At 46.1% G+C, this 57,671-nt stretch carries 55 protein-coding genes (2 of these 55 only partly in view); 25 read left to right on the top strand and 30 right to left on the bottom strand.

Features of this window, described 5'->3' with window-relative positions; all coding sequences use genetic code 11:
- Positions 1-1,031 carry the 3' portion of an ABC transporter ATP-binding protein gene (locus KIT90_RS03380; RefSeq protein WP_041053917.1) on the top strand. It extends 601 nt beyond the left edge of the window, so 1,031 of the gene's 1,632 nt are visible here — the last part of the coding sequence; its start codon lies off the left edge, out of view; its stop codon occupies positions 1,029-1,031.
- Between the two features lie 221 nt (positions 1,032-1,252).
- Here KIT90_RS03380 and KIT90_RS03375 read toward each other — a convergent pair whose 3' ends face one another.
- Positions 1,253-3,292 (bottom strand): prolyl oligopeptidase family protein, encoded by a 2,040-nt coding sequence (locus KIT90_RS03375; RefSeq protein ID WP_285375260.1) that lies wholly within the window; start codon positions 3,290-3,292, stop codon positions 1,253-1,255.
- A gap of 137 nt (positions 3,293-3,429) precedes the next feature.
- Positions 3,430-4,329, bottom strand: coding sequence for a LysR family transcriptional regulator (locus KIT90_RS03370; protein ID WP_005439033.1), 900 nt, complete (start codon positions 4,327-4,329; stop codon positions 3,430-3,432).
- 156 nt (positions 4,330-4,485) lie between these two features.
- On the opposite strand from KIT90_RS03370, the gene KIT90_RS03365 reads away from it, so the two are divergent.
- Both KIT90_RS03365 and lldD read left to right on the top strand, forming a co-directional pair.
- A complete protein-coding gene (locus tag KIT90_RS03365) occupies positions 4,486-6,177 on the top strand; it encodes an L-lactate permease (protein ID WP_285375256.1) in 1,692 nt (563 codons plus the stop codon).
- Positions 6,178-6,467: 290 nt separating this feature from the next.
- A complete protein-coding gene (gene lldD / locus KIT90_RS03360; RefSeq protein WP_005439035.1) occupies positions 6,468-7,607 on the top strand; it encodes an FMN-dependent L-lactate dehydrogenase LldD in 1,140 nt (379 codons plus the stop codon).
- A 74-nt stretch (positions 7,608-7,681) separates the two neighbouring features.
- On the opposite strand, the gene KIT90_RS03355 is transcribed toward lldD, so the two are convergent.
- Complete coding sequence (locus tag KIT90_RS03355; RefSeq protein WP_041053928.1) at positions 7,682-8,737, bottom strand: glycosyltransferase family 9 protein; 1,056 nt, start codon at positions 8,735-8,737, stop codon at positions 7,682-7,684.
- Positions 8,738-8,829: 92 nt separating this feature from the next.
- Complete coding sequence (locus KIT90_RS03350; RefSeq protein ID WP_005439037.1) at positions 8,830-9,177, bottom strand: helix-turn-helix transcriptional regulator; 348 nt, start codon at positions 9,175-9,177, stop codon at positions 8,830-8,832.
- A 349-nt stretch (positions 9,178-9,526) separates the two neighbouring features.
- Here KIT90_RS03350 and KIT90_RS03345 point away from each other — a divergent pair, with 349 nt between their 5' ends.
- On the top strand, positions 9,527-10,630 hold the full coding sequence (locus KIT90_RS03345; protein WP_039988581.1) for a mechanosensitive ion channel family protein: 1,104 nt from the start codon (positions 9,527-9,529) through the stop codon (positions 10,628-10,630).
- A 66-nt stretch (positions 10,631-10,696) separates the two neighbouring features.
- On the opposite strand, the gene KIT90_RS03340 is transcribed toward KIT90_RS03345, so the two are convergent.
- On the bottom strand, positions 10,697-11,416 hold the full coding sequence (locus KIT90_RS03340) for a carbonic anhydrase (protein ID WP_285375250.1): 720 nt from the start codon (positions 11,414-11,416) through the stop codon (positions 10,697-10,699).
- A 504-nt stretch (positions 11,417-11,920) separates the two neighbouring features.
- Between KIT90_RS03340 and KIT90_RS03335 the strand changes: the two genes are divergently transcribed.
- Entirely contained in the window at positions 11,921-12,901 is a 981-nt protein-coding gene (locus tag KIT90_RS03335; protein ID WP_285375247.1) for a cytotoxin, read from the top strand.
- 145 nt (positions 12,902-13,046) lie between these two features.
- On the opposite strand, the gene tdh is transcribed toward KIT90_RS03335, so the two are convergent.
- From tdh to KIT90_RS03290, 9 genes are all read right to left on the bottom strand, one after another.
- Positions 13,047-14,078 (bottom strand): L-threonine 3-dehydrogenase, encoded by a 1,032-nt coding sequence (gene tdh, locus KIT90_RS03330; RefSeq protein WP_005383983.1) that lies wholly within the window; start codon positions 14,076-14,078, stop codon positions 13,047-13,049.
- Positions 14,079-14,279: 201 nt separating this feature from the next.
- A complete protein-coding gene (locus tag KIT90_RS03325; RefSeq protein WP_005432273.1) occupies positions 14,280-15,473 on the bottom strand; it encodes a glycine C-acetyltransferase in 1,194 nt (397 codons plus the stop codon).
- Between the two features lie 212 nt (positions 15,474-15,685).
- Entirely contained in the window at positions 15,686-18,013 is a 2,328-nt protein-coding gene (locus KIT90_RS03320; protein WP_285375245.1) for a bifunctional diguanylate cyclase/phosphodiesterase, read from the bottom strand.
- The gene (locus tag KIT90_RS03315; RefSeq protein ID WP_038895929.1) at positions 18,010-18,942 is read right to left on the bottom strand and encodes a transporter substrate-binding domain-containing protein; all 933 of its coding nucleotides are present in this window, start codon (positions 18,940-18,942) and stop codon (positions 18,010-18,012) included. Before KIT90_RS03315 ends, KIT90_RS03320 begins: the two co-directional genes overlap by 4 nt.
- 61 nt (positions 18,943-19,003) lie before the next feature.
- Positions 19,004-20,404, bottom strand: coding sequence for an aminotransferase class V-fold PLP-dependent enzyme (locus KIT90_RS03310; RefSeq protein WP_285375241.1), 1,401 nt, complete (start codon positions 20,402-20,404; stop codon positions 19,004-19,006).
- A gap of 606 nt (positions 20,405-21,010) precedes the next feature.
- Entirely contained in the window at positions 21,011-22,384 is a 1,374-nt protein-coding gene (locus tag KIT90_RS03305) for a HAMP domain-containing sensor histidine kinase (RefSeq protein WP_285375238.1), read from the bottom strand.
- A gap of 116 nt (positions 22,385-22,500) precedes the next feature.
- The gene (locus KIT90_RS03300; RefSeq protein ID WP_238855267.1) at positions 22,501-23,232 is read right to left on the bottom strand and encodes a response regulator transcription factor; all 732 of its coding nucleotides are present in this window, start codon (positions 23,230-23,232) and stop codon (positions 22,501-22,503) included.
- 146 nt (positions 23,233-23,378) lie between these two features.
- Positions 23,379-24,074 (bottom strand): spondin domain-containing protein, encoded by a 696-nt coding sequence (locus KIT90_RS03295; protein WP_262689169.1) that lies wholly within the window; start codon positions 24,072-24,074, stop codon positions 23,379-23,381.
- 10 nt (positions 24,075-24,084) lie between these two features.
- The gene (locus tag KIT90_RS03290) at positions 24,085-24,768 is read right to left on the bottom strand and encodes a spondin domain-containing protein (protein ID WP_005384002.1); all 684 of its coding nucleotides are present in this window, start codon (positions 24,766-24,768) and stop codon (positions 24,085-24,087) included.
- A 288-nt stretch (positions 24,769-25,056) separates the two neighbouring features.
- On the opposite strand from KIT90_RS03290, the gene KIT90_RS03285 reads away from it, so the two are divergent.
- The 3 genes from KIT90_RS03285 (at position 25,057) to KIT90_RS03275 (ending at position 26,932) form a co-directional block, all read left to right on the top strand.
- On the top strand, positions 25,057-25,530 hold the full coding sequence (locus KIT90_RS03285) for a hypothetical protein (RefSeq protein WP_285375230.1): 474 nt from the start codon (positions 25,057-25,059) through the stop codon (positions 25,528-25,530).
- A gap of 77 nt (positions 25,531-25,607) precedes the next feature.
- On the top strand, positions 25,608-26,537 hold the full coding sequence (locus KIT90_RS03280) for a LysR family transcriptional regulator (protein WP_042601221.1): 930 nt from the start codon (positions 25,608-25,610) through the stop codon (positions 26,535-26,537).
- Positions 26,538-26,548: 11 nt separating this feature from the next.
- Positions 26,549-26,932, top strand: a complete 384-nt coding sequence (locus tag KIT90_RS03275) for a VOC family protein (protein WP_270051206.1) — start codon at positions 26,549-26,551, stop codon at positions 26,930-26,932.
- A 50-nt stretch (positions 26,933-26,982) separates the two neighbouring features.
- Here KIT90_RS03275 and KIT90_RS03270 read toward each other — a convergent pair whose 3' ends face one another.
- From KIT90_RS03270 to KIT90_RS03250, 5 genes are all read right to left on the bottom strand, one after another.
- On the bottom strand, positions 26,983-28,422 hold the full coding sequence (locus KIT90_RS03270) for a PepSY domain-containing protein (RefSeq protein WP_285375226.1): 1,440 nt from the start codon (positions 28,420-28,422) through the stop codon (positions 26,983-26,985).
- 150 nt (positions 28,423-28,572) lie between these two features.
- Positions 28,573-28,932, bottom strand: a complete 360-nt coding sequence (locus KIT90_RS03265) for a hypothetical protein (protein WP_063344780.1) — start codon at positions 28,930-28,932, stop codon at positions 28,573-28,575.
- 173 nt (positions 28,933-29,105) lie between these two features.
- Positions 29,106-29,495: a cytochrome b562 gene (locus KIT90_RS03260; RefSeq protein WP_285375222.1), complete on the bottom strand. Its 390-nt coding sequence runs from the start codon at positions 29,493-29,495 to the stop codon at positions 29,106-29,108.
- A gap of 100 nt (positions 29,496-29,595) precedes the next feature.
- Positions 29,596-30,348 (bottom strand): phosphatase, encoded by a 753-nt coding sequence (locus KIT90_RS03255; RefSeq protein ID WP_039987536.1) that lies wholly within the window; start codon positions 30,346-30,348, stop codon positions 29,596-29,598.
- Positions 30,349-30,434: 86 nt separating this feature from the next.
- Positions 30,435-30,875, bottom strand: coding sequence for an SRPBCC domain-containing protein (locus tag KIT90_RS03250; protein ID WP_005436019.1), 441 nt, complete (start codon positions 30,873-30,875; stop codon positions 30,435-30,437).
- A gap of 252 nt (positions 30,876-31,127) precedes the next feature.
- Between KIT90_RS03250 and KIT90_RS03245 the strand changes: the two genes are divergently transcribed.
- Positions 31,128-31,316, top strand: a complete 189-nt coding sequence (locus KIT90_RS03245; protein WP_009704986.1) for a hypothetical protein — start codon at positions 31,128-31,130, stop codon at positions 31,314-31,316.
- 3 nt (positions 31,317-31,319) lie between these two features.
- Positions 31,320-32,027 carry an EAL domain-containing protein gene (locus tag KIT90_RS03240; protein ID WP_285375219.1) on the top strand — a complete coding sequence of 236 codons (708 nt, stop codon included), beginning with the start codon at positions 31,320-31,322 and terminating at the stop codon, positions 32,025-32,027.
- An 8-nt stretch (positions 32,028-32,035) separates the two neighbouring features.
- Here the strand turns inward: KIT90_RS03240 and KIT90_RS03235 are convergent, their stop codons facing one another.
- Positions 32,036-32,983, bottom strand: coding sequence for a hypothetical protein (locus KIT90_RS03235; RefSeq protein WP_054824247.1), 948 nt, complete (start codon positions 32,981-32,983; stop codon positions 32,036-32,038).
- A 249-nt stretch (positions 32,984-33,232) separates the two neighbouring features.
- Positions 33,233-34,186, bottom strand: a complete 954-nt coding sequence (locus KIT90_RS03230; RefSeq protein WP_285375214.1) for a DMT family transporter — start codon at positions 34,184-34,186, stop codon at positions 33,233-33,235.
- Positions 34,187-34,329: 143 nt separating this feature from the next.
- On the opposite strand from KIT90_RS03230, the gene KIT90_RS03225 reads away from it, so the two are divergent.
- The 3 genes from KIT90_RS03225 to KIT90_RS03215 all read left to right on the top strand — a co-directional run bounded on the left by KIT90_RS03225 (position 34,330) and on the right by KIT90_RS03215 (position 38,726).
- Positions 34,330-35,244, top strand: a complete 915-nt coding sequence (locus KIT90_RS03225) for a LysR substrate-binding domain-containing protein (protein ID WP_285375211.1) — start codon at positions 34,330-34,332, stop codon at positions 35,242-35,244.
- 101 nt (positions 35,245-35,345) lie between these two features.
- Positions 35,346-36,386, top strand: a complete 1,041-nt coding sequence (locus KIT90_RS03220) for a trypsin-like serine protease (RefSeq protein ID WP_171370751.1) — start codon at positions 35,346-35,348, stop codon at positions 36,384-36,386.
- 123 nt (positions 36,387-36,509) lie between these two features.
- Positions 36,510-38,726 carry an EAL domain-containing protein gene (locus KIT90_RS03215; RefSeq protein ID WP_285375205.1) on the top strand — a complete coding sequence of 739 codons (2,217 nt, stop codon included), beginning with the start codon at positions 36,510-36,512 and terminating at the stop codon, positions 38,724-38,726.
- On the opposite strand, the gene fliJ is transcribed toward KIT90_RS03215, so the two are convergent.
- From fliJ to KIT90_RS03175, 8 genes are read right to left on the bottom strand one after another with little or no spacing between them, the layout of a single operon-like run.
- The gene (gene fliJ, locus KIT90_RS03210) at positions 38,721-39,161 is read right to left on the bottom strand and encodes a flagellar export protein FliJ (RefSeq protein WP_039987486.1); all 441 of its coding nucleotides are present in this window, start codon (positions 39,159-39,161) and stop codon (positions 38,721-38,723) included. The two genes, KIT90_RS03215 and fliJ, sit on opposite strands and share 6 nt — an antisense overlap.
- A 31-nt stretch (positions 39,162-39,192) precedes the next feature.
- Complete coding sequence (gene fliI / locus KIT90_RS03205) at positions 39,193-40,542, bottom strand: flagellar protein export ATPase FliI (RefSeq protein WP_285375203.1); 1,350 nt, start codon at positions 40,540-40,542, stop codon at positions 39,193-39,195.
- Complete coding sequence (fliH, locus tag KIT90_RS03200; RefSeq protein ID WP_039987483.1) at positions 40,535-41,290, bottom strand: flagellar assembly protein FliH; 756 nt, start codon at positions 41,288-41,290, stop codon at positions 40,535-40,537. Before fliH ends, fliI begins: the two co-directional genes overlap by 8 nt.
- 4 nt (positions 41,291-41,294) lie before the next feature.
- Positions 41,295-42,314: a flagellar motor switch protein FliG gene (locus KIT90_RS03195; protein WP_009704996.1), complete on the bottom strand. Its 1,020-nt coding sequence runs from the start codon at positions 42,312-42,314 to the stop codon at positions 41,295-41,297.
- Entirely contained in the window at positions 42,277-44,028 is a 1,752-nt protein-coding gene (gene fliF / locus KIT90_RS03190; protein WP_199454000.1) for a flagellar basal-body MS-ring/collar protein FliF, read from the bottom strand. Before fliF ends, KIT90_RS03195 begins: the two co-directional genes overlap by 38 nt.
- Before the next feature lie 3 nt (positions 44,029-44,031).
- Complete coding sequence (gene fliE / locus KIT90_RS03185; protein ID WP_005435984.1) at positions 44,032-44,388, bottom strand: flagellar hook-basal body complex protein FliE; 357 nt, start codon at positions 44,386-44,388, stop codon at positions 44,032-44,034.
- 14 nt (positions 44,389-44,402) lie between these two features.
- The gene (locus tag KIT90_RS03180) at positions 44,403-45,734 is read right to left on the bottom strand and encodes a sigma-54 dependent transcriptional regulator (RefSeq protein ID WP_009704998.1); all 1,332 of its coding nucleotides are present in this window, start codon (positions 45,732-45,734) and stop codon (positions 44,403-44,405) included.
- The gene (locus tag KIT90_RS03175) at positions 45,734-46,657 is read right to left on the bottom strand and encodes an OmpA family protein (RefSeq protein WP_285375338.1); all 924 of its coding nucleotides are present in this window, start codon (positions 46,655-46,657) and stop codon (positions 45,734-45,736) included. The genes KIT90_RS03180 and KIT90_RS03175 overlap by 1 nt, the downstream gene beginning before the upstream one ends.
- Between KIT90_RS03175 and KIT90_RS27880 the strand changes: the two genes are divergently transcribed.
- From KIT90_RS27880 to lafA, 10 genes are all read left to right on the top strand, one after another.
- Positions 46,593-46,748 (top strand): hypothetical protein, encoded by a 156-nt coding sequence (locus KIT90_RS27880; RefSeq protein WP_285375346.1) that lies wholly within the window; start codon positions 46,593-46,595, stop codon positions 46,746-46,748. The genes KIT90_RS03175 and KIT90_RS27880 overlap by 65 nt on opposite strands.
- A 410-nt stretch (positions 46,749-47,158) precedes the next feature.
- Positions 47,159-47,977, top strand: coding sequence for a FliM/FliN family flagellar motor switch protein (locus KIT90_RS03165; protein ID WP_009705000.1), 819 nt, complete (start codon positions 47,159-47,161; stop codon positions 47,975-47,977).
- Complete coding sequence (gene fliN, locus KIT90_RS03160) at positions 47,974-48,342, top strand: flagellar motor switch protein FliN (protein WP_005435977.1); 369 nt, start codon at positions 47,974-47,976, stop codon at positions 48,340-48,342. Before KIT90_RS03165 ends, fliN begins: the two co-directional genes overlap by 4 nt.
- Positions 48,343-48,360: 18 nt before the next feature.
- A complete protein-coding gene (fliP, locus tag KIT90_RS03155; protein ID WP_032802164.1) occupies positions 48,361-49,128 on the top strand; it encodes a flagellar type III secretion system pore protein FliP in 768 nt (255 codons plus the stop codon).
- 12 nt (positions 49,129-49,140) lie between these two features.
- Entirely contained in the window at positions 49,141-49,410 is a 270-nt protein-coding gene (fliQ, locus tag KIT90_RS03150; RefSeq protein WP_005375036.1) for a flagellar biosynthesis protein FliQ, read from the top strand.
- Positions 49,410-50,186 carry a flagellar biosynthetic protein FliR gene (gene fliR, locus KIT90_RS03145; protein WP_005435968.1) on the top strand — a complete coding sequence of 259 codons (777 nt, stop codon included), beginning with the start codon at positions 49,410-49,412 and terminating at the stop codon, positions 50,184-50,186. The genes fliQ and fliR overlap by 1 nt, the downstream gene beginning before the upstream one ends.
- Entirely contained in the window at positions 50,183-51,310 is a 1,128-nt protein-coding gene (gene flhB / locus KIT90_RS03140; RefSeq protein WP_005435967.1) for a flagellar biosynthesis protein FlhB, read from the top strand. Before fliR ends, flhB begins: the two co-directional genes overlap by 4 nt.
- A 31-nt stretch (positions 51,311-51,341) precedes the next feature.
- The gene (flhA, locus tag KIT90_RS03135; RefSeq protein ID WP_041054026.1) at positions 51,342-53,432 is read left to right on the top strand and encodes a flagellar biosynthesis protein FlhA; all 2,091 of its coding nucleotides are present in this window, start codon (positions 51,342-51,344) and stop codon (positions 53,430-53,432) included.
- On the top strand, positions 53,425-54,222 hold the full coding sequence (locus tag KIT90_RS03130; protein WP_285375185.1) for an EAL domain-containing protein: 798 nt from the start codon (positions 53,425-53,427) through the stop codon (positions 54,220-54,222). The genes flhA and KIT90_RS03130 overlap by 8 nt, the downstream gene beginning before the upstream one ends.
- 226 nt (positions 54,223-54,448) lie before the next feature.
- A complete protein-coding gene (lafA, locus tag KIT90_RS03125) occupies positions 54,449-55,312 on the top strand; it encodes a lateral flagellin LafA (RefSeq protein ID WP_054824261.1) in 864 nt (287 codons plus the stop codon).
- 116 nt (positions 55,313-55,428) lie between these two features.
- Here lafA and KIT90_RS03120 read toward each other — a convergent pair whose 3' ends face one another.
- Positions 55,429-55,716, bottom strand: coding sequence for a hypothetical protein (locus tag KIT90_RS03120; RefSeq protein WP_005435960.1), 288 nt, complete (start codon positions 55,714-55,716; stop codon positions 55,429-55,431).
- A gap of 416 nt (positions 55,717-56,132) precedes the next feature.
- On the opposite strand from KIT90_RS03120, the gene fliD reads away from it, so the two are divergent.
- The gene (gene fliD, locus KIT90_RS03115) at positions 56,133-57,470 is read left to right on the top strand and encodes a flagellar filament capping protein FliD (protein WP_285375181.1); all 1,338 of its coding nucleotides are present in this window, start codon (positions 56,133-56,135) and stop codon (positions 57,468-57,470) included.
- A 19-nt stretch (positions 57,471-57,489) separates the two neighbouring features.
- Positions 57,490-57,671, top strand: partial view of a flagellar export chaperone FliS gene (gene fliS, locus KIT90_RS03110; RefSeq protein WP_009705005.1) — the 5' end (the start) only. It continues 205 nt past the right edge of the window; only the first 182 of its 387 coding nucleotides appear in the window; the start codon lies at positions 57,490-57,492; the stop codon falls past the right edge of the window.

The following is a 57,671-nucleotide window of genomic DNA, read 5'->3' as shown; positions in this document are numbered from 1 at the left end:
AAGAGATCCAAGCCAAGATGGGTATGGCGATTTTGTTCATCACTCACGACTTAGGTGTAGTGAAACACTTTGCTGACCGAGTATTGGTGATGTGTAAAGGTGAAGTCGTCGAAGAAGGCATCACAGACGCACTCTTCTCCGAACCGCAACATGATTACACCAAGATGTTGATTAACTCGATTCCCAAAGGCAGCAAAGACCCGATTGAAGAAAACGCCGCTGAACTTCTTAAAGCCGATGATATCCGCGTTAAGTTTCTTGTTAAGCCGCACTTCATCGCCAGCAAGAACGAGTATTTTGAGGCAGTTAAAGGCATTTCACTAGAGTTAAAGCAAGGCGAAACGCTTGGTATTGTTGGTGAATCAGGTTCCGGTAAATCAACACTAGGACGAGCTTTGATTGGTTTGCTGCCATCAAGCGGCAAGATTCAATTCAAAGGACAAGACCTTTCCCTACTCTCTACCAAACAGCGTTTTGAGTTAAAGAAAGATGTCCAGATGGTGTTCCAAGACCCTTATGGCTCACTTTCTCCTCGCATGACGGTCGGTGACATCATCACTGAAGGTCTCACAGTGCATCAACCTCAAATGAGCAAAGCAGAGCGAATGCAAAAGGCACGTGATGTTCTGCGAGAGGTGCGCTTAGACCCTGCATCCATTAACCGTTACCCGCACGAGTTTTCTGGTGGTCAGCGTCAACGTATCGCTATTGCGCGTGCGTTAATTCTTGAACCTTCTTTCATTTTGCTTGATGAGCCAACCTCTGCTCTCGACCGCTCTGTTCAGTTGACCGTCATTGATCTCCTGAAAGATTTGCAGAAGAAACACAACATCGGCTTCTTGTTTATCAGTCACGACCTCTCCGTAGTCAAAGCGCTGTCGGACCGTGTTCTGGTGATGCAAAAGGGTGAAGTCATGGAGCAAGGAACGGCAGAAGAAATCTTCCATAATCCGAAAAGCGATTACACAAGAAAACTGATTGATGCCTCATTTGACCTTGAAAACAATGAAAATCAAGATGATGCAGCCTAGATTCATCACAGTTTCATATTCTTAAACTAGGATTAAAGTATGGTGAATTTTTCGCCATAACTACGAAAAATGGTATAGCTGCCATTCGGTTTGGCCGCCGAGACTGGTTGGTTCAAAGTTAGGCTTAGTCACCCTAACTAACACATTGAGTTCCCCCAACCATGAAAAATGCCGCGATGGATGTCGCGGCATTTTTTATTATGTAGATCCTGCGCTTCGTATTAAATATCGAGCGTTTCGATACCCATGTTATGTAATGCAAACGCGTAAACGTCGGTAGTCAGGTCGATTTGTTTGCTGAGCGGCATTCCCGCGCCATGGCCAGCATTCACATCGATACGAATCAGCACCGGATTGTCTCCTTGATGCTTCTCTTGCAACTCTGCAATGAACTTATATGAGTGCGCAGGGACAACACGGTCGTCGTGGTCTGCGGTCGTGACAAGCGTAGCTGGGTACGAGACACCCTCTTTGACGTTGTGCACTGGTGAATAACCAAGTAGATATTGGAACATCGCCTCGGTTTGCTCTGACGTACCGTAGTCGTACTTCCAGCCCTCTCCAGAGGTAAAGGTGTGGTAGCGAAGCATGTCTAATACGCCAACCGCAGGAATCGCCACTTTAAACAGCTCTGGACGCTGAGTCATACACGCACCAACCAACAAGCCGCCATTTGAGCCACCACGAATCGCCAATCGCTCCGAGCTCGTATAATCGTGATCAATCAAGTATTCCGCCGCGGCAATGAAGTCATCAAACACGTTTTGCTTTTGTTGCTGAGTACCTGCATTGTGCCAAGCTTTGCCATATTCGCCACCGCCACGCATGTTTGCCACCGCGTAAATACCACCAAGTTCTAACCAGTTCGCGACATTTCCTGAGAACATCGGCGTCAAACTGATATTAAAGCCACCATAGCCATAAAGCATGGTTGGCGCACTGCCATCCAGTTTGGTGCCTTTTTTATACGAGATGATCATCGGCACTTTTGTTCCGTCTTTTGAGGTATAGAACACTTGTTGAGACTCGTATTCTTGACGATCGAACGGCGCTTTCGATTCTTGGTAGAGTGCAGATTCACCGCTTTCTACATCAAAAGAGAAAATGGTTGGAGGGGTCACGTAGTTAGTAAAGGTGTAGTAAAGCGTCTTATCTTCTGCTTTGCCCTGTAAGCCATATACGGAGCCTTGATCAGGCAGAGTAACCTCACGCACTAACTCGCCTTGGTAAGTAAACTGCTGAACCTTGGAGAGAACATCAACCATGTAAGTCGCAAACAAGTAACCACCACCTTTGCTGATATCCAGTGGTTGCTCCTGCTCGGCAATGATCTCTGTCCATTGCTGGGTTTGAGTGTTATAGCCAACCACTTTGCCGTTAGGCGCATCTAGGTTGGTATAGAAGATTAAGGTGTCATCTTGGTTATCAATCAGATGTGTGTCACCATCGGTTGTATCTCGAAGCGTGATTACGTCTTGCTCTTCTGAAGCTAAATCGACATAGAACAGCCTGTTACCCGACGTAGATTCCGCACCTGTGATAATCAAGAAACGCTCGTCTTTAGTTGTCACTCCCCCTACATAACGATGCTTCTGCGCGTCCAACGCACCAAAGACAACTTTGTCTTGAGATTGTGGTGTGCCTAACTCATGGTAGTAAAGCTTGTGCTGCTCAGTGCGCGCCGAAAGCTCACTGCCCTTAGGTTTGTCATAGCTCGCGTAGTAAAAGCCCTTGTTACCAAGCCAAGAAATTGTGGTGAACTTAGCGTCGACAATTTCAGGCTCAAGCTGTTCTTTGGTTTCTACATTAATGACGAAGATTTTACGCCAGTCGCTGCCACCCTCAGAGATAGAATACGCGACAAGAGAGTCGTCTTTAGAGAACTTAACTTCACCAAATGATGTTGTTCCTTCTTCTGAAAAGGTATTCGGGTCTAGGAAGATTTCCGCTTCTTCATCCCCTTTACGACGGTATAAAACGCTCTGGTTCTGCAAGCCATCGTTTTTGTAGAAGTAAGTGTATTCACCATGAACAAAAGGTTGAGAGTACTTTTCGTAGTTCTGGCTGCTCGCCACTAAGTCGCGAATTTGTTGGCGGAAAGGAATTTGACCTAAGTAATCAAAGGTCACTGAGTTTTGTCCTGAAACCCACTCTGCGGTTTCTTGGCTGAGATCGTCCTCTAGCCAGCGGTATGGGTCTGCGATGTCGTGACCAAAATAAGTGTCGACGACGGAATCTTTACGAGTTTTTGGGTAATGCATAACGTCCGTGTTACTCCGTTTGAAGTTAAGTGTTTTGTTTTATTATTTTGTTGAGATTTATTCTCAATACCTACCTTAGGGTTCAAACACCGAATTTCAACCAATAGATTGAAACATTTCTTATATTTATGAACCAACTAAAAGTAATGCGAGATAGTGAGGTATCGCTCTCGGATGTGTTCTATTAAGAGCTTTACTTTATTCGGCGGCTGACGAGTGAAAGGGTAAACCGCATAGATACCAAGCTTTTTACCAACTAACTCAGGGAAAATATCCACCAGCTCACCACTGCGAATATCGTGATAGACCAAACAACGCGGTACGTAGGCGATACCATGCCCACCCAAGGCTGCCTTGCGTAATGCCGTAGCGTTATCTGTCGAGAAACACCCCGAGACTCTGACAATGTAATCGCCATCTTTGCCTTTGAACTGCCAGTCAGTCGCCCCAGTAGTTTGATAAGCGTATTGCAGACAGTTGTGTGTGGTTAAGTCGATAGGCTCAATCGGTTTGCCATTTTTGGCGATGTAAGAAGGCGACGCACAAACTACCCATTGTGAATCAAGAATATGACGGGCAATCAAGCTGGAATCTTCTAGATAGCCAGTTCGAATCACCAAATCAAAGCCACCTGCAACCAAGTCAACAAAGCGATTATCAAGCGACATATCGACGGTTAAACCTGGGTGCATATTACAAAACTCAGCTACGGCATCCGCCAGAATCAAATCACCCGAGATAGTCGGCACCGACATTTTGATATGACCGCTGACATTCTCACCAAAGCCTGAAACTGCATCCATAGCCTCCTGAGTGGCTTGCTTCACATTTTTAGCACTGTGTAACAAAACCTTTCCCGCTTCGGTCAGGGTCAATTTACGCGTTGTTCGATATAATAGCTGAGCGCCGATTTCTTCTTCTAGCCGAGCAATTCTCTTACTAACTACCGAATTTGTAAGGTTATTTTCTTCCGCCACCTTACTAAAGCTGCCCATTTCTACTACCTGTGAGAACAGGATTAGGTCATCTGCACGCATCGATTATGTCACTTTTGGAATAAATTAATTTCATTATTTCCCTATATCTATAAAAAATAAAGGGGTAAATTCACGCCAAATTAACAAAACCATTACAACAAAAATCATCTCTACAGCATAAAGCCGTTCGAGAAGTCAGCGTACGAGGATGTACCAATGAGTGAAACCCTACTTGCCCTTGTGGCGTTTTCGCCAATTGTTGTCGCCGCCATATTATTGGTTGGTCTCAACTGGCCTGCTAAAAAAGCCATGCCTGTTGCGTTCGGTCTAACCGTCGCTATCGCCCTAATGTTTTGGGATATGTCAGCTACTCGCGTACTGGCGTCTGTCTTCCAAGGATTAGGTATTACAGTCTCTGTTCTATGGATCGTGTTTGGTGCCATCTTCTTGCTCAACACTTTAAAACACACTGGCGCGATCACCACTATTCGCAATGGGTTTACTGATATTTCAGCCGACCGTCGCGTTCAAGCCATCATCATCGCTTGGTGTTTCGGCTCATTCATTGAGGGCGCATCGGGCTTCGGTACGCCTGCTGCTATCGCCGCTCCTCTATTGGTCGCCATTGGCTTCCCTGCACTTGCAGCGGTACTGATGGGTATGATGATCCAATCTACGCCAGTATCTTTTGGTGCGGTTGGGACACCAATCATCGTAGGTGTGAACAAAGGTTTAGATACGCACAACATCGGCGAAGCACTGGTTGCTCATGGCTCAACATGGGACGCGTACCTACAGCAAATCACCGCAAGCGTAGCAATGATTCACGCAACGGTTGGTACTCTCATTCCTGTACTCATGGCAATGATGCTGACGCGCTTCTTCGGTAAGAATAAGAGCTGGAGCGAAGGTCTAGACATTCTACCTTTCGCGCTGTTCGCAGGTGTTGCCTTTACCGTGCCTTACGCACTAACAGGCGTGTTCCTAGGTGCTGAGTTCCCGTCATTAATCGGTGGTCTAGTTGGTCTGGCGATTGTAGTTACTGCGGCGAAGAAAGGTTTCCTCGTTCCAAAAAACAAGTGGGACTTCGAGAGCGAAGATAAGTGGCCAGCAGAATGGCTAGGTTCTCTAAAGATCAACCTTGATGACAACCCAGGCAAACCAATGAGCCTAACTAAAGCTTGGGCACCATACGTGATGCTAGCGGTTATCCTAGTAGCAAGCCGCGTAAGCCCTGAGTTCAAAGGTCTGCTTAAGAGCGTAAGCCTATCGTTTGGTAATATTCTTGGCGAAACTGGTATCAGCACAGCGATTCAACCTCTTTACCTTCCGGGTGGCATCTTAGTCTTCGTAGCGTTACTTGCGGTTCTTCTGCAAGGTGGCGGCGCTAAGTCACTAGGCAAAGCATTTGGCGAATCAAGTAAGACACTAATCGGCGCAGGTTTCGTTCTTGTGTTCACCATCCCTATGGTTCGTATCTTTATTAACTCAGGTGTCAACGGCGCAGAGCTAGCAAGTATGCCTGTAACGACGGCGAACTTTGCAGCAGACCTCGTTGGCTCAGCATTCCCGGCGTTGAGTGCTACTGTTGGTGCCCTTGGTGCATTCATCGCCGGCTCTAATACCGTGTCGAACATGATGTTCAGCCAGTTCCAGTTCGAAGTAGCGCAGACACTGACTATCTCAAGTGCCATTGTGGTTGCTCTTCAAGCGGTTGGCGCTGCTGCCGGTAACATGATTGCCATCCACAACGTTGTGGCAGCCTCAGCAACGGTTGGCCTGCTAGGACGAGAAGGTGCAACGCTGCGCAAGACGGTTATCCCAACATTCTACTACTTGGTGGTCACAGGCATCATCGGTCTGATTCTGATTTACGGATTCCAACTTACAGACGCCTTAATGAAGTAACACTTACGCAGGGTCTCCCCCGCCCTGCACTTTATCTGGCACAGCGGTCAGCACTACTACCCCGACACTTTTGGTGTGGCTTGCTGCATCAATCCCCCGACCGATGTGCCAGTCTTTTTCAGTGCAGATAATTGATTGTTCCGTGTATGGAATGTCTCACAGCTCAATCACTTATCTATACTCTATTCTGATGTCGACTGCCGAAAGGATGGCAGTCAGTGAAACACTGACAGAGCAGGTGCTCATTGACTCAGGACGCAATCTTAGAATAACAGCCAGGACACACGAATATGATTATCTCTGCTTCTACAGATTACCGCGCTGCTGCGAAAGCCAAGCTGCCTCCATTCCTTTTCCACTACATTGATGGCGGTTCATACGACGAGCGCACATTAAAGCGCAACACCGATGACTTAGGTGATGTTGCACTGCGTCAGCGTGTTCTGCGTGATATGAGCGATCTAAGCCTAGAAACGGAAATCTTCGGCGAGAAGTTGGCAATGCCAATCGCTCTGGCGCCTGTTGGCCTGACCGGTATGTACGCGCGACGTGGTGAGGTTCAAGCAGCAAAAGCGGCAGAAAAGAAAGGCATTCCTTTCACCATGTCGACCGTATCCGTGTGTCCAATTGAAGAAGTGGCACCTGCGATTGAACGCCCAATGTGGTTCCAACTGTATGTTCTAAAAGATCGCGGCTTTATGAAGAACGTACTTGAGCGTGCGAAAGCCGCTGGCGTAACAACGCTGGTCTTCACAGTGGATATGCCAGTTCCAGGAGCGCGTTACCGTGACATGCACTCTGGTATGAGCGGCCCTAATGCGGCGATGCGCCGAGTATTCCAAGCTATGCGTCACCCAAGCTGGGCATTGGATGTCGGTGTATTAGGTAAACCTCACGACTTAGGTAATATCTCCACTTACCGTGGCGAACCAACCAAGTTGGAAGACTATATTGGCTGGCTGGGCGCAAACTTCGATCCTTCAATCTCTTGGAAAGATCTAGAGTGGATTCGTGACTTTTGGGACGGCCCGATGGTCATCAAAGGTATTTTGGATGAAGAAGATGCAAAAGACGCGGTTCGTTTCGGTGCTGATGGGATTGTTGTATCAAACCACGGCGGTCGTCAGCTTGATGGCGTGCTTTCAACAGCAAAAGCGCTGCCAAGCATTGCAGATGCCGTAAAAGGTGACCTGAAGATTTTCGTCGATTCAGGTATTCGTACTGGTTTGGATGTCGTTCGTATGTTGGCACTTGGCGCGGACTGTACGCTACTTGGTCGCTCTTTTGTATACGCGCTCGCAGCCCAAGGCGGTGCTGGCGTTGAGAACTTGCTTGACCTTTACGACAAAGAAATGCGCGTAGCAATGACGCTTACAGGAGCGAAAACCATCTCTGACCTATCGCGTGATTCATTGGTGAAGATTCCTTAGGCAAATCGCCCTAAACCATGTTCATACAAAAAGTGACAGCCTATTGTGCTGTCACTTTTTCATTTCATCCGGCGTTACGCCATTCTTAACACAGGCTCAAACTCGGCTTGTTCCTCAGAAAGAGACAATCGAATCGCATGGCATTTCTCTCCCATCAATCCGAATCGCTGTGGGCACGTCTCTGTATAAAAACCAAAGCAAGTCGCACCTGCGGCATCCGCTAAATGCAATGGTCCAGTATCACAACAAAGAAAGCCATTAAGATAGCGCAACGTCGCACCCAATTGACGCAGGTCCTTGCATGCCAAAGTGCGGGAGTCTTTTAATAGTGGCTGCTGGATATCCGGGCTTAGTACTTCCACCCAATTCACACTCTGTCCTTGCTTGCGTTCAAATTCAGCCAGAATGGTTAACCAAGCATGGTCACTGAGCTTTTTCTTGCCTCGCGCACCACGGAAGAAAGCAAATGTTGGCTTGCCTTCTTCGTGTAATTTACGTGCTTGCTGAATACCAGAGGAAAGCTCTTTTGAATCAAACACAATATGATGATCTAAGGTGTTATCAAGTTCATGTCCCATCGCTTCAAGGATAGAAAGTGGCTTGTAGGCACCGTGGCGAAAAGGCGAATCGGCGACCGAGGAGTGAGTAAATACTTGCTCTGTTTTAACTTTCTTAAAAGCGGTCTTGTTCTTCGCGGGAATAACAGCGGAAAGAAAAGTGTCACACGCGCCCGCAGTCGGTGCGAACAACAAGTCATATTTCTCTTGCTTTAACAGACGGATGGTCGCAAGTGCTTTATCTGGCGATTTGAATGACAAGTTGGAGTAATGAATCTGATTGATGCCAAGATTCTTGAAGACTTCACCTTGCCAAGGCGAATTCAACAATAGATCAACTGTCGCATTTGGGTATAAGCGCAGAACCTGATGAACAAACGGAAGCAGAAAGTACATATTTCCGATACGACTGTTGTTTCTCACGATCAAAATACGTTTCACCTGATCGTGGGGCATTGGGTCGTGAACAGTGAGAGAGTCGTCATTCAACCAACCTGCAAGTTTAGGCTCAAGTTGGTGCGTCAAACGACGACGTTGTTTATCGAAATTACGGAGAAAAGTCTTCACAGCCATTCCTTTCATTCAAAGGGACATCATGGCTGCTAGTTTTATCAGTAGAGATGTGAATAAATTGTCTACGACAAAAAATACACGGATGGAATAGGTTAGTTCACCGTGTGTTCGTACTCAATCACAACTTGGTTGCCTTCAATGAAGACATTACGGATTTCACCATCTACGGTGATACGGTTTTGTAGGTACACGGAGCCCGAAGAAGAAATATCGCGTTTGCTCATAGATGGGATCACTTGACCAGGACGAACGTGCAATTGCTCGCAAAGTTGCTTCACGAAGCCAAGCGTTAGCGGAGCATTCCCACGTAACAAAGCAGAGAACTCATGCAAGCTTAAACCTAGGCGCTTTGCCATCTCCATTTGAGTGAGGTGCATTTTTGCTTTTTGCGACATCCAAATGTCGTAGAGCGCATTTCGATCTAGCTCTGTGAATTCCATGGTTTATCTCCGTATGTCAAAGTGACACTAAAGTCTCATATTTGAGCTTGATAAATGTTAGCGATGAGTCAAAGAACCTACAATTGATGGTTCGAATGATAGCGCTTATCTTTCAAAGTTCGAGTTCCATCACACCATGTAGGTTGAACAGTACGAGTTTTACATTTCACCATACTTATCATCACCTTGTATTTACACATTAATCATTAACATCACTCTAAACACTCCTCCCCTTAACAGCAATGATAAGAAGACAAGAACGGATTATTCGAATCACATCATTTTGCTAGGGCGGAAACTCAAACTCTGCTACCTTTCACTCATTGTTCCAAAAAATGAAACTTTACTTATGCCACAGTGGTTTACAGAACTTCAAACTTACATCATGGCCCATCATCAAGACTGGAGCAGCAGCGTACTGTTCATTACGATTGCGAGCTTTTTTGCTTGGATTGCGTGGCGCGTATTGCATTCTCGATTAGCCATTTTGGTCGAGAAAACCCCCTTTCACTGGGATGACCTTTTATTAGAAGCACTCAAAACCCCCGTCAGTACCTTAATCTGGTGTTGGCCTGCGACGGTATCTTTGGGCATTGTTCTGCAAAGTGAGTTGGGGAACGAGTTCAACTGGCTCAGCACCCTTAAACTCATTCTTGTTATCAGCATCCTAGTTTGGATTGTGATGCGCCTTATCACCAACGTCGAAGACTACGTGCTGGAGCAGAAAACCCGTGACGAGACAACCGTACAAGCCGTCGCGAAAGTAGCTCGCCTGTTCTTTATCGTCATCGGCGTATTGACCGTTATGCAGGCATTTGGCCTCAGCCTTTCCGGCTTGCTGACCTTTGGTGGTGTCGGTGGTTTGATTGTCGGTTTGGCAGCCAAGGATCTTCTATCAAACTTCTTTGGTGGTTTGATGATTTACTTCGATCGTCCGTTTAAAGTTGGCGATTGGATCCGCTCTCCAGACCGTCAAATAGAAGGAACGGTGGAACGTATTGGATGGCGTATGACCAGCATTCGTACCTTCGATAAGCGACCTATCTATGTACCTAACTCAGTATTCAGCAACATCGTGGTAGAAAACCCGTCTCGCATGTTGAACCGCCGAATCTTTGAGACAATTGGCCTGCGCTACGACGATGCAGATAAAGTACCAGTAATCATTGATGAAGTGCGCGAAATGCTGAAGAACCACAAAGACATCGATACGCGCCAGACACTTATCGTCAACTTCGATGCGTTTGGTGCATCTTCACTGAACTTCTTTATCTATACCTTCACCAAAACAGTGAACTGGGTTCGCTATCACGAAGTGAAGCAAGATGTGCTTTTGCAAGTCATGGCGATCATTAAGAAGCATGAAGCGGATATTGCGTTCCCTACGCAAACACTTAAGCTTGATCCGATTCAAATGGCGAAAGCCCAAGCGCAAGACGACAGTGGTTTCTAATTTCAATATACCAAACACAAAGCCCGCTAAATCAGCGGGCTTTTTTATGACTGGTCACTTCAACCATTATTGCTGCGCTAGAATCATTCGAGCGTTAAGCGGTTGGATTGGACGGTTGTTTTGCCCCATCGCTTTCGCAAACTCTTTCACCTGCTCTGGGGAGATGGTTTGTGTCTCTTTGATCACCAACCAACGAACACCTTCAGAACACGGTGGCGTGGTTAGAGAACCATTGAAGCGGTAGTAATCTTTGTCACTTGGGATTAGCGCGTCAGCATCAAATGGGACTTTGATGGCTACGTCCTGATCTTTAGTTGGGATATTAGCGAGCAGCTTAGCGAGATCCGGGTTCGCATCACCCAGTTTAAAGAACACCGCGACAACCGCCAGGTGGCCAACTTTGTCGGCATGCACAAAGTGCGCTTCTAGCGGGTACTCTTTACCATCTACATGGTTTTCAGATGGTGTATGGAAGTGGAACTGTTTTAACGTGAACTCTTTACCATCAATAGTGAGCGTGTTTTTGCCTTCTAAACTGGTCTGTAAAGTGTGGCCGTTATTCAGCAGTGAAATCGCCTTACCTTCGTAATCGAAATCCAGTTTTTCTAGCTTAGCTTCGGTCGCTGATTCAATATTGATTGGACTTTGGTTTTGACCTTTCGCACATTCAGAAGCGAACTCACCCCAATTTGCCGGGCCGTGCTCACCCTCATAGCCCCAGTTTGCCGCGTTTGCTGAGCTAGCAAATACCAATGCTAAACCAAGTGCTGTCAGTGACTTTCTCATTTTCATTTCCTTTTGTATCTATGGTTAAGTAATGAACACTTTCTTATGCGTATGTTCACGCATGCAGTATTAACAAAGGAATGACGAAAATGGATTAGCTCGCGCTATGCAATCTATGTTTACCTGCTAAATTTGGAAATGATCTCCACATTTTATGTAATTGATAAGTCGGCAATTAGAAACCATAGAGAATCAGGCCAGTACAAAAATATTGTAGCAATAACGGGGAGATTATTGGCTAAGCTGACTGTTAAAATAATAATTTTGAATATTATAGATACGCACTTAAATAAATATCATAAATAAACAAGTTCTTAACAGTCATCTATTGGAATTTTATAAGTGGTTTTTATTTAACCACAACAAACTTAAACACACAGCTGAATTTAAAATACAATTTCGTTCTGAGCTTTCTGTTAGTAAAAATCACTATTTAAACAGTCACCTCATGAAATATTGAAAATCATAGGTATTCTTTTATTTATTTTTATTGGAATGCCGACTATGCGATATCAATCAGCGCCTGTTAATACAGAAGAAGCACAAGAAACCACAGCGCAACGAGCTGCACGACAACAGCAAGAACGCAGGGATGAGTTAACTTACTCCTCAAGTGACTATAAGCGCTGGAATGATAACCGAGACAAAGTCGTCGCCGACCGTAAAGAAGAAGAACAGAAAAATCACATTTATGTGGGCGAAGAGCGTGAGCTGCCTGACGCTATCCTGTCACCGATGCCATCATCAAGAATGGAAATGAACGACGCGAGAGGAAAACGTGTATTGCCATCAGACCTGCTTGGTTCTAGCTTCGCCAATCAGCCTGTTAGTGCAGAGGTTGTCGCTCTTCAGATGTCATCACTCACCCCTACCACTCAAAAGGAAGTTAAAGAGAGTGGTGAGCTTGTGTTTAGTGGCATGCAATACAAACACGCCCATGGAACGGTAGGTGCGCTTCAAGTTATCGATACATATGCAGGAGAACCACCCGATAAAAATACATCACAGATGGCCTACTGGGTCGCGCAAGGCAAGTATCTCGATATACCTAAACACCCTGATCCTCATCGCGACCATTTATATGTTTTCACGCCCAATTTCAGCGGCTGCTCTTTTGTTGTGGATGACTGGAGCGATGATTTAATCAGGGTTTACCATGTGGAAGGTGGCAAAGAAAATAAACAATACAATGATGTGAGAGACCACAGCAACGGCTTAATCAGCTATATGAGTTTCCGTGATTATGGCTTTTACCAAAAAGGCAGCACCACGATTAAGAATATTACGGGCTTTGCCTTTATGCGCTACAACACTCAAACTCGAAATTGGGAAATTCATTACCAGAAGCAAGAGCATGCTCCTTCTATCAGCCAACCTACGACATCAGCTAAAACTCTTTTCTCATCAGAAAAGCACACGGCAAAAGTCATGGCGTCGAAGGAATCTCGTGTAGTTGAAACTGGAACCATAGTAATAAAACGCTAACGCTGAAGTAATAATGAGATTGAGTTGTAAACGAGCGCTATTTTACAGAATAGTCAGTCATTAAAAACAAAAAACGCCCCAAGGTTCACTTAGGGCGTTTTTATTAATTTGATATTAAGAGGTTTTAGGCTGCTTTATCGCGACCTTATTCCCAATCAAGAATAACTTTGCCTGACATACCGCTGCGCATTACGTCGAAGCCTTCTTGGAAATCATCAATCTTGTAGTGGTGCGTGATGATTGGCGATAGATCCAGACCAGATTGGATCAGTGAAGCCATCTTGTACCATGTTTCAAACATTTCACGGCCGTAGATACCTTTGATCACCAAACCTTTGAAGATAACTTGGTTCCAGTCGATACCCATGTCTGATGGTGGAATACCTAGTAGTGCAATACGACCACCGTGGTTCATTGTGGTTAGCATTGAGTTGAATGCTGCTGGGTTACCAGACATTTCTAGACCAACGTCGAAGCCTTCTGTCATGCCTAGCTCAGCCATTACATCTTCTAGTTTCTCTTCAGCTACGTTTACTGCGCGCGTTACGCCCATCTTACGAGCAAGTTCTAGACGGTATTCGTTCACGTCTGTGATCACTACGTGACGAGCACCAACGTGTTTCGCGACTGCAGCAGCCATGATACCGATTGGGCCAGCACCTGTGATCAGCACGTCTTCGCCCACTAGGTCAAAAGAAAGCGCAGTGTGTACAGCGTTACCAAACGGGTCAAAGATAGACGCTAGATCGTCAGAGATGCCTTCAGGGATCTTGAACGCATTGAACGCTGGAATCACTAGGTATTCTGCGAATGCACCTTCACGGTTAACGCCCACACCAATCGTGTTACGACATAGGTGAGTACGGCCGCCACGACAGTTACGACAGTGACCACACGTGATGTGACCTTCGCCAGATACGCGGTCACCGATTTCAAAGCCACGAACTTCCTGACCAATCGCAACCACTTCACCCACGTATTCGTGACCAACAACCATAGGCACTGGAATTGTCTTTTGTGACCATTCGTCCCAGTTGTAGATGTGTACGTCTGTACCACAGATAGCGGTTTTCTTAATTTTGATCAGAATGTCGTTATGGCCAACTTCTGGTTTATCAACCTCAGTCATCCAGATGCCTTCTTCAGGCTTTAGCTTTGATAATGCTTTAATTTTCATAGTATTCACCAAACATTGCCCCGCTCTGTGCGTGACAAAAAATTCTTTCATCTAATACGTTTAAAGAAGAAATAAAGGCTTTGCCCATGAGCCGACTCAGAAGAGTTGGGAAAGCCTTTTGATCTTTAAACGTAGTTCTTTCTCCTTTCCATCTAATCCCTCCCCTATGTTTAGGAGGAGGCTAGGAAGAGGAAACGAAACTTAGATGATGCCCATGTCCTTACCAACTTGGATGAACGCGTCGATTGCACGGTCTAGTTGCTCACGAGAGTGCGCTGCAGACATTTGAGTACGGATACGCGCTTGACCTTTTGGTACAACAGGGAATGAGAAGCCAATTACGTAGATGCCTTTCTCTAGAGCGCGCTCTGCGAATTCTGCTGCTACTTTTGCGTCGCCAAGCATGATTGGAATGATTGCGTGGTCAGCACCACCCATTGTGAAGCCTGCGTCTTCCATACGAGTACGGAAGTGTGCTGCGTTTTCCCATAGACGGTCACGTAGGTCACCGCTCTCTTCTAGTAGGTCTAGAACGCGGATAGAAGCGCTTACGATTGCTGGTGCAACAGAGTTAGAGAATAGGTATGGACGAGAACGCTGACGTAGCCAGTCAATCACTTCCGCTTTACCAGACGTGTAACCGCCTGAAGCGCCGCCCATCGCTTTACCTAGCGTACCAGTGATGATGTCGATACGGTCAACCACGTTGTGGTGCTCGTGCGTACCTGCACCTGTTTTACCCATGAAGCCAACAGCGTGAGAGTCATCAACCATAGTCAATGCGCCGTACTTCTCTGCTAGGTCACAGATAGCTGGTAGGTTTGCTACTACGCCGTCCATTGAGAACACGCCGTCCGTTACGATAAGAATGTGGCGAGCGCCTGCTTCTTTCGCAGCGATTAGTTGTTGCTCTAGCTCTTCCATGTTGTTGTTTGAGTAACGGAAACGCATCGCTTTACATAGACGAACACCGTCGATGATTGACGCGTGGTTTAGTGCGTCAGAGATGATTGCGTCTTCTTTACCTAGAATCGTTTCAAATAGGCCCGCGTTTGCATCGAAACATGATGTGTAAAGAATCGTGTCTTCTTTACCTAGGAACTTAGAAAGCTTCTGCTCAAGCTCTTTGTGGATGTCTTGAGTACCACAGATGAAACGTACTGAAGCCATACCAAAACCGTGCTCGTCCATGCCTGCTTTACCCGCTTCGATAAGTGCTGGGTGGTTAGCAAGACCAAGGTAGTTGTTCGCACAGAAGTTTAGTACTTCTTCACCAGTAGAGATTTTAACAGCCGCTTGCTGTTGAGACGTGATGATACGCTCTGCTTTGTAAAGGCCTTCCGCCTTCACTTCTTCAATTTGCTGTTCAATCTGTTGGTAAAATGCAGAAGACATTCGCAATTCCTTCCTGTTTATTTTGTCGAGTTTTCACTCGATTAGAATTAGGTTGAACCTTTATGTGACGGGGGTCACAGGCACTTACTTATCAATTAAGTGTAGTGTAATTCAAGGAAGGAAAAACGATTATCCCTCAAGGTGGAAAAGCATTAATGAATCTGAGGCACGAATCCAGTTAATGCTTTTCTATGAGGTTGTAATGAAAGGAGTTATAGCCAAGTCGGCTTAGCTAAAAGTGTTTCAAAGTCCTTCGCAGGCAAAGGGCGGCTATAGTGGAAACCTTGTCCGAACTCACAGTTTAGGTTTTTCAGATAATCCACATGACGCTGTTCTTCGATGCCTTCTGCGACAATCTTCAGATTCAGTGCTTTCGCCATCGCAATAATCACGTTCACAAGCTCGCGGTCGGACTCATTCTCAAACATGTTCTGCAAGAAGCTGCGGTCGATCTTGAGACGATCAAACGGGAACTTCTGCAAGTAACTTAATGCAGAATAACCGGTACCGAAATCATCAATGGTGAGCTTCGCGCCCAATGCTCGCAGGCTGTCTAACATCCCCATCAGTTCGTTACTGTGGTTGAAGAGCAAGCTTTCCGTTACTTCTACATCGAACATTTCGGCAGGTAATCCTGATTCTTCTAGGTGCTGCTTAATTTGTTCTAAGAGTTGATCACAGTATCTAAACTGCACACTAGAGAAGTTTACTGACACGAACAGCGGTGCGACGGTCTGCCATTGGGCAGCTTGATGACACGCTTGGCGAATCGCAAAGTCCCCTAGCTGATGAATCAAACCGTTCTTCTCGGCAATCGAGATAAACTCTTCTGGATTGACGAAACCAAACTTCTCATCGTTCCAACGCATCAAAGCTTCAGCGCCGACAATCGTACCGCTGTTCAAGTCAATAATAGGTTGGTAGTAGAGCTCTAATAAATCGTGCGCAATAGCATGACGCAGACGACTCTCTAAATCTAAGAAGCGCTGCAAATCTTGGTTCATGTTGTGGTCATAGAAGCAGAACGCATCACGACCATCTTGCTTCACGCGGTACATCGCCATGTCTGCACACGCTAGCAGTTGCTCTGCGTTGTCGCCATCCTCTGGGAACACCGACATACCGACACTCGCCGATAGGAAGAACTCGTGGTTTTGCCAAACGAACGGTTCATTGAACACAGACAGGACAGTTGTTGCAAAACGTTTTGCGCTGTCGGCATCTTGCAAATCAGGGATAACCAAGAGGAATTCATCGCCACCAATACGCGCGAGTAAGTCAGTCTTACGCACTGCGTTGTGCAAGCGTTCTGCTGCCAGCTTCAAGACTTCATCACCGACAAAGTGACCCATGGAATCATTGATTTGTTTGAAGTGGTCGAGGTCAATGAACATAACCAACACGTTGGACCCCATTCGCTCAGCGCGTGACAGTTCCAGCTCCAAACGTTCTGAGCCATATACTCGGTTTGGCAACCCGGTCAGAGAGTCATGTTTTGCTTGGTAAGCCAACTCCATCTCTGATGATTTACGGCGCTCGATTTCACTGGTTAATCGCTGGTTTTGCTGAGACAGGAAGTCTTTACGCTTTTTCTCTTCTTCCAGTTTGATCTTAAGCTCAACACGCGTGTTATTTAGGCTAAACGCATACAAGAGACCAAACACAATCAAGATAGCAAGGATGCTCAATCCAGTAATGAATACGCGCGAGGTGTAGATGTCGCGTTCACTGAGCGATTCAAACCACGCCATCAACTCAAAATGATGACGTTCAATTGGCACTTCGAAGTAAATCTTCTGTTTAAGCTCTTGAGAAAGCGCCTCTGGGCCCGTAACGTTTTCTTGTTCCAGTTTGCGGCTGATCGAATCCCAAACTTCCATTTCAACGTCATTGATCTTCAGCACCATGCGACTGTAACTGTCTTCATGTTCCTGGTTGGTGAGTTGAGAAATCACCACTTGCTTGTTGATGTCTGCAATCAAGTAACCAACCGGTTTGCCAGAGAACATCACTTGCTTGACCACTTGGATTAATACTCTACCGTCATCACGAACGGCTCGTATCTCTTCTGTATTTTTGTGGTTTTGCAGTAATCGCGAGGTGTCGATGCGATGGTCTGTTTTCGCACCAGTAGTGACGATTGTTGAGCCATCAAGGCCAATCAGGGTCAGCTTCTTGTAGATGATTTGGTTGTTGACGATTTTCGTTTCGGACTTTTCTTGCAGTTTGCGTTTCAAATTAATCAAACTCGCACCCAAGCCGTATTCCATCGACATGCCAGAAGCGAGGTTAGCAAAAAAGGTCTGCACCGTTTTATCGGTGGATAGATGGTCTATATCTTCGCTGGCAAGCGTAAATAAATTATCAAGCGTACCTGCGTAACTTTTCACCTTTAGGCCGAGTTCTCGGTGTTGTGAATCTTTTAATTTATTTTGACCTAAACTCGTCACAGTAATAAGCATCGCCAAGTAGAGCGATACCAAAATCGCACTGATGGTAATGATCTTCTGGCTTGATATTTTTTTTACAGACTTTCTCATATATCTTTCTTACTATCTTCTAAGAAGTAGTCATTATAGAAATAGTAAATAGATGGGTAATATTTCTCGACCAGAGCTTGGTACGTCCCATCTTGCTTAATTGAATTCAAATATTGGTTAAACGCGGCTTTTAATTCAGGAGAATCCTTACGGAAGGCAACCGCCATTTTTTGATTTTCAGAGACTGGGCCAATGACTTTGATTTCACCTGGCCATTTTTCTAATGCAATCAGTGTATCTGCCACATCTAGCAGCGTACTCTCTGCATCGTTCTTCATGATGGCAGGAACCATTTCGTTCAAACGGCGCTGGCCATCAGGCAAAATCACCTTAGCACCCGTGTCATACAAGTTGTAAAGGTTTGGGTCTAGGCATGAGTGCTCCATCGCCAGAACTTCACGTCCATTAATCAGCGCTTTGACTTTGGTGATGTCGCGCTCCACCGAGCCAGTCGGCGTGATTGGCGTAAGAGTAGAGTCGGTACGAGCCACCAGCCACACTGCAGATGGGAAGTAGTCATCTGAGAAATCGACGATTTGAGCACGCCAATCCAAAATGGTGACACCGTTAGCGATCAGATCGCCTTCAACTGGCATCTTCTCACCCACAACCAGCTGCGCATCTTTGTATTCGACTTGCTGACCTGTCAGTTTACCAACCACATTATTCCACTGCGCTGGTACGTACTGGTAACGCACGCCGAGAGATTGAGCAAACCCTTTGATGATATCGACATCAAGACCGGTCAGTGTTTGCATTTCCCCTTGATCAATGTAAGAAACGAAGTTGGCGTAAGGCACACCGATATGACGCAGCACGCCACTGTCTTTGATGTCTTGCAGATCGCCCGCCGAAACAGAAGTCGACATGATTGAAGCAAGAGCAACGGTAAGTGCCGTCATGGTTCGTTTGATTGTTTTCACTGACATGGTGAATATCCCTCTCTTCCACAAAGCGCCCAATAAAGGGCGCTTTGAAAGTTCAACAACGTTAGAACGAGTAGTAAAGATCCGTGATGGCTTCTACAAGCCCTTCTACGTCTTTCTCATCGTGGAATAGATGCGTTGAGATGCGCAGTGCTTGTGTTTCGTAAGCATCATCTTTGTACAGCTTGAAGCTTGTCGTACGGATGATGTAGCCATAGTCTTCACGCAGACGGTCTCGGAACAAGGTGAGTCGTTCTTCATCCGTCACATCGTTAAATGGGTTGAACGTCGTTAGACCACTGGTTAAGCCTTCCACATTTGGCGAGTACATTTGAGCATGTGGTAACGCTTCATTAAGCAGTGTTTTGCATAGGTCACTTAGTTCAAGAACGCGCTCTTGAATGCGGTCACGACCAATCTCATCCCACATCTTACAGCTATCAGCAAGTGCTTGTTTTGCTGGGTAGTTGTCATTACCAATGTATTGCATTTGCAATTGCTTGCCTAGGTAATCAGCGTGAGAAAGAGAAGAGTTGATCAACCACAATGGATTCTCGCGATCGCTCCAGTACTCATTCAAACGGTTGCCGTTATCACGTACATACAAGATACCTGTCGCGCCAGGACCACACTGCCACTTATGACCAGATCCTGCATAGAAATCACAATCCATATCGTGGAAGTCTAAATCGAACATACCAACAGTGTGCGCACCATCAACTAAGGTTGGGATGCCGTGTTGTTTTGCTAGAGAACAGATTTCTTTGGCTGGAAGAGTAGTACCGGTTTTGTAGGTAATGTGCGAGAAGACGATAAGACGAACGTTGTGGTGGGCTTCAATCGCTTCGCGGAACGCTTGAATGTAATCTTGTTCAGAAACGTCTTCAGTACCAGTGAAAACAGGAAGTTGAATTTCGACCACATCCACACCGAAGCGGTGTTTTGCTACATTCATTGGCGAAGTGGCAGCAACGTGTTCGTGGTGAGTCGTTAGAATGACATCGCCCGGTTCGAAATGAAGGCCATTGATAATAGAACATAGGCCATCAGTGGTGTTGCGGCTCAGAATGATTTCATCTGGGTTAGCACCAAAGCCCGGCGCTACTTGCGTCACCATTTCAGAAACATGAGGCCAAGCACCAAACTTGTCTTTCATATCCCACGGGTACTTAGCAACGATCTTGTTGTTGTCTTCGTATCCTTCAAGAACATGTTTTGGCATTGAACCTGTCGTACCGATGTTCATGTAAGTCGTTCGTTTATCCAATACGAACTGCTTTTGAACTTTGCGCCAAAAGCGTTTATCGTTCTTTTTACCTAGACGGCTCCAGTCGATATTCGGTTCCTTTGCTTGAACAGCACCAGAAAACGCTGAAGCACTGACGCCAGCCACAACTGCACCAGTTGCACCTTTTAAAAAATTGCGGCGGCTGCGATTAGTCTGAATAGATTCCTTGTCGCTCATCTTTTCGATCCTTGTCGGAAGTTTAGCCATATTATTAATTATGAATCCGTAACTATCTGTTACTAAACCATTATTACCTAATAGGTCTATAGTTTAGATTTTTCCGCTGCAATTAAGTGACTTTAGTTCCACTTTTTCATTCTATCTGATGATATAAGCAACAATTCCCACACCTGCAAATAAACAACCAAACACATATTAAAATATTCACTAAAACACTTACTGCTAATATAAATCACAAATCAATTTATAATCTCTACGAAAAGAGAAAAACTATGTTTGTAATATTTTCATCACAAATTAGACAACAAGGTTAATATTGCAATCTAGCACGTTAAATATGTAACAGGATACGTTTTATTCGCGCATGTTATTTGTTCACCGATTAAATAACGGATTGGATGAATTATTCGAGATGAAATTAATGTTTAATGAGTATGACTAGCCGATTCTGTTTTTCAGCAATTACATTGAGTGTGTAGCTTCGAGAAATACTAGTTGTATGAGACAGACAAAAAGCGCCCGATAGATAGGCGCTTGCTTTATGTATGATAAGAGTTGGAACTAGGAGATCAGAGTAAAAACCTAAGAGCGGTGAGAAAGCGCTCATACCGCTCTTAGAGTGAACTTCTGTTGATACTGAGAGGATGTTGCATTGGTCTCAAGGTAGCTGTGGTGAAGCATTAAGATCGATTGGACAATCTTCGTCCCGATCCCCAAAGAACCGCCCTCTGCTTCTTCCTCGATGTGATTGACGAAGGCAAAGTGGATACGCGACTTATCCTCACTCAAATGCGCTTGGCAATGCACTTCCGAACCAATTGGGCTGTGGCGTAAAGCATTTTCAAGTAAGTTAAGCACCAACCGCTCCAATAGCCCCTTATCACCCACGGTTTGGATTTCGTTATCGATATCCACTTTCAACACCACTTCTTTACGAGAAAACTGGCTCTGCATCGTTTCAGCGCATTCTGCCATCAACGCGCCAAGATCTACGGGGCGGTACTCGTAGTTTGGCATTGGAGCTTCTTTGCGCGCGGCGTCTAACAAAGAATGCAATTGAGTTGAGAGCTTCTCACAATTTCGGAAAGCAACGTCAATCAAAGGATCGGATTCCGGATGTTGCAAACGCCACGTTTCCAAATAGCCCAGCACGCTCGATAACGGCGTTTTTAAATCGTGACTGAGCTGCAACAGACTTTGACGACGATGAGACGATTGATACTCCAACTGTAAAAACTGCTGCTGAATATGCTTCGCCATCATCTGATAAGAGTTCGCAATCGGCACGAGCTCCGGCACTTGGTGAGTGAAATCAGGTTGCAGGCGGAAATCATGTTCAGCTTGCTGTTGTAGTTGTTTGGTCACACGCTCAATCGGGCTCAACAGACTACGTTTGACCAGCACATAAGCTCCAAGAGCAAAGCCTAAAATGGACACTAAGACCAATCCTGCCAGCGCGATGTAAGGGGTGTCGACTTGAGCATTGGCAATGGCGTCATGTCGGGTACTGCCAATCACCACGTAGAGATAACCGACCGTTGAGCCTAATTCCTCTATCGCCGCGACAGAAAAGACTTTGTGCTCACCACGATTACGTGGGTCTTCACCCAAAATAGGAAAAGGTTGGTCATTTAAGAATTGCTTAATGGGATTGAGATCCACCTTCCCCATGATCTCCGCCCCTTCCGGTGCTGCATGGGTGGTGATATTGCCTTGGCTATCGAGGAAGTAGATTTCAAAATCAGGGCCGATCAGCATGAGCGTGTGAAAGATCGACTTGAGTGCTTTAGGGTTGTAATCCGTGCCGATCATTAGCGGATTATCGTCACGCATATGGCTAGCTAGCTCTTTATGCAGGCTTTGCTTAGTGCGTAACTCAATGGTTTCTTTTTGCCAATTGTAAGTCAGTGCAATCACCACCGCCGCGAGGCAGAACCACAAGCTAGTAAATACTACCAAGCGAGATTTGAAGCTCATCCTATCGCCTCCTTAAACAGCGGTGTTTTTGCAACACCCGTGATGATTGAAAAATGACGGTGAAAACAACTGCCGACTTACTGTCTTGGCTTGATGTTTTGACTTACTTTCTTGCATTAGAGTCTTGGCTGAAACTTATATCCAACACCCCACACGGTTTGAATGAAGTGATGATCAGAATCAGACAACGACAACTTGCTGCGTAAACGGTTTATGGTGCTACACACCGTATGGTGATAACCAGAATGACTGGTGTTCCAAACGTGATCGAGCAGTTCATCTTTACTGTAGACTCTGCCCGGACGAGTCGCGAGAAACTGCAGCAAAGTAAACTCTGTCGCGGTGAGCGTGACATCCTTGTCGTTTAGGGATACTTGGTGCAACTCCGGAATGATTCTCAGCGGACCAAAATCCATCGCATCATCGAGGACTTCATTTGCTACTTTGACTTCTGCGGTTTGGCTGACTCTACGTAGCACGTTTCGCACTCGTGCTTGGAATTCTAATACGCTAAATGGCTTGGTGATATAGTCATCAACGCCCGCTTCTAAGCCGTCTACCTTGTCCATTTCACCGTCTCTGGCTGTCAGCATGAGCACTGGGCTCCAATCTTGTTGCTGACGCAAATAATGGCAGATGTCTAGGCCATCACCATCTGGTAAACCTCGGTCAAGGATCAATAAATCAAAGGGTTGTTGCTGATATTGCGCTTTAGCATCGGCGACATTTGTGGCTCGCGACACTTGGTGTCCTTGAAACTTGAGATGCATCTGAACCAGTTCTGCCAAATCATCGTCATCTTCCACCAACAAGATGTTCGCGACTAAATTGATTGCCTGTTGTTCCATGGTCCTTTCCTTGCCTTCGAGTATCCTCACTTTGCACATGACCGGAACAAATTAGAAATTCTTTCAAAAAAGGTTCCGATGACGCCATGAGGGATAAAGCGCTCGGCTACAAGCGCTTTGGAAAGGAGACGTCATCGGAGCCTGTGTTACTCGACTCGAGTGATGGTGACTTTCGCACCTGGGTTCAAGAAACGATGGTTCGCAGAGAGTGCTGAGTTTGCTAATCCGTCATCTTGGCTAACAACGCCCGAATGGAAAGCAACAACGTCATTGCTGTCATTACGAGCGGCATTGAAGCCCTCACCGCCCCCCGCAGGGCCCGGAATAGTTGCAGCAAGTTCATCATTCAGTTCCGTGCCAGAATCCCAAACGTTCATGCTCATTTCGTAGCTTTCACCCACAGCGAGCGATTTGAGCGATAACCCCGTTTCGCCAACAAAGGCATCATTGGTATTCACAAACATAGACGCCACAGACAAGTAACCGTAACGACTAGGGTCAACCGTGATGGTGACTTCGTCCGATGCACCCGGCAACACCAATCCATTACCCGAAATACCTTGGTAAACACTGTCATTGCTGTTCATCAACTCAATCAGCTCAGCATTACTCCCGCCTTCGGCAAGGTGCTCAAGTTCAACGGATGCCGCTTGTCCAATTTCAAACAGTTGGTAGTCACCATTGTGAGTGAGTACCGCAAGCGGAGACATAGGTTGATTCGCAGTCAAGTTCGAAACGTTGACGGTGTAGCGGTACGATTTCACTACATCATTATCATCATCGCTTGGACAACCGGCGAGCAAGCCGACTGAAGCTGCTACTAGTAAGATTCTGTATTTCATACATCCCCCCTTACTTCACAACGATTGTGATGGTTGCGACTGGGTTTAACCAACGATGGCTGCTGCTGTCTAGGTCACTGATGCCGCCAGTTGGGTCGCTATCACCAAGGTTACCCGGATGCACGTGAACTTTGTCGTTAGTTACCGTTGCTTCAACGCCTGTGCCGCCAGTACCAAAGGTAATGAAAGGTGGGTTTGGCATGCTAGACGCAAGTTCATCGTTCGCTTCTGTACCTGCATCGTAACTTCTTAGCGTTGCTCGGTACGTACCCGCTTCAGTTGGAATCTTCCAGCTATCCAGACCGACAAAACCGTCATTGGTTGGCAGCAACATCGCGCTCAGAGAAAGATATCCGTGGTCGCCACTGTCTAAGGTGAAGGTGGTTGCAACACCCGGATTCAAAATGCCACCAGCAGGATTCTCAACCACCGCACCACCAGCGTTACCAATCACACTAGCAAGCCCAGAGATATCACCGCCTTCTGCCATTGCTTCTAGTTCTGGCGTTGCTGCTTGACCCGTTCTGAACATTTGAAGATCAGAGCCATGTGCGGCAACAATAAGAGGCGTAAAGTAGATGCCTTTGGTTGCGTTTGTCACGGTGATTTCCAATTCCGCCGCATTCACTGATGCAGAGCCTAGTGCCATAGCGACTGAAGTCATGACGAGTCCGAGTTGGGTACGTTTTTTCATTGTGATTCCATCCTTTAATGAGGGTTGAACTACCCAAGCCCATGTGTACGGCTTTACTTCTTTGTTCGTGACTTGAGTAGGTTAAGCATTACGTTTCGAACGTTTTGCGTTCTTGCCTCTAAGAATGACGAGCAAATCTATCAGCAACTTCATCGAATTCTCATAAAATTCTCACAAGTTCTGTTCGAATTCTGTCAGCAGCACTTTTTTACTCTTAATCAGGTATTTACACTTCGCGCTTTCCCCTCCTACAATGCGGTATTCCCTGTTTAAATCACGATTCTCACCATGATTCATAACGTTCTGTCTGCCTACTATGGCGAAATCTACGGCATCGCTTTTTTCAACCACTACTTGAGCCATTACACCCAAAGTGAACAACAAACGCTGTGGAAAACCTTGATTGAAGTGGAAGAGCTCACCGCAGAAAAGCTCAAACCTGTACTGCTGACAAATGGTATGGATATCGAAAGTCGACACCAAGAGATGTTGGATAAAGGCTTGGAAGATGCAACCAAATGGATTGGTTTACCATGGCAAGAGTTGGTGGCGACTCTTCTGAAATGGGTAGAACCTTATGAGGTCAAGTATCGAGAGTGGCATAAAGAAGTGAAAGCTTCACAGCAGTATTCAATCGCTGAACGAGAAGCTATCGAGTTGATTGCAGACCACGAAACGGCCATTTATCACTGTTGGCAACAATACCATACTGGTGAATCTGGCTTGCCTGCACTCAATGCATTTTTGGCAAAATATCGTTAAAGCGAGACGGTGACACTTGAACCTCGTGAAACCGTACCAGACAATATCGTTATTCCGCTGCGCAGAACTGAACAATTATGGTTAATCCAAAACTCATTGCCCTACTTCCTGATCTTGCTTCGTTTATCCTAGTGGTAAACGAAGGCAGTTTTACCGCTGCAGCCAAACAACTCGGCGTGACGCCATCGGCTTTAAGTAAGTTGATCACACGGTTGGAACAAGCCCTCTCGGTCAAACTGTTTGAGCGCACAACTCGTAAGTTGATCATCACTCAAGCAGGGCAAAAGGTTTACGACCAAAGCATCGCAATGGTGAATGCCGCGCAGCAAGCCGTTGAGTTATCTGCAGAAGATCATGCCGAGCCAACAGGCGCACTCACAGTAGCAGCCCCTGAAGCATTTCTTAATTCGGTGCTTCAACCGTTTGTGTTGCCATTCCTAGAACGTTATCCAAATATTCAGCTTAAGCTGCGTGCAGCAGATGGTGAGATTGATCTGTTCCGCCAAGGAATTGATGTCGCATTCAAGCTCACCGACAAACCCGATGAGAACCTGGTACTCAAGGAGATCAGCAAGACCAATCTTGTTTTATGTGCCTCTCCAGATTACCTCACCAAACACGGTATGCCTGAGCATCCCACTGAGCTTGAGCAGCACGACTGCATTTACCTTGCCGAGAACGACAAAGACAACATCTGGTCATTCTTTAAAGAGGAAGCTTTCCACTCCATTGCCGTAAGTGGACGCTACGCTGTCAACCATTCTCAAATGCGCTTGAATGGGGTTAAGTCTGGCTTGGGAATTGGGATCTTCCATGACTTCGTGATCAAAGACGCATTAGAGCAAGGGGAAGTGGTGGAAGTATTGCCGGATTGGATGATCAAGAGTAACTACCACGGCGCTATCGCGATGCAGTATGCGCAAACCAAATACATGCCTGCTCGTCTGCGCGTGTTTATCGACTTCGTTAAGGAGCATTTAGTCTCCGAGGACACTAACCATGCTTGAACAGGCTAACCATGTTTAATGCTATTCATCACGTCGCGATCATTTGCAGCGATTACCCAAGGTCAAGACACTTTTACACTGAAGTGTTGGGATTGAAAGTCATTGCTGAAAACTATCGTGAAGCCAGAGACTCATACAAGCTTGACCTCGCTTTACCTGACGGCGGCCAAGTGGAACTGTTTAGCTTTCCGGGCGCACCAGAGAGACCGAGCTTTCCTGAAGCACAAGGGTTAAGGCATCTCGCATTTTTGGTTGATGATGTTGAACAAGTGAAAGCCTACCTAGAATCGAATGACGTTGAAGTTGAGCCAATTCGTATTGACGAATTCACAGGTAAAGCCTTTACCTTCTTCCAAGATCCAGATGGCTTGCCACTGGAGATTTACCAGAAATAAAAAGAGCCAGCACTTCGCTGGCTCTTTTACTATTCCATTCTTTGTCTTTACTAATTCAACGCCGTTTTCAGTTTCTCGACGCGGTTGAACAACAGCCAATCCAGAGTGAGAACCGTAACAATCGCCAAACCGCCCATCGGGAACGCCAGACACAATACTACCAACGTTACTAAGCCAAGCTTCCAAATACCGTCTTGCTGAAACTTAGGTGGCGCACCCAATGCAGCACTGCGACTTGGTCTACGAATCCACCACATCACCACACCTGTGATTGAGATTAAGATGAACGCCAAACAGAACACCACGTTGAGCACTTTGTTAAACACACTGACATCGCCTTGATGCAATGACACACCTGCCGCCATGAACTTGGCAAACAAACTGTAATCTTGCCACGTGACGTCCACCAACAAGCGACCGGAATATTGGTCAAAGTGGCTGGTGCGATCTTGTCTTGGGTCGGAGATATCGCCACCCATGGAGTTAGCTGCAACGGTGTAAACGCCCGTCTCAGAGCGTGGCAAAAACAGCTTATAGCCAGTGAAGCCCATCATTTCAGCCTTGAGGATGATATCATCAATAGAGAGCGCATCATGGTTGCCTGCGTATGCCATATCTTCCTTCATATTGGCATGATCATGAGCGGGTTTGTCTTTCGATTCAGGCACAGCAGCAAGCTCTAAGTTCCATGGCATCTCTTCTGATGCACCATGATTCAGGTCTTTGTGTGTCAGTGTCGACTCTGGTTTCTCACCCCATGTGTAATAGGTTGGGAAGGTATTCCAAGCTTGTACCATTTTCGCTCCCCAGATCCCTGCCCACGACAAACCTGAAATCAAAAAGAACAACAGTACAATCGACAGCACGCCACCTAAATTCGCATGCAGGTCACGCATCAAAATTCGAGGGCCATTGTTAAGGCGAATTTTCAAAAAGCCGGCGCGGCTGGCGTTGTCTCTAGGTAACCAAAGGTACAAACCAGACACCAACAGCAAAATCCCCAAACTTGCGGCGATTTCAATCAAACGGTCGCCTAAGTCTCCGATGAGCAACGTACCGTGGATGCTGTTCATCAGTTCATAGATGCTATCACCACGATTAATGGTGCCCTGTATGTCTCCTGTATAAGGATTTACTGCAACAATCAGCGAGCTGCCTTCTTGGTTTTGAATCGAGAATCGGTTGGCCATATCGGCCGTTTTAGCAGGTACAAATTGAGTGACATTAAAATCGGGATACGCCTGCTTTACGGTTTCCAATTGTGCAGAGACGGGAACCATTTGCTCTTGTGGTGAAACTTGTAATGTCGCTTCATATCGAGCCAGTTCGATCTCGTCATCAAACAACATTACCAACCCTGTGAGGGAAAGCATGAGCATAAATGGAATGACGAACAAACCTGCGTAGAAGTGCCATCGCCACGTCATAAAGTAGATGGATTTTGCGCGTGAGGCTTCCTTGAGTTGAGGCTTTGCCGAGTTTCTCAACATGTGTATTTTCCTTTTTCATTGTTGAACACCCAAATTCAGCCAAACGCATCCTGCACATACGCATTCGTATGCGGCGCTATTTGACTTAGATTTGGGAGTACCACTGCTCGAAGTGGCAGTGCTATGTGACTTTACTTGTTATGGTTTTTGTTATGAGAAAAGGGAAACTGGCGGCGCTCGAGGAACTGGTGTTTCAAATCGCACACTTAGAGCCAAATAAGCGTAGCTGTCAGAAATCACCAAGCTCAGTCTTGAGAGTATTGGTGTCGTTGGAAGTGTATCGTGATGAAAAGTCGAGAAGTGGCTAAAAGGACAAGGCTTACCTTTGTGGCTGACAGAATTGTCGCCCTCTTCTATTTGAACCAACTCAAAACCGTTAAGCGTACATAACGTCGCCCACACGCCCATGCTGTTACCATGAGCATTGATAACAGGCATCAGCGTCACTAGCACCCAACTGAGAGCACTAGCAAATAACATCGAGCGGTAAAAAGGAATTAATCTACGCATAACGGTGACTTAACAAATTTCACACAGCGTAACCAATTCTGAGTGGTAGCTCAAAAACAGGATCAATAAGTGGCTGCTACCTCACAGGTTTTCTTGAATACCTCGATTGACAGGCACAAAAAAGCCCGCCGAAGTGGCAGGCTGATGGTCATTTCTTCAAGTTGGATAAACGGTTAGCTAAACAGTTTGCTCCAGATACTTGGGTTGCGTTTGTCGTGGTACTCTTCACGAAGGCTATCGATTTCACGCAGTTGGTCTTTCGCTTCTTCTAGCTTGCCTGCATCAAGATCCGCTTCAATCTTATTTAGCGTTACCGTCAGCTTGTTAAAGCCTTCTAGGTAGATATCGAACTTCTCTGGTGGGTAATTACCACGCTTAGATTGTTCAACGATCGCTTGCAAGCTATCAATCGCAGATTTCATAGTTTCAACATCAGACGCTTCTGCCGCCTGTTTGAATTCCATCTTCATCTGCTTCATGTTTTGTTTTAAGTCGACGGCTTCTGCCATTGCGTACGTTGAGCCTAACGCAATTACACACCACAACACTAAAGGACGTAACATCTTCACTTCTCCATTGAATGCCGAATTCTGAGTCGGCTTTTTAATGCGAGCAGTGTAAAGCAATCCATTAACACTTGCATAACCAAAAATGTAATCAAGTTTATGCGTTGCGAATCTCGTCATACTCTGCAATTGGCATACGACCACGCAGCTCTAAGAAGGCCAAGAATTGTTGTGCTGAGTGAGTAATAACCTTGCTGCTATCAATGCCAACTCTATCCATTAACTCACCCACCAAGCTCAGGTTACCCACATCGTGGCAGAAGTGCGCATCACTGCCTGTGGTGAAGAAGACACCGAGCTCTTTACCGATTTGGGCAATCTCATGGCAACGGTCTACGCTACCGACACGGCTGTTGCCTTTCAATGTGGTGTTATTGATTTCAATCGCGACATTGTGCTCTTTAGCGCACTTCAGTACAGCTTCAAAATCGAAGTCAAAGTTGGGGTTACCCAAATGGCCTAGCGCGTCAACACGACCGTTTTTGATGATGTTCAACAGCGCTTCAGTGTGCGTAGCACTATCTGCTGGGCGGAACACTGGCTCATGAAAGCTAGCAATCACCCAATCCAAATTACGGTCAACGCTATCTGGAATATCGATCTCACCCTTGGTGTTCATGATGTTAGATTCAACGCCGCGAATAATGGCAACGCCTTCAAGAAAGCGCGGCAGAATTTTCTGGTTAGAAAAGAACCAGTAATGAGGCGCACCCGGCATTGATTCAGCGTGGTCGGTCGTACAGAACATATCCAGCCCGTTCTCTTTTGCCGATTTCGCGTTTTCAATCAACGTACTGTATGCGTGACCGCTGGCGTACGTATGCGTGTGGGTATCAACCTTAAATTCCATCATCAACTCTCTTGGTGCGCAAATTGGCGGCTATTGTATACCCACAAGCAACCTGTCGTCAGCCCAAATTGACCCGCAATCTAACCTTACTCTTCGCTGATGAGCTTGATCAACGGCAGTGCCTTTTCCCAACCATGATTGAACATCGACACAAAATCACTGTGAGTATGAATGGTGATACTCAGCAACAAGCGATCTTCTATCGTCTCGATCTGATAGATCTCCCGCGATCCGATCCACTTAGATGCCAAATCCCCATCCAACTGCTGCCGATTATCCGGGTTAAAAATGGCAACATGATGAAACTCAAGTTTTTGCAGCGGCAGCACCGTATCGATGATCGCCCTTGTCCCGCCCATATCTGGATCAAAGAAAGTAATGTCACTTCCCTCTTCCCATGCACCATCAAATTGAGACTGAGGTGAAAAGGCTTGCGCCCATCGCTTGTATAGTTCGACATCAGTCAACACGCTCCATACGCGTTGAGGCGTCGCGGCAATCTCGACGTGATAGTTTAAAGTCAGCATATTTTCTCTCCCTGCTCCTTTCTTGACGCTAGTTCATTCTGATTAAAAATCAAACAATTCAATGGCAACCAAAGGAGAATTGCGAAGCCCGACATCAATGGTGCAAATAAAAGAAGCAGGTAAGTCAACGAGACTTAGCAGTCTGTTTGATTTTAAAACATCACTGCCAACTCAATAATTAGGCCTTTTAATTAAACTGTTTCCAAAGTGATTGGAATATAAATGTAGAGAAACACTAACAACAGGCAGCACATGAATGGCTTAGAAAACGGCGAATTTCAATACATAAAACAACGTATAACTGAAATGAAACCGGAGCAGTTGCGGGAAATTAAAGGCTTTATCGAGTTTAGAAGGAAAGAACTGGTTGATGAGGAGCCTCTTATCTCTGATGAAGAGATGGAGTTCCTCACTATCATGTTCAAGAAAATGGAAAAATAAAACATGTGTTTTCTAATTGAAGATTACTTAAACAAAAGCAACGGTATAAGTCTTATCGATATCAATTATAAATTACAAGAAATCGTTGATATTAAAGGTAATAACTTGGGTTTCGAAGTGCTAATTGATCCCAGAACTCTATCTAAGCAAGCAGCGGAAGAGGTATACTCTACGGAGATCAAATATCCTCATATGAGTCGTGCGTTAGTTGCAAGGCTAGATCGCTACATCAATCGCTATTCTGATGATTTTAAAGGAAAACATCTGTTCATTAACCTAGAGCGCAGTAATCTTTGTGACAAATATCTGCTGTGCGATATCGTCATTCTCAAGAAAAGCTTAGAGGAGCTAAAAGCTAACTTAGTTGTAGAAATTACAGAAAGAGATTCATGTAAAAGTTGTTCTGAGATAAGAAAAGGATTTGAGTTTCTACAAAAACAGAAGGTTATGTTAGCAGCTGACGACTACGACTTAGATTCTGATTTTCGGGAAAAAGAACTTTTATCTGGCTTTTATCAGTTTCTCAAAGTAGAGCACTCAACTGAAGCAGACCATTACAGTAAGGTGATTGAGCTAAGTAAAAAAACGCGCACAAAATTAATAATTGAGCGCGTCGAAACTAAAGCAGCACGTAAGCAAATAATGAAAAATGACGTTACTTTCTGGGGACTACAAGGTTTTTTATATTCCACTGTTTTTGTAAATTTGTAAGAGAAATACTACTGTCGGAAATCCCTAAGATTGCACAAGTTACAATCAACAAAATCACAAGATTGTAGACATTTGAGCTTTTTCTTTATTTTTGGAATTAATATAGGGTTTGAAATTGCTTTTATAATATTTATTTTTACAAGATAAAGCCCCATTTTTTGAGATCCATTTACAGGAGGGTAATATTTTACTTCTTTTGCATTAAAAACTTTTCTTGCAAATTCAAGCACTGGATATCCTGCAATAAAAATATAAACATAATCTTTACTTTTGAAATGGTTAAGCAAGTAATAGCAAATAGCCTGAACAACGAGTTCAAAAAAATGATTAGAATTCATTGCATGCCCTAACTTAACTAGGCAACTACGCTTAACTTCATCTTCAGGGATAGGAATAAAGGAAGGCAAGTTATCTATTTTTTCAAGATTCAAAATACCAGCCCAATGCCCAATAACTTCGCCCTCTCCATTTTTAAGTAAAATACACTTATATTTAACCTCTGATTTAAGGGAATAAAGTTCTGATAAAAAACCACTTATAGCAGATAGGTTTCCATAGAATTCATCAAATAATTCAATATGGTCATAGTAAGTATGAGATCTTATCTCACTAGTTACTTTTTCAGGTACGCTTTTGTACGATAGTGCCGTTAAAGAAAAATCAAAAGCCTTAACCAAGTTAGTTAATATGGTGGTATATCTCGAAGGACTCTTCAATTCGTCGACATTAATATTTAAGATGATCTCTCTCAAATCATAGTCAAGACATTTAGCAATAAGAAATTGTTTGTATAACGGGGGTACCACCTTACCGGTTAACCAGCGACTCAGCGTTATCGAATCTAATCCCCCAAACTCCTCATAATATGCTTGTTGTAAAATAGCGATGAGTTCCTTCCTTGAGATTTCCTTTGCTTCTAACCAATGTGCCAAGTCTCGCTCAAAGTTATATTCCATACATTCTACCACTCTATCTTTATAATTATTTAGTCAAGAAACCAGTAGATATTAATAAAAATAATACTAGTGACTATACTGAAACCATCCGTTCAAACAGATCAATTTCATACATAGATCTTACACTAATTTATAAAGTCAATTAGTTAGCAACTGCATCAATAGTCATACGCTCGTGCTAATAATTAAACATATCAATTGATATACAATCTTTATAAGATGAGGGGAATTTAACCTGAGCATTAAACTCTATTGATTTTTTCCTATTGTTTTAAAATCATATCGTTCATTACGATGCTTTCTATTATCTAAAAATACAGAGAACCGAACCCAACATGTGTTTAATATCGTAGCTAGCACAATAAGGCTTATTCCGAATATTTGTCTGTGGCTCATTTGGTCATCGAAAAACATCCATTGCCATACTGCGGTAAACAGTAGATTGGTGAAAATCAGCGGTGCAAGTTGAGAGCCACTGCTGGCCAATTGATACGCTTTCGAACGAAATACCTGTGTATTGATGATCAAAAGAGACATCAAAAAGACAAGCAATGTATTCGGTGTTTCAAACCCGTGGAGTGAAAGCGAGTGCAATAACACACTTGTATCGTTGAAAAGCATCAGTGGCAATATCAGTAAAGCAGCACAACCGAATGTCCAGAAGTTGATTTCTAATGGCGACAGGTCACTTTTACTGGCTTTATAGAGTGTCAGCTGCGAGCCTGAGTTAAACAAGCCACCAGCCAAGCCCAATAACAGGTCGACTCGCCATGTAAATTCACCATCTGCGCCAGCCAACAGAATCACACCAGTGAATGCCATAACCAATGCCACTATGGTCGACATTCTAATTTGTCCACGCATAAAGAGTTTTTCTACGATAGGCATAAACAAAGGCCCTGTCGCAAACAACACCACACCTTCGACTAGGGTGAGCGTTTGCAAAGAAGCGATAAAGCACAACTGACACATACCAATACAAAAGGCACGAAGTAAAATGGGTTTAAAAGTCTTGCCAGTAGGGAGAGTCAGGTTTTTGAAGCGCAGCATGACCAATAAAATCAAAGCCGGAGTGAAAAAGCGCAAGAAACTGAATAGGGTCACCGAAAGATCATCACTAAGCTGCTTCGCTAGCAGTCCAGTAACAGATAAGCTTAATGTAGACATCAGCATAAAGATGACGGGTTTATTTTCGACTTTCATTGGATACTCCTTAATTCATGGAGTATTTTAAGCAAAGGCGTTCATCAGAAATAGCGAGTTATTTTAAACGCTAATGTAAGAAAAACTTACAGATTAAGAATCAGCTTACCGCTAACTACAAAGGTAATTGGAGTGAAGACACTATGCGCAAATTAGTCCCACTGAAGTCGATCTATGCCTTTGTTGCGGTAGCAGAGACTGGCAGCATGACAGAAGCGGCTCAACTGCTCTCTGTAAGCCACTCTGCGGTTAGCCAAGCCATCAAATCCCTAGAAAGCCAAGTGAACAAGCCTCTGTTTGATCGGGTTGGTCGCCAAGTTCGTCTCAATAACGAAGGGAAAAAATACTATCGTAAAGTCGCACCGGCACTTGAGCAGATTGTCGATGCCACAGAAGCGCTGATTCATGACCAAAATTCCAAGCGCATTACCTTTAATATGGTCAACTCGCTGGCCCTGCATTGGTGGATACCTCGAATGTCGAGTCTGCAAGAGTTCGCCCCGCAACTAGATATCCGCTTATCTAATCTCATTGGTCAATTCAGTTTGGAACAAGAAGGCATTGATGCAGCCTTAGTGCACGGTAGCCCTCTTGAATGGCAAGACTACTATTGTGAGAAGTTGAGTGAAGATGAGTTGGTCTTGGTGTGCAGCCCTGAACTACTCGAACACTCTGCCCTATATGACATTCCAGAACTTCTGAACACCTACCCCATTATCGAAGTTACCAATGATCGCCGAAAACACGACTGGCAAGTTTGGCAAGAAGAAACCGGCATAGAACGTCCAAAAGGGAAAAAGCCGGTGACCTTTGATATGTCGATTCAGGCCGTGCAAGCAACAACCCGACGACTAGGCTTGTTGGTAACGCACCGTCTATTTGTAAAAGATGACATCAAATACGGCCAACTCGTAGAATTAGGCCAGCCAATCATCAATCCTTATCAGCAGTTTTACTTTGTCTGTCCGCCGCACAAACTCAAACATGAGGCGTTTCACTTGTTACGCTCTTGGCTGCGACAAGAGTTTGGTCAGAGCAATATACAACCCTTTGAGTAACCTATAGGCTTTATTAAAATTATTCGTTTCTTAAGTGAATAGATTAATGCCGGAATTGGTATAAAGTAAGAAGAGTACTTTGAAAACCCAAGGATGGCTTTATGAGGTTGTATCATGTCTTAATGAGTGGCGTTTTACTCATGGTGCCACTGTCTGGAACTGCAGAAACCGCCAGTAGCGGCAACGACCCTGATTTAAAAACGTTTATTATTGGCGGGCAACAAGCGTCTGCGAATCAACTCCCCTTCTTTGCACGCCTGATACTGCACCGCACTGGCTCAAGTCAATTTGCCAACATCTGTGGCGGTACGATCGTCAATGACAGGTACATCATGACGGCTGCACACTGTGTAGAATCGGACGTATTCACCGACGGGTGGACAATCAATGATCTTCGCGTGTTAGTCAAAAACCCAACCATGGATGATGTGTTTGTCGAAGAGTTCAAAGACGTACGCTCTATCACGATTCATCCCGATTACAACGCAAGTGACTTGTGGATCAATGACATCGCGATATTGGAACTAACCCGACCTATCACAGACAACGTCCAATCCATCACTTTGCCACAGGACTTTGGCGACTACAGTAATCGGTCAGTGTTCCAAATCTTTGGGCTTGGTCAAACCTCGACCAACGATGCGACAGGGCCGAATTACCTGCGCTGGGCAGAAATCCAACCTCTCACAGATTCACAATGCTCTTCACTGGTTTCAGGCTTTAACTCTCAAGAAAGTTTGTGTGCCAACGGCTTCCCAAACCGAGCTTACACGGGAATATGTAGTGGTGATTCCGGCGGCCCGTTAACGTATCAAGATGGTAGCGGTAATTATCAACAAATCGGCATCGTTAGTTACGGCTCATCAGTTTGCGAATCTCCTGCCATTCCTAGCGTATTTACTGAAGTATTGAATTACACCCCTTGGATTGAGGCACAAACCAGCGCTGGCACAAAGACTACTTACGATGCCGCATTAGCCACGACCGAAGATTATCACAGTGAAGGAGATTCAGGTTTTGACCCAGAAGACACCACAAGTAATGACTTCGGTGATAACGGCAGTGATGGGGGTTCTATCGGATTTGGTTGGGTCGCTTTAGGAGGCCTACTGGCTTGGACAAGACGACGTAAGTCTTTGTAGCACGTAACTTTATCCTTAGTTACAATTTTTAGAATAAAAACTCTAAGCCACGTAATTTTCCAGTTCATCTCAAGCCGATAATACTGTTATTATCGGCTATCCAACCATTTTCAGATCAAACTCATGAATAAAGCTGCATCGGCTCGCCGAATCAAAGCGATGCTGTTTCTGACTCTTGGCGTCACCCTGTCCGTATTTGCCGGATTTGCACTGTCGCAAATGTTCGTCATTGAAAAAGATGCATTCCAGCTTATATCGGTAGTCAGCTCAGTAATGGTGGTGAGTTTTTTACGTTACCAATGGCGAGCTTTACCTGCGATTGTATTGAGCTTGATGGCCTATTACTTCTTTACGGGTCGAAGCGTTGAGCACGCCTTGCTCTATTCCCTCACGGTTCCCATACTGCCTTTTGCGTTTTCAAGCTTATTTCACTACCTCAACAGTCGCTCACTTCATCAACCTGCTGCACGACGGATAAGCCTGTTTTTCATCATTATTGGTTGTTTGTTTCCGTTCGTTAATACCATCAAGATGATGTTGGTTAACACCTTCGTTGATGGCCAGTTCTTGAGTGCCGATTTTCTGTTTTATGCCACGTTAGGTAACTACTTAACTCAATTGCTGGTCACGCCAATCTTGTACGTGGTGGTCAGCTTGTTGACCGACACCGATACCCAGTCCTATCTCGCACTGGATAAACGTTTAAGGGTCTCTAACAACCGTTGTCAAAGCTACATAACTTGGTTGGTAAGTTGCATTGCGATTTTCTTTGCTGCTGCACTCTCTTCTTCTTCATTTATGCTCAATTCACTGAGCTTCTTCGCCGTCTTGCTTGTCGTGGTTGGTTTAGCAAAACACGGCTTGATTCGCCCGCTCTTTGTCGGCTCGCCGTTTATTTTGTTGATCCTTAATGACGGTATTCGTCACTTCAATGAAGGACTGATTGGAGACAAACAGTTCTACGGCTTACTGATCATCATTACCGTGCTCACTACGTTAGCTTACCTACTTGGCGGCTACTCAGTGAAACTGTTTGAGATGACACAAAGACAAATCCGCTCAGAACGTATCGACCCATATTCAGGGCTTTCAAACATCGCTCAGTTGAAAGAGGACATCAGTCATCAATCTCGTTCCTTGTTGATCTACCTTGACTTAACGCCAACGCTATCGATGTTGACCGATTTAGGGCATGAAGGAAAATCTCAGCTCATCATGCAACTCAGTGAGTTTTTGTACTCACGAAACAACAGCATCAATCGCTGCTATCGCCCGCCTTTCTCTACAGGGCTGTTGAGCTTTACCCATTACTCAGATACTGCAGAGGATGACCTTAACGAAGTCGCCGAGTACTTAGAGAGCTTCCAATTCTACTGGCGAGGCACATCCGTCGCATTGGTGTCGCCGACCATCTTCTGCACGCTCGTTAGCCAAGACCAAGACATTGAGAAAGTGGTGTCGATTCTGTGCGATCAGCCACCACAGAATGACAGCAGCATCCATTGGGTCAACATTCAATCTTTTGAAATGGACCGCGTGGACAAACTCAATCACATTCAACAGGTATTTAAGAGCGAGCAGTTTGAGTTGTTCTGCCAACCATACATGAAGCTTTCTGAATCTGAGCCATCTAAACACAGCTTTGAAGTACTTCTTCGCCTAAAAGAGCGTGATGGTCAAGTTCTACCACCTTCGGCATTTTTCCCATTGATTAATCAGTTTGGATTGGAGCTCAAACTCGACCATTGGGTTATTCTCAATACCTTCCGAATGCTGAGTGATAAGGTTAAGAATTGGGATGAGATTGGCCACTGTGCGATCAACTTAACCGCCAAAACACTCAGTGCCGAAAACCTTGCAGCGCGCATTATTGAAAGCGCCCAAAGCTTCTCTATCCCCTTAAATAAGATTTGCTTTGAGATAACTGAATCGTCCGCCCTGATCAATGAACAGCAAGCCATTGCAACCTTGAATTACTTGCGAAATCAGGGCTGCAAAATCGCGATAGATGACTTTGGAACAGGCTACGCTAGCTTCGCGTACTTGCGCAGATTGCCACTGGATATTCTTAAAATTGAAGGAGCGTTTGTTCGTGAGATTACGCAGAATGAGACCGACCGTTTGATCGTCAGCTCTATCGCAACGGTCGCAAAAGAAATGCATTTAGAAACAGTGGCAGAGTTTGTCGAGAGCACCGCACACATTGCGATATTAAGAGGTTTAGGCATCGACTTTGCGCAAGGTTATGGGGTCGCGAAACCGATGCCTTTGAGCGAGTATTTAGACGAGCTATTTAAGGCTTCACACAAAGCTCAACAGCCAGAGTTGGAGATGCTATAAGGCTTTGCGCTTTAAGCGAGAGTTGATGATATCTTCAATCAGCTTTTGTTCTTTCTTGGCTTTTTCGTAGTTTTGCTTAGTGCGCCAACGTTCCAACACCTTCTCCAAGCCTTGAACTCGGGCATGTTTGTATTCGAGATGTTTTTGCACCGACGCACATTCTGCCTGCATCACCGCTTGTTCGTGTTCGTGGTGGCGCAACATCTTTTGTAGCATTTGGTCAACTCGATTAAGATTCATCAGCGCAGCACTATTCAGCACAGGCGTGGTTAAAGCGGATTGTCCGGCGTGGTTCTTCAAGGCAGAAAGTTGCGCTAGCTGCATTGAAAGGTGGGAGTGACGCTGGCGCATGACATCAAGTTGCTGCCCAACTTTGTCTCGCTGCTTCTCTTCCATCAATTGCAGCTTGCCCACCGCCTTAAGTTTCGATTCCATCTAATTCCTTAATCCGCTTATCAAGCAGCGATTACTGCTCGCTTTGAAACATCTGCGCTAACGCCGTCAAACTGGTTGGATAGTCTACCGCTTCATTGGCTGACTGTTGTAAATAAGCACGTAAATGCGGATACATAGAAACCGACTGATCCAGTTCAGGATCTTGCCCTGGTTGGTAACCACCAAGAGGCAATAACTCTTTCACTTGCAGATAGTTGGAATAAAGCTGACGGAAGTTATTCGCAATCGTACTGTGCGCTTCATGGGTACAAGCGTTCATACAACGACTGATGGAGGCGTTGATATCAATCGCTGGATAATGGCCTTGCTCAGCCAGTTGACGAGACAACACCACGTGTCCATCTAGAATTGCACGCGCCGAATCCACCACTGGATCTTGTTGATCATCCCCCTCGGCGAGAACGGTATAGATCGCAGTTAAACTGCCGTGGGGGTTTTCGCTGTTACCTGCTCGCTCAAGAAGCTGAGGTAATACGCTGAATACCGAAGGCGGATAACCACGTGATGCAGGTGGTTCACCTAAGGAAAGGGCAATTTCACGTTGTGCCATGGCGTAACGCGTCAATGAGTCCATCAGCAGTAAGACGTCTTTACCTTGGTCGCGAAAATACTCCGCCACACGGTGACAAAGTAGTGTCGCACGCAGTCGCATGAGCGGAGATTCGTCGGCTGGCGCAGCAACAATAATGGCTTTCTTACGCGCCTCTGGAGTGAGGTTTCGCTCAACAAACTCACGAACCTCTCGACCACGTTCGCCAATCAAGCCCACCACAATCACATCGGCCTCGGTGTTCTGAGTGATCATACCCATTAGGACACTTTTACCGACGCCACTACCGGCCATTAAGCCGATGCGTTGTCCCTTGCCCACGGTGAGCAAACCATTGATCGCGCGGACGCCAACGTCTAAAGGCGTATCAACAGGACGACGCTTAAGTGGGTTGATCGGTTTAGGTTCAAGTGAAACACGATCTCCCCCCTTAAGCGGCGTACCGTCATCAAAAGGTTCGCCAAGCCCATTCACTACACGCCCTAGCCATTGTGAACTGAGTTGAACCGTACTGTCGCCATCAAGGGGAATCACCTTGGCGCCAGCGAACAAGCCACCTAAGCGACGAATTGGCATTAAGTAGGCCACAGTATGATCAAAGCCAACCACTTGTGCCTCGATCATGTCGCCTTCTGCCGTTTCCACTAAGCAACGCTGTTCAAGTTTGAATCGGCACCCGACGGCTTGCAGCATTAAGCCGTTCACTTTAATCAAACGTCCCGTCACTCGCGCAACAGGAATCGAATCGAGCGACGCCAACGCATCACTCAATCTCTCGTTTAGCAGTTCATGGCTCAATGTATTACTCATGCTCAGTCTCTACTTGTGGCATCGAGACTTCATCGAGCAAATGCTGTTTTACGTTATCCATGCAGGCTTGCAGGCGTGAATCGCAGCTTGCGTCTGCTTCTGCGTCTTCTGTCACAAGTTGGCACCCACCGACCGGTAGCTCCGCATTTGCCACTAACTTCCAAGCCGTTGGTAGGTCAGCATTGATTTGTGTAATGCGCTCCAAATCCTGAGGATTAAGATGAACGATCACGCTCTCCGCTTTACCCGGCATGGCTGACAAGGTTTCATCAACAAGAGCCAGAATCTGTTGCGGCATCAAGGTAAGCTCCGCGCGAATTACTTGCTGCGCCACCTTCTGCACCAGCTCACAAATCATATGACGCTGCTGCTGCTCTTTGTCATTTTGCCAACGAGATAAGGCTTGAAACAGCTCATTGACGGGCTTCGCCGCTTCAACAAAACTTTGCTTACCAGATTGCTCACCAGAGATGAATCCCTTCTGGAAGCCTTCTTTCTGCCCTTCAAGCAATCCTTGTTGTTTTCCTTGGTCGAGCCCCTGACGTAACCCTTCATCATGGCCTTGCTGCAAACCTTGTTGGAAGCCTGCTTCAAGCTGCTGTTGGATATCCGCTTGGGTATCTTGCCAACCTTGGTTGTCTAGCGCGAAATCATCTTCAATATTCACTGGCTGGGCTAGCGGTGGAAAACGATGTAAACGGTAGCCACTCGGTGGCAAGCGCATGGTGTTGGTTGCTCTTTCTGCCATTGCCTTACTCCACCGTCTGCTCTTCATAAAGCAGCAATTGGATTTCGCCCGCTTCATCAAGCTCACGAACCAGCTGCATAATATCTTGGCGAGCGCGCTGTACTCGGCTCAATACCACAGCACCGCGCAGCTCCATATCGTCTTCCAATGCTTTCGCCATGCGTTGTGGCATTGAACGTTTGATAGTTTGCTGCAAGGTAATCTCGGAGCCTTTTAATGCCACCGCCCACAATTCCAACGGGATTTGCTGAACAAGCGCATCCATGGTTTCTTCGCGCTGACGGCCAAGCACCATAAAGTCGAACATATTCTCTTCGATTTCGTTGACCACGTTTTCGTCGTGCAACTTGAGCATTTCCATCAAGGATGCGCGATCACCTTCGAATCGGTTAATGATGTCTGCAGCTTGCTTCACACCCGAGAGCGGTGTGCTTTGACTTGCAGACACTTTCTCGATGCAGCGCTCCACCAGTTCATGCAGATCGTTCGCCACTTGATGGTCGATATCTTGCAATTGAGCGATGCGGAACAAGATTTCATCGTGGTAATCCTGAGGTAGATGCTTTAAGACCGCCGAAGAGCTGTCTGCTGGCAAATAGGCCAAGAAAATAGCTTGCATCTGAGGGTGTTCATTGACAATAAAGCGCGCCAACGTTTCTGCTTCTACCCATTGTAAACGCTGCATGTTGTTGCGAATTTCATCGCCATACAGATTGTTGAGTAAGCCTTTCGCTAGGTCATTCCCCAAGGCTTTGCGAAGTGTATTCGATAAGTACTCTTTTGACGCACCACGAATACCGCTGTGTTCACGAAAATCTTCGAAGAAATGTTGAATCACACCTCGTGCAGAATCACTCTTAATGCCATTCAACTTCGCCATTGCACGTGTGACACGTTGGGTTTCATCTCGGCTGAAGTGCTGCAACACTTTGGCTGCCGCATCTTCACCCATGCCCAACAGCACAAGTGCGGTTTGTTCTACATAACTAAGCGTCTGCTTTGACGTCGACTGCGCTGTGTTCATTGATGTTTACCCATTGTTTCAGAATTTCGGCTACACGCTCTGGCTCTTCGTTAGCAATAAGCTGTAGGTGTTTCAATTGAATCTCGAGTGGAGAGCCTGCTGGCGGCAGCATGTCGCTGTTTACATCCAAGCCAGACGACACGGCAATGCCTTTCTCCGACAGTTTGCGGTTAAGCACTTCTTCTCGCTCACGCTCTTCACGTGTCTGAAGGTTGTCGTATTCCGGCTCCACTTGTGGCTCAGCAAATTCAAGCTCTGGTGCTGGTTTGTCCGCCCCCGTTAAGTGCATGATCAAAGGACGAAGTACGAAGAAGATCATCGCTAAGCCCAGCATGCCGCCAATTACGTAGCGCAGTGGCTGCTGTACCGTCGGATCTTGCCACCAAGGCAGTGCTGGCGGCGCATCAATCTCAATCGGAGTGAAGTTAAAGCTCATCAAACTTAGGCTGTCACCACGAGTATTTGAGATACCCACTGCGTCCATGATCATGGTTGAGATCTGAGTTTTGTCCGCTTCACTCCAAGCAACGCCGTCTGGTGCCGCTTGCGAGTTAAGCAATACAGAAACGCTCAACTTTTCGATTTGGCCTTGCTGGTACTGAGTACGACGCACGCTACTTCCAACCGCATACTGACGGTTGATTTCTGAACGGGCATTGGTGTTCTGGCTATCGTTGGTTGGGGTTTCACCGGTTACTGGCGGTTGGTTGCTCAGCGAGCCAGGAATACCTAGTGCAATTTGATCAACGGAATTGTTTTGAATCGTGTGCTCGTTACGAACCACTGGCGCGTTATCAAGGATCTCTTGGGTTTCCTCGACTTGGCTAAAGTTCATGTCCGCCGCAACTTGTACGCGGAAGTTACTTGGCCCCACGATTGGCGTTAGCATGTCCGCCGCACGTTGGATAATCTGCTTCTCAACACTCTTTTGGTATTCAAGGTACTTCGCGTTGACTTTACCGGCCTCGGCAGAGGCGACGTCGGCACTCAGTAGTCGGCCGTATTGGTCAATCACTGAAACAAATTCAGGCTTCATTGCCGTGACACTGCCAACCACTAAATTGATGATCGCTTCCACCTGTTCTGGCTTAAGATCTTCACCCGGCTTGAGTTCTAACATAACAGAAGCCGAAGGGTTTTCCGTGTTTTGGCGCACGAACAAGGTTTGACGAGGAATCGCTAAGTGCACACGCGCGTTGGCTACCGCATTCAGCGACATGATAGTACGCACTAACTCACCTTCTAAACCATGGCGGTAACGCGCCGTTTCCATAAACTGACTCGTACCCAGTGAGCTGTCTTCTTTCAATGAATCCAGACCGGTTGGCAGTTTGGCTTTGACACCTTTCGACGCAAGCAACATACGGATACGGGCGACTTCACCTTCTGGAACCAATACTTGGCCATTTTGCTCTTGCATGCGGTAGCTGATGCCTTCAGTTTCTAATACCGACACAATTTCGCCGATATCAAAACGCTCTTGCTGACTATAAAGCGGGCGGAAACTTTGCGAAGAACTCCAAAGCGCTACCACGATGATAGCCGCAACAATGGCCGCTAAAACCGCAGACAGCACCAAGTTACGTTGGCTGCTTGACCACAGTTGCTTGAGTTTATTGGTTACGTCATCCATCCCACGGTTTGAGGACAGAGTCTGAGCGGAGCCGGCATGCATTGCAGAATTTCCGGCCACTTGAGTGGATAGTTCTGACATGGGTTACACCGGCATCTTCATGATATCTTCAAAGGACATGACCACTTTGTTGCGCACTTGCATCAAAGCATTGAATGAAAGGCTCGCCTTTTGACTGGCGACCATCGCACCGACCAGATCGTCACTCGCGCCGGTTTCAACTGCGGTCATTTTTTGGCTTGCTACCGATTGATGTTGATTGACCGTGTCGAGCACATTAGTCATCGCTTGTGAGAAAGAAATCGGTGCATTCAAAGTCTGTTGATCTAACGGGTTTGCACTCACAACAAATTCAGGTGGCTGAGCTTGCGTTCGCATCGCCTCCATTTTAGACAGCATTAACTGCTCTGCTGAGACTGCATTAGTTGGTTGACTTGCCATCTACTTTTCTCCTTTTAGGCAGCCGAGCCAAGCGCCGACTGTAAATCAATACCGTGTTCGCGCATTGCTGCAAGCTTGTAACGTAACGCTCGAGTAGACACACCCAAAGCGTTGGCGGTTTTGGTTCGGTTTCCACCAAACTGACGTAATTTATCTAGGATGAATTGGAACTCGGCTTGCTTCTTCGCTTCGACATGACCAAAGCTTGAAACGGGCTCAGCGGAAGGCACTGGCGTCAGCAATTCAATCGGCAGCATTAGATCATGAGCCGTGATGTAATCCCCATGGCGCATGACAAGTGCTCGTTGAATGACGTTTTCGAGTTCGCGAATATTGCCCGGCCAGTGGTACTGGCTTAGCGCCGCAATGGCATCTTGGGACAGATGACAACGGCTGCTATCTTGGTATTTTTCAATAAAGAATTGGCTGATAGGTAAGATGTCTTCTTTGCGCTCACGCAATGGCGGCCAATGCAATGGCAGCACATCTAGGCGGTAGTAAAGATCTTCACGGAACGTGCCTTTTTGCACTTCTTCACGCAAGTCCTTGTTGGTCGCGGCGATCACTCGGATATCCAACTGAATCGCTTTGTGGCTGCCAACACGTTCTACTTCGCGCTCTTGAAGTACACGTAACAATTTTGCTTGAACCGCTGGTGACATTTCACCAATTTCATCGAGCAGAATCGTGCCACCATTAGCCTCTTCAAACTTACCACTTTGCGAATTGGTAGCTCCGGTAAATGCCCCTTTCACGTGACCAAACAACACCGCCTCCAGCATTGATTCTGGAATAGCGGCACAGTTCACGGCAACAAACGGGCCATCATCACGAGGCGATTGTTCATGAACGTAACGCGCCAGCACTTCCTTACCCGTGCCAGATTCACCAGTAATAAGCACGCTAGCATTAGTACACGCTGCGCGATGCGCGAGTTGAAGTACTTGTTTACTGCGCCATGATTCGGCAACGATGTTTGCCAGTGGTTTGCCCAACGCTTCTACACGCTTGAGCAAGTTCAGCAATTGGTTTGTTTCAAATGGGCGAAGCAAGTAATCCGTCGCACCCGACTTCATCGTCTCCGCCGCCAAAATGCCCTGCTCTTGGTCAACAATCGCAATCACCACGCCAGCATTGCGCTGCTTTTGATGACAAGCGACAAACTCACGCACACACATGTCTGGTAAGTTTGAGCTGACCAACGTAATGCAAGCTCGCTCTTCCAATAGCGCACTGCGACCAGTGCGGCTGTGTCTTGCGGAATAACCAGCATTCCCAAGTACATCAAGCACTGGTTGAGCAAGGTGTTCATTTGGCTCAACCAACAAAATATCCGTTTTCGTCATCATTGAACCTTTACCTTCTCTTGTTGGGTTTGTTGTTTTGCTTCTGCGTTGTTGGTAGCAACGTTGATTTTGGCAACCACACGCTCGTTGTCTCGAACAAGGCGCAACGTCACACGACGGTTTTTAGCTTGTCCCGCTTGCGTGTTATTGCTTGCTATTGGGTATCGCGAGCCATGAGCACGAACTTCAATCAATGAACGGTCAACACCTTGTTGAACCAGAGCTTCTGCAACTTGTTCAGCTCGCTGGCGAGATACGGTTAAGTTCACCAATTGAGAGCCAACATTGTCGGTATGACCATCAACCAGAATTTTGGTGACGCGGTCATCCACAGAAATGTAGCTGTATAACGCTGCGATAGTGCTTTGCTGGCTGCGACTCAATGTTTTTTGGCCAAACTGGAATGGCAAGTTCACATCACGAGCTTGGGAGTACGACAACTTCGGCAACTGCGCTCGACATTGATTGAATGATGCCAACACATTTTGAATTTGAATGGTTGGTAAGGTGACACCACTGATGGCGGAATCATTCTTTCCGCTTAGTGACAGCGTAACCCAACTTCCGGAAGTAATGGCTTTAAGTAGAGACTCCGTCCCATGCGTGAAAGCAAACTGATTCGTTGCTGTTGTTAATGCAAGAGAAGCCTCTTCTTTCCTTAAAAGCTCTTTTTCCCAAGGAGCGCTCTCACTAAACAATAAAACGTTATTCCATTTATTGTTGTTATTGTGAACGTCAGCAATAAATGTAACTTGGTTATTTGGTTCCGCTAGGAAATAAAACTTCCCCTGCGGAATATTTGAATGCATTAAGTTGCACTCAAATTTATTTCCTTTATATAGCCAAGTAGAAAGGTCCATGGGTATGGTGATTTTTTCACCTGCCAATGCAAAATTAGGTGAAGTTAAACCAGCTAATAGGATTACTTTAGAAAATATTATCAAACCTCTTCTTCGCAGGTATTTATCACACAACCCTGACATTGAAGGTTTAATTAAATATGCCATTGGATGAAAAAATTTGGCATAGGTAATCATATTAATTCCCTATTCTGAAATATTAAAAGTGGTCATTAATCGTTCATACAGCTTAGAGAAGCATTCGTCAAAAGACTTTTTTAGACCAACAAAACAATGAGTTACAAAGCTCAAATTGAAAAAGATGCCGTTTTCCCTATCAGCATAAACTGACCGAATTAACAACAACTTAGCTAATAATTGTTATAATTTTTTATTAACTCTTTTATAAGTCAAAACTAACTCTTTTTAATTTTTATTAAAAGTACCTATGGTTAGCTTCAAATCAACATGTGAACTAAAGTCACAATCTTTAAAGTTGAAACTAAAGGATCATAAAAAAGTCTGTGTAGACTGTCCGCAATTAAGTTAAAACAGTTTCGTTTGTTAACGCACGGTAAAATATAAATGGAAAGCAGAGTTAACGAGCCTATTTCCGACATCAAATTGCTTGATGTAGAGTTGCTAGGCAAACCTATTCATATCATTCGTGAAAAGCTCGAAAGTTTGATTTCAGAATCTTGTTCAAGCCTAACCAATGAATTACAAAATTGGCTCAGCACCAACAAAATCGAAGCGAATTTAGTTGCAGTAGAGCTACACAGATTCTCACCAACGTTATTGGATAAAGACCAAACCTCCACTTATCAGCATCAAGATGGTGGCATGGCGTATATCCACGGAGACGCACAAGCATTAATCAAACTGGCTGACCGTTTTTACGGTGCGGCAACAGAGCGTACTTCGACTAGCTTGACCGCGAGTGACCTGCGCCTTCAAGAGCGTATCAGTCGAATCATCATCAACTGGCTAGCGCCGCAAGAAATGTGGCAACCCTGCGAATACGAAACGCCACGAGGCATCGGTCTGCATGCTGAGCTTTCAATCGCGTTTGAAGATTTCCAAGGTGCCATTCATCTCAAGCTTGATAGCACCATGATTCAAACCTTGATTGAGCAGCTAGCCCTTCATAACGATGCCGATTTGTATCAACCGTTTTGTCGCTCGTTAGAGTCAACCCCTGTACGTCTTAACGTCGTTTTGAGCAAGAAAACCATGGCACTGAGTGATGTGGTTGGATTGCAGCCAGACGATATTTTGCCAATCGAACTTCTCAATACCGTGCCAGTGAGCATTGGTAACCAAACTCTTTTCTCTGGTCGTGTTGCAGAACAAGACGGTCAGCTTGTATTGATCTTTAACCCAGATAAGGAATCGCAGCGATGAGCGAAGCGCAAGAGAACCAAGCATTCGACGCCGATGAATTAAACTTTGACGATTTTCAATTAGAAGATTTCGAAACCGAACAAGCTTTCGCTCCTGAGCCCGTTGCTGAGCGCGATTTGAGTTTCTTCAAAAGCATCCCGGTTACCGTGACACTTGAGGTGGCGAGCAAAGAAATTCCTTTGGGTGACTTGATGAAAGCCGGTGAAGGGACCGTGATTGAACTGGACAAGCTCAATGGCGAACCGCTTGATGTAAAAGTAAATGGTTCCCTAATGGGGCAAGCGGAAGTCGTGGTCATTAACGACAAATATGGCCTGCGCCTGATCAACGTTCATGATTCTGCGCTTAACAGCGTAGGTCGATAGTTTCAGGTGGGTTGTGCGATGAATGTTCTGGGTGCCAGTCAGCGTCGATTGCCTTTGCTGGTGATTGCATTGCTTGGTTTGCTATTGTTTACGCTTCCAACCATGGCTGCTGACAACGGTTTAACCATCTTATCCGTTTCCGACGGGGACACGCAGCAAGAGTACAGCGTTAAGCTGCAGATTTTGTTGTTGATGACGGCGCTCAGCTTCTTGCCAGCGTTCATCCTCATGGCCACCAGCTTCACGCGCATTATCGTGGTTTTGGCGATTCTGCGTCAGGCATTAGGTCTCCAACAAAGTCCGCCAAACCGTGTTTTGGTCGGCATTGCACTGGCATTGACGTTACTGATCATGCGCCCTGTTTGGACCGATATTCACGACAATGCTTTTAAGCCTTATGACAATGGCGAGATCACCTTGATGCAGGCGTTTTCGGTGGCCGAAAAGCCAGTGCGAAACTTTATGTTGGCACAAACCCACCAAAGCTCGCTGGAGCAAATGTTACGCATTGCCAACGAGCCTATCGACCAAAATGTGGAAGACATTTCGTTTGCGGTCGTGTTGCCGGCTTTTGTCATCAGTGAGCTGAAAACCGCGTTTCAAATCGGCTTCATGCTGTTTATCCCGTTCCTGATCATCGACCTTGTCGTCGCCAGCGTATTGATGGCAATGGGTATGATGATGCTGTCACCCCTGATCATTTCTCTGCCGTTCAAATTGGTGGTTTTTGTTCTGGTCGACGGTTGGGCAATGACGGTCGGCACACTATCCGCCAGCTTTGGGTAGTGGGAGCGCATCATGACACCGGAACTCACCGTTACCCTATTTTCTGATGCCGTTTGGCTGATCATCTTGATGGTGGCCGTTTTGGTCGTACCGGGTTTGATTGTCGGCCTGTGTATTGCTGTATTCCAGGCTGCTACGCAAATTAACGAGCAAACGCTAAGCTTCCTACCACGTTTGTTGGTCACGCTGCTAATGGTGATTTTTGCAGGTCACTGGATGCTGCGAAAAATCATGGAGCTGTTTGACTTCTTGTTCCACAACATTCCGGGGATGATCGGCTAATGGCGATCACGTTTGCGGAACTGTCCGTGATTCTAGGTCAGCTTTGGTGGCCATTTTTTCGCGTCGGAGCCGTGTTCATTTCCATGCCATTTTTTGGTGACGCGTTGATTCCAGTCTGGGTTCGTAGCTTACTTGCCCTCTCGATTGTGGTGATCACCGCACCGCTAATGCCACCGATGCCAGAAGTCGAACTGTTCTCAATGACCTCGCTTTTCTTAGCGTTCGAGCAAGCGATCTGGGGTCTGATGTTCGGCTTAATCCTGCACATGTTATTCAACGTTTTCACCATGCTCGGCCAGACGATTTCATTACAAATGGGCTTGGGTATGGCCGTGATGAACGATCCGGTTAACGGCTTGTCCGTGGCAATTCTCGGTCGCATGTTCCTTATCTTTTCTACTCTGCTGTTTCTTGCGCTTGAAGGGCATTTACTGGTTATCGACATCGTCATTCAAAGCTTTGTCGTTTGGCCGGTGGGCTCGGGTATCACCGCCCTGTCTTTGCAAGGCGTCGTGAATATCTTTGGGTGGATGTTTGCTTCTGCGTTGGCTCTCGCATTGCCAGCTATCGTTTCCATGTTGCTCGCCAACATCAGCTTTGGTGTAATGAACCGAGCCGCGCCCTCTCTAAACGTTTATGCACTGGGCTTCCCGATGACCATGCTGTTAGGTTTGTTCAGCGTGTTGATCTCTGTTTCTGGCGTGCCTAGTCGCTATACCGCGTTAGTTCACGACACCATTCGTTTCTTAAATAACTTTATGTTGGGGGGCGCATGAGCGAACAGTCGTCTCAAGACAAAACCGAGAAAGCCTCCCCCCAGAAGGTGAAAAAAGCCCGCCAAGAAGGGCAAATCCCTCGTGCAAAAGAATTCACTACCGCGGTTATCTTCTTAGCCGTTGCGATGTTTTTCTATTCCCAGCTCAATAGCATTTGGGAGAGCATGTCGGGCGTATTCCGTTACAACATGACCCTGACCAAAGCAGATTTAGAAAACCCAAAACAATTGGTGGAGCATCTTGGTCAGAGCTTGGCGGTGATCATTGAGATGCTCTTGCCTCTCTTCACGGTCATCATCATTGTCACCTTTGGCAGCAGCATGGTGTTAGGCGGCTGGATGTTCCGTCCAGCGAACGTGCTACCGAAACTGAGTAAGCTCAATCCTATCTCAGGCATTAAACGTATTTTCTCCACTCGCTCAGTGGTGGAGTTGGTTAAATCCACCGTCAAAGTATTAGTCATCTTCGGCATTCTTTATGGCTACCTAGACAACCATCTTCAGCCACTGCTTGGCATGCAAAACTTACCACTCAGCCAAGGCTTCTCACTGATCATGTCGATTCTGTTTGAAGGTCTGCTGTTGATGGGCTTTGCCCTGTTGTTGTTCGGGGTGATTGATATTCCTTATCAACGTTGGGAGCACCTTAAAGAGCTGCGAATGACCAAACAAGAGTTGAAAGAAGAATTTAAGAACAACGAAGGTCGACCTGAAGTTAAGCAGCGTATTCGCCAAATTCAGCAGCAGTTCGCACGACGTAAAATCGACAAGATGGTGCCCACCGCAGACGTGGTGATCACCAACCCGACCCACTACGCCGTTGCATTGAAATACGAGCCATCGCTATCTGATGCACCATTTGTCGTGGCAAAAGGCGTCGATGAAACCGCCATGCACATTCAACGCATCGCACGCGAGAACAAAGTCGAGATCATCAACTCGCCGCCGCTGACTCGTTCGATTTATCACACCACGGCGATTGAGCAAGCCATACCAAGCCAGCTCTACATCGCCGTGGCACACATTCTGACTTACGTTTTGCAATTGAAAGCCTTCCGTAAAGGGGATGGAAAAGAGCCAACGCCTTTGCCTCATTTTTCAATTCCAAAGCATTTGCAACACTGATTAACCCGCGTTTACCCAAGGACACCAGAGTATGTTTAACCGGTTAAAACAACTTCAAACTTCCACCAAAGGCTACATTGGCATTCCAATCGTCTTGTTGATGGTACTGGCGATGGTCATCTTGCCTTTGCCACCCTTGCTATTGGATGCGCTGTTCACCTTCAATATCGTATTAGCGATCTTGGTATTGTTGGTCAGCACCACAGCAAAGCGACCACTCGACTTTTCGATTTTCCCAACCATTCTGTTGGTCGCGACCTTGCTGCGTCTTACTCTGAACGTAGCTTCAACGCGTATCGTATTGCTTGAAGGCCACAACGGCGGCGATGCGGCTGGTAAGGTGATTCAAGCCTTCGGTGAAGTGGTGATCGGCGGAAACTACGTGGTCGGTATGGTGGTGTTCATCATCTTGATGATCATTAACTTTGTCGTGATCACCAAAGGTGGCGAACGTATTTCTGAAGTATCAGCACGCTTTACTCTGGATGCGCTACCGGGCAAACAAATGGCCATCGATGCCGACTTAAACGCAGGCTTGATTGACCAAGAAACTGCCCGTCAACGCCGCAAAGAAGTGGCGAACGAAGCGGACTTCCACGGTTCAATGGATGGTGCGTCCAAGTTTGTGCGCGGTGATGCGGTTGCCGGCTTGCTGATTCTTTTCATCAACATCATTGGTGGTATCAGCATTGGTGTATTCGAGCACGGATTGCCTGCATCAGAAGCCTTCAAGACTTATGCCCTACTGACTATCGGTGACGGCTTAGTTGCTCAAATTCCATCACTGTTGCTTGCTACCGCTGCCGCGATTATCGTGACACGTATTAACGACAGCGATAACGGCATGTCGGAAACCATGCACAAGCAGCTGCTTGCAACACCAGCTACCTTGTTTACCGTGGCGGCTATCATGGCTGTTATTGGTATGGTTCCGGGAATGCCTCATCTCGCATTCTTCACCTTTGCAGCAGTATTGGCATTTGCAGGTTGGCGACAGAGCAAAAAGCCGGTGCAAGATACGCAAATCGACCAAGTAGAAGCACTCTCTCATGCGATGCAGGAAGAAGAAACCGCACTTACTTGGGACGATATTCCTCATGTCCATACCCTGTCTCTGGCGTTGGGTTACCGCTTAGTTCACTTGGTTAACAAAGAGCAAGGCGCACCTTTGGCGCAGCGTATTCGCGGTGTTCGTCGTAATCTCTCCGAACAAGTGGGCTTTCTACTGCCGGAAGTGCGTATCCGCGACAACCTAAGTTTAAAGCCGAACCAATACACCATTGCTCTGAACGGCGAAGTGATTGAGCAAGGCTTTATCGAGCCAGAACGTTTGATGGCGATAGCTGTGGGTGAAACCTATGGCGAAGTGGATGGCATTCTAGGCAGTGACCCAGCCTACCAATTGCCTGCAGTTTGGATTGAGCATCAAGATAAAGCGAAAGCGCTGAACATGGGCTACCAAGTGGTTGATGATGGCACGGTTATCGCCACACACATCAGCAAAATCATGAAAACCAATTTGGCTGAATTGTTTACTCATGACGATGTTGAAGCCATGACTCAACGTCTCACAGCACAAGCGCCAAAATTGGCCGAAGCCCTAGCCGCGGCACTGACCCCAGCACAGCAACTTAAGGTTTACCGTCAGCTTCTGCTCGACCAAGTGCCACTGAAAGACATCCGCACCATCGCTAACACCATGCTGGAATCTTCGGAAAACACCAAAGATCCGATTTTGCTCGCGGCAGATGTACGCTGCGCACTTAAGCGAACCTTGGTTAACTTAGTTGCTGGGCAGAAAAACGAACTGAACGTCTACGCCTTGTCTGATGAACTTGAACAGATGCTAATGACGTCGTTACAACAAGCACAAGCCGCAGGCGCCGTCATGCTCGATAGCTTCCCAATTGAGCCAAACATTCTTAGCCAGTTCCAACAGAACTTGCCTTTGATTCGTCAGCAATTGAAGCAACAAGGGCTGCCGCCAATCTTATTGGTCATGCCTCAGCTGCGCCCATTGCTGGCACGATATGCGCGTACCTTTACCCAAGGATTGGCGGTACTGTCTTACAATGAAATTCCAGAAAACAAACAGATCAACGTGGTAGGAAACCTTGGTTAATCTCATCTCAACGAAAGCGATGTACGACTATTTGTGCGATCTCGCACTGCAACACATTGTCACGGACGACGACCAACTGGTGTTTGATGCACTTAAACACAATGACATTCAACACGCCTGTCAGGCCATCCGTGAAACTAAAACTGGCGAGGTGGAATACCAACACCTCACTCTACGCTTTGGCCTACGTGGGGAGCAGAGTGTCTATCAGTTTGAATTGTCAGAGCAAATGCAATATTGCTTAGACTTATACAGCTTGTATTTAGCGCTGCGCCAAACACAGTTCCAACTTGAGACCTTTCATCCCAACCTTATCAGCAATGTCGTCGTGCCCATTCGTGTTGACGCTTTGTTGTGGCAGGCAGGCGGCTATTTTTTGAATCAAATGATTCAGTTCCACAAGGCGGCATTTCAGCATGTGGTGCCCTCGTTGCAGGCCGATGAAACCCTGTGCCTGCACGAACGAGTCACCACTTTGGTTGAACAACTGAAAGACAACGCGTATGCCTTATGGTTTGAAATCGCGACCAGCCAAGCACACTTCGAGCGCATCGCTGAGTTTGAACCCGACATGATCAAGCTGTCCGTCACCATGGAAAACAAACAAGATCAACACGCGTTCCTACCTATAGCTCGCTTCCTGCGTCGTAACCAATTTCCTTGGGTAGCCGGAAGAGTCGCAAGCCAAAATGAACTCAACCGCTACCGCTTACTTGGTGCGAGTTATTACTTTGGCTATTTCAGTGATATTCCCACTTCATTGTCGTTTAAATCGTTCGACGATGAATAAACAAGGGTGACGATAAAGGGCGAGTTCAGCAATAAGAACTCGCCCTTTTTTATGTTTGAACAGCCTTAAAATGCGGATTTTCTGGAATAGATGTCACCAAAAATCATCAAATTAGGCGATTTCGAAAAAATTTTTAAATTTCCAATTAATCATTAAAACCAACCGACCGCCTCTAGTTAGTGAGCGGGGCGATAGTCCCACATTGAACAATCAAGGAGAACAGATTATGGCTCTATCAATGCACACTAACTACGCTTCGCTGGTTACTCAAAACACGCTAAGCAATACAAACAACATGCTTAACACTGCGATGGAGCGTCTAAGCACGGGTTACCGCATCAACTCAGCAGCTGATGACGCTGCAGGTCTACAAATCGCGAACCGTCTAGAAACTCAATCACGTGGTATGAACGTTGCAATGCGTAACGCACAAGACGGTATGTCTATGCTGCAAACAGCGGAAGGTGCTTTCGATGAAGCAACTAACATTCTTTACCGCATGAACGACCTAGCAACACAAGCAGCGAACGGTACTAACTCTCAAGCAGACCAAACTGCACTTGATAAAGAGTTTGCAGAGCTTGAAACAGAGCTAAACAGCATCATGACTAACACTAAATTTGCTGGCGACGCTTTGTTTGCGACTGGTGGTGTTAAAGGCGGCGGTCTTACTCTTCAAATCGGAGCTTCAGGTGCAGAGACACTAAGCCTAGCAACAACAGTTGACGGTGCAGTTGGTACAGCGTTTGACACTCTTACTACTGGTTTCACTAACTTCAGCGGCGGCGCAGACGTTGCAGCAGACCAAGCAAACGCAAAAACGGCTATGGGTGAAATCCAAACAGCAATCGACGAAGTGGGCGCAGCTCGTGCAGGTATGGGTGCAACAATCAACCGCCTAGACCACACAGTAGTGAACCTAAGCAACATGGTTGAGAACACATCTGCAGCGAAAGGCCGCATCACTGACGCAGACTTTGCAGTTGAATCTTCAAACATGACTAAGAACCAAATGCTAATGCAAGCAGGGACAACGGTTCTTTCTCAAACTAACCAGCTGCCAGGCATGGCAATGTCGCTACTGCGTTAATAGAACCTTTCTATTCGCTAACAACGCGCAAAATTTAGTTCGTCCGAAAGCTCAAAGCCTCCCCTTCATCCGGGAGGCTTTTTCTTTGTCTGCAAAAAAGCGTTTGGAAAAGAATTCTAGCGACGGATGTAGATGGAAGTAGCTTCGTTAGTGTGGCTAGCAGGAATACGGAAACCGGCTTTCAGCATGGTGTTGTGCAAAACCTTGTTGAACAGCTCCAACTCGGCAGACTCTACTCCTCGATGAGGTTGATACGCTTTGAGTTCTGGGAATCGAGAGATCGCTTCTATGCGGATGTTCGCCAGTTCTTCGGCATTAATGTTCTGTTTACTGCGTAGTTTAGTGCCAATGAAAGCCTCATACGCACGGGCACACTTCATCAGTCGTAAAACAAATTCATTCATTACTGTCGTTCTTTTTAGTCGAATTGGGGGGAATAGCCAGACGTTAGCAACCACAAAAATTGCAAGGGCATAAGATAGCAAACCTTTGCATTCAGACAGGGTCAGAAAAATCTGAATCCTTTAGCAGTAAACGCCGAATTCTGCTCGTTATGCATACAACCCCATACCTATTCTTTCTTTCCTCCATTGGATTAAATCTTTCAGCCTTTTTGGTCGCCTGTTTTATTTGGGAAACCCCTTTAACCATCAAGGGGAAAGCGGAACCAACAAGGTGGAAAAAGCGCTTCCTCCCAACTAACAAAAAATATCGTAAGGCACTGTTTTATAAAGACATAAACATCAGGCACGCATCTTGCGATTGAGTATTTATTACTGGCACAAAAAAGCCAAATACAGATGAGAGAGGGAGCGACCTCATGAGTTCGTTAGATCCAATTACTATGGCAACCCAGTTCGCCACGTTAGATGTTCAGCCATTTCAACAGCGCTACCAATTGCAAGCCGATCGATACCAGGCGCAGCTTACTGCTTTAGGTAAGGTGGAAAGTGCACTGCGTGAGTTCCGCACTGCGGTTAACGAGATGAACAGCAGCACAAACAGCATCATCAAGAATACGGCAACGACCTCTCAAGATGGCTTTTTCACCGCGAGTGCCGATGCGAACGCGTTAGTCGGTAACTACCAGATCTTTGTTGAACAAGTCGCAACGTCACACCAAATCTCTACTGGCATGCCAGCAAATCTAGATGCCTCAACAGAAGTTCCGACTACCGGCACTCTAGAGTTCACAATCAACGGCGAAACCATGACGTTAGATATGTCGACGGTAGATACCGACGGCGATGGCAAAGCGACCGTGACAGACCTAATCAGTGCAATCAACAACAACCCTGATAACCCAGGCGTGAATGCCACACTTGTTCGCTCAAACGGGCAAACACACTTCATGCTCTCTAGTACCGAGACAGGCGTGGCAAACACCATCAATGTCAGTGCGACGGGAACAGGGCAAGCTTGGTTTGAAGATGCGTTCACCAACACGACAGAAATCAGCAAACCACAAGATGCTGTTATCTGGCTTGGCGCGGAAGGAACTGGTCTTCAACTCACCAACTCAAGCAATACTTTTGAAGGCGTGATTGATGGCGTCGATATTACCGTCACCAAAGCACAAACCTCAGGAGAAGCGCCGATCTCAATGGAAGTAGGCGCAGATAGCGAGGGCACCAAAGAACAAATCACCAAGTTTGTCGATACCTATAACTCGTTGGTTTCGACCTTAGATGAATACACCAAAATCGGCAGTGAAGACCAAGCCCGTGGTGTGCTCGCCAGTGATCCAACGTTGCGTTCAATTGACACACAGCTAAATGCACTCGTTCGTGGTGAGCATGGTGGCATGCGATTGAGTGAAGTCGGCATCACTCTTGATCGTGACGGAAAAATGAAAGTCGATCAGGATAAGTTTGCCGAAGCACAGAAGAACAACAGTGCCGCACTAGAAACCATGTTTAACGGTGATGGGGCCCTGCTCGACTCGCTCGATGACATGGCAGAACCGTTCTTGAAGTTCTCTACAGGCACGTTCACTTCTCGCAAAGATGCGCTGCAAGCCAACTTAGACCGAATTGACGACAAGCAAACCTCTTTACAGCGTAAGTACGAGATGTCGTACAACCGCTACCTCACCCAGTTTACTCAAATGAACACCTTAATGACGCAAATGAACCAAACCATGTCGATGTTTGGTTAAGGCTTTAGGAGAAGTACTCATGCTAATGGATTCCGGCTACGACTCATACCAACAGGTCGATCTTGATGCTCAAGCAGCATCAGCCAACCCACACCAACTCGTCGTCATGTTGATCGATGGGTTACTCGATGAAATTGAGCGTATTCGTGGCCACCTTGCCGCGAGCCGCCTAGAAGCAAAAGGCGTCAGCATTAACAAGTG

It is taken from the genome of Vibrio sp. B172a (genome assembly GCF_030248355.1).
Taxonomy (GTDB): domain Bacteria; phylum Pseudomonadota; class Gammaproteobacteria; order Enterobacterales; family Vibrionaceae; genus Vibrio; species Vibrio owensii.
Note: the sequence above shows the minus strand (reverse complement) of the source record. Positions and strands in the feature narration are given on the sequence as shown.

Excerpts from the sequence above, each read along its gene's own strand:
- KIT90_RS03310 (WP_285375241.1), bottom strand. The coding sequence starts at position 20,404 with ATGAGCGACAAGGAATCTATTCAGACTAATCGCAGCCGCCGCAATTTT.
- fliI (WP_285375203.1), bottom strand. The coding sequence starts at position 40,542 with ATGAGTAATACATTGAGCCATGAACTGCTAAACGAGAGATTGAGTGAT.
- KIT90_RS27880 (WP_285375346.1), top strand. The coding sequence starts at position 46,593 with ATGGGTATGGTGATTTTTTCACCTGCCAATGCAAAATTAGGTGAAGTT.
- fliD (WP_285375181.1), top strand. The coding sequence starts at position 56,133 with ATGAGTTCGTTAGATCCAATTACTATGGCAACCCAGTTCGCCACGTTA.
- KIT90_RS03120 (WP_005435960.1), bottom strand. The coding sequence starts at position 55,716 with ATGAATGAATTTGTTTTACGACTGATGAAGTGTGCCCGTGCGTATGAG.
- KIT90_RS03285 (WP_285375230.1), top strand. The coding sequence starts at position 25,057 with ATGATTCATAACGTTCTGTCTGCCTACTATGGCGAAATCTACGGCATC.
- fliH (WP_039987483.1), bottom strand. The coding sequence starts at position 41,290 with ATGGCAGAAAGAGCAACCAACACCATGCGCTTGCCACCGAGTGGCTAC.
- KIT90_RS03265 (WP_063344780.1), bottom strand. The coding sequence starts at position 28,932 with ATGCGTAGATTAATTCCTTTTTACCGCTCGATGTTATTTGCTAGTGCT.
- KIT90_RS03300 (WP_238855267.1), bottom strand. The coding sequence starts at position 23,232 with ATGGAACAACAGGCAATCAATTTAGTCGCGAACATCTTGTTGGTGGAA.
- fliE (WP_005435984.1), bottom strand. The coding sequence starts at position 44,388 with ATGGCAAGTCAACCAACTAATGCAGTCTCAGCAGAGCAGTTAATGCTG.
- flhB (WP_005435967.1), top strand. The coding sequence starts at position 50,183 with ATGAGCGAACAGTCGTCTCAAGACAAAACCGAGAAAGCCTCCCCCCAG.
- KIT90_RS03325 (WP_005432273.1), bottom strand. The coding sequence starts at position 15,473 with ATGTCTTCTGCATTTTACCAACAGATTGAACAGCAAATTGAAGAAGTG.
- KIT90_RS03260 (WP_285375222.1), bottom strand. The coding sequence starts at position 29,495 with ATGTTACGTCCTTTAGTGTTGTGGTGTGTAATTGCGTTAGGCTCAACG.
- KIT90_RS03365 (WP_285375256.1), top strand. The coding sequence starts at position 4,486 with ATGAGTGAAACCCTACTTGCCCTTGTGGCGTTTTCGCCAATTGTTGTC.
- fliP (WP_032802164.1), top strand. The coding sequence starts at position 48,361 with ATGAATGTTCTGGGTGCCAGTCAGCGTCGATTGCCTTTGCTGGTGATT.
- KIT90_RS03335 (WP_285375247.1), top strand. The coding sequence starts at position 11,921 with ATGCGATATCAATCAGCGCCTGTTAATACAGAAGAAGCACAAGAAACC.
- KIT90_RS03290 (WP_005384002.1), bottom strand. The coding sequence starts at position 24,768 with ATGAAAAAACGTACCCAACTCGGACTCGTCATGACTTCAGTCGCTATG.
- KIT90_RS03295 (WP_262689169.1), bottom strand. The coding sequence starts at position 24,074 with ATGAAATACAGAATCTTACTAGTAGCAGCTTCAGTCGGCTTGCTCGCC.
- lldD (WP_005439035.1), top strand. The coding sequence starts at position 6,468 with ATGATTATCTCTGCTTCTACAGATTACCGCGCTGCTGCGAAAGCCAAG.
- KIT90_RS03235 (WP_054824247.1), bottom strand. The coding sequence starts at position 32,983 with ATGGAATATAACTTTGAGCGAGACTTGGCACATTGGTTAGAAGCAAAG.
- fliJ (WP_039987486.1), bottom strand. The coding sequence starts at position 39,161 with ATGGAATCGAAACTTAAGGCGGTGGGCAAGCTGCAATTGATGGAAGAG.
- tdh (WP_005383983.1), bottom strand. The coding sequence starts at position 14,078 with ATGAAAATTAAAGCATTATCAAAGCTAAAGCCTGAAGAAGGCATCTGG.
- KIT90_RS03375 (WP_285375260.1), bottom strand. The coding sequence starts at position 3,292 with ATGCATTACCCAAAAACTCGTAAAGATTCCGTCGTCGACACTTATTTT.
- KIT90_RS03305 (WP_285375238.1), bottom strand. The coding sequence starts at position 22,384 with ATGAGCTTCAAATCTCGCTTGGTAGTATTTACTAGCTTGTGGTTCTGC.
- KIT90_RS03165 (WP_009705000.1), top strand. The coding sequence starts at position 47,159 with ATGGAAAGCAGAGTTAACGAGCCTATTTCCGACATCAAATTGCTTGAT.
- KIT90_RS03270 (WP_285375226.1), bottom strand. The coding sequence starts at position 28,422 with ATGTTGAGAAACTCGGCAAAGCCTCAACTCAAGGAAGCCTCACGCGCA.
- KIT90_RS03220 (WP_171370751.1), top strand. The coding sequence starts at position 35,346 with ATGAGGTTGTATCATGTCTTAATGAGTGGCGTTTTACTCATGGTGCCA.
- lafA (WP_054824261.1), top strand. The coding sequence starts at position 54,449 with ATGGCTCTATCAATGCACACTAACTACGCTTCGCTGGTTACTCAAAAC.
- KIT90_RS03195 (WP_009704996.1), bottom strand. The coding sequence starts at position 42,314 with ATGAACACAGCGCAGTCGACGTCAAAGCAGACGCTTAGTTATGTAGAA.
- fliF (WP_199454000.1), bottom strand. The coding sequence starts at position 44,028 with ATGTCAGAACTATCCACTCAAGTGGCCGGAAATTCTGCAATGCATGCC.
- KIT90_RS03340 (WP_285375250.1), bottom strand. The coding sequence starts at position 11,416 with ATGAGAAAGTCACTGACAGCACTTGGTTTAGCATTGGTATTTGCTAGC.
- KIT90_RS03320 (WP_285375245.1), bottom strand. The coding sequence starts at position 18,013 with ATGAGAAAGTCTGTAAAAAAAATATCAAGCCAGAAGATCATTACCATC.
- KIT90_RS03350 (WP_005439037.1), bottom strand. The coding sequence starts at position 9,177 with ATGGAATTCACAGAGCTAGATCGAAATGCGCTCTACGACATTTGGATG.
- KIT90_RS03275 (WP_270051206.1), top strand. The coding sequence starts at position 26,549 with ATGTTTAATGCTATTCATCACGTCGCGATCATTTGCAGCGATTACCCA.
- KIT90_RS03280 (WP_042601221.1), top strand. The coding sequence starts at position 25,608 with ATGGTTAATCCAAAACTCATTGCCCTACTTCCTGATCTTGCTTCGTTT.
- KIT90_RS03245 (WP_009704986.1), top strand. The coding sequence starts at position 31,128 with ATGAATGGCTTAGAAAACGGCGAATTTCAATACATAAAACAACGTATA.
- KIT90_RS03180 (WP_009704998.1), bottom strand. The coding sequence starts at position 45,734 with ATGACGAAAACGGATATTTTGTTGGTTGAGCCAAATGAACACCTTGCT.
- KIT90_RS03240 (WP_285375219.1), top strand. The coding sequence starts at position 31,320 with ATGTGTTTTCTAATTGAAGATTACTTAAACAAAAGCAACGGTATAAGT.
- KIT90_RS03230 (WP_285375214.1), bottom strand. The coding sequence starts at position 34,186 with ATGAAAGTCGAAAATAAACCCGTCATCTTTATGCTGATGTCTACATTA.
- flhA (WP_041054026.1), top strand. The coding sequence starts at position 51,342 with ATGTTTAACCGGTTAAAACAACTTCAAACTTCCACCAAAGGCTACATT.
- KIT90_RS03255 (WP_039987536.1), bottom strand. The coding sequence starts at position 30,348 with ATGGAATTTAAGGTTGATACCCACACGCATACGTACGCCAGCGGTCAC.
- KIT90_RS03345 (WP_039988581.1), top strand. The coding sequence starts at position 9,527 with ATGCCACAGTGGTTTACAGAACTTCAAACTTACATCATGGCCCATCAT.
- KIT90_RS03355 (WP_041053928.1), bottom strand. The coding sequence starts at position 8,737 with ATGGCTGTGAAGACTTTTCTCCGTAATTTCGATAAACAACGTCGTCGT.
- fliR (WP_005435968.1), top strand. The coding sequence starts at position 49,410 with ATGGCGATCACGTTTGCGGAACTGTCCGTGATTCTAGGTCAGCTTTGG.
- KIT90_RS03370 (WP_005439033.1), bottom strand. The coding sequence starts at position 4,329 with ATGCGTGCAGATGACCTAATCCTGTTCTCACAGGTAGTAGAAATGGGC.
- fliQ (WP_005375036.1), top strand. The coding sequence starts at position 49,141 with ATGACACCGGAACTCACCGTTACCCTATTTTCTGATGCCGTTTGGCTG.
- fliN (WP_005435977.1), top strand. The coding sequence starts at position 47,974 with ATGAGCGAAGCGCAAGAGAACCAAGCATTCGACGCCGATGAATTAAAC.
- KIT90_RS03315 (WP_038895929.1), bottom strand. The coding sequence starts at position 18,942 with ATGTCAGTGAAAACAATCAAACGAACCATGACGGCACTTACCGTTGCT.
- KIT90_RS03215 (WP_285375205.1), top strand. The coding sequence starts at position 36,510 with ATGAATAAAGCTGCATCGGCTCGCCGAATCAAAGCGATGCTGTTTCTG.
- KIT90_RS03225 (WP_285375211.1), top strand. The coding sequence starts at position 34,330 with ATGCGCAAATTAGTCCCACTGAAGTCGATCTATGCCTTTGTTGCGGTA.
- KIT90_RS03250 (WP_005436019.1), bottom strand. The coding sequence starts at position 30,875 with ATGCTGACTTTAAACTATCACGTCGAGATTGCCGCGACGCCTCAACGC.